Source organism: Tenacibaculum sp. MAR_2009_124 (assembly GCF_900105455.1).
In the GTDB taxonomy this organism is placed as follows: domain Bacteria; phylum Bacteroidota; class Bacteroidia; order Flavobacteriales; family Flavobacteriaceae; genus Polaribacter.
Window position 1 is genome coordinate 639387 of record NZ_FNSF01000001.1, and the last position, 57671, is coordinate 697057.

Here is a 57671-nt window from a genome sequence, read left to right on the forward strand (position 1 = left end):
GATTACAAAAAGAATAATAAGTGCTGAAAATAAAAATCAAGGCTATGAAATCCGAAAACCAAGAGAATAATCGCTGAAAAACCACTAAACAAATTACTAAAATTAAACTGAATTGATCGTTTTCCCCCTTATGGAATACGGATCAGTCAACAGGGCATATAGCGTTAGCCTATCGGCACGCCATATGCTTAGTTATTGCCAGTAGTTTTTTATTCCGTTTAGTATGGTTCAAATTTTCCATTTTTAGTTAATCCGTGATAATAAATGACTTCTATATTAAAAGCTGTTGCTCCATTCCAACGCTTAAAGTTATTCCACTTAAGCGAGTCTAATATTTTGTTCGATTTAGATAATACCAACGAATCTAATTCAGATAACTTTTTATAAGCAATTTGCGCATCTAATTCTTTTGGTATTTCTCCATAGAATAAGCGATAAACAGAATTCTTATCCATTTTCGTAAGTTTGCTAATTCCGTCGGAATAAAAACTGTAATAAACTGAATCCGCAACTTTTATTACAATACGTTTGTTTGATTTATCGCTATTCAATTCAGTTTCTACATAGTTGTCGTTTTTTAAGTCATTCTGAACATAATATTTCACAGTTCCAAATTCTATTTTTTCTCTTTTAATCAGTCCTTTTTGTGTCGAGCAAGAAATAACTAAAGCGATAAAAATAAGTAGTAATATTTTCGTTTTTACGTTTTTCATAGGAATTACTGGCAACTGGTTATATCGCGACAAATATAACGTTTATCTAGTTTAAATCCCCAGATAACCCAACCTTTGGGGTTTTGTTATTGAGATTCCTTTTTTTAGCTAAAAGCAAGGTTAATGTTCCTTGACATAGATAAAGAATTATAAATAAAAGCATAAATAAAATGCTCTTTTATTTAATAGTTTCAGGTTGTAAATAGTATTAAATGTCGAACCTATAATTCGCTTTTAAAGCTACTCCCCAATTCTGGCGATTGATAAACTGATCGAAGTTATCAGTAACGACTAAATAAACATATGACAGGGGCTTGTATTCCCATTGTAAGCGACTATTCACATTAAAATTGTCAAATTGCGTATTATACTGAATATAGGTTGTCCAATTGATGCGTTCAGAAAAAAACACTTCTCCAGTAAATCTTGCTAAATGAAAAGTATCTTTCCCTAATTCATTTAAGTTAATTCTATTGGCTTCATAGGTAAGTCTTAATTTCGCAACTGGGAGCATTAAATACTCTACGTTAGAAAATAAACGAGTTCTTTTCCCTTGATAGTACTCACCATGCCTTAATGAAAACCTATAAATGAATTTTTTATTTCTTGCCGAATTATATCCTAGTTGCATTCTTAGATACTTGTATATACCAGGTTGAATGCTATTACCATTTCCTAGCAGATCAAATCCATATTGAAGATTGTTGTAGTCATAAAAAGCATTGATATAAAGAGATGAAAAATCTTTAAACCATACGGAGTTATTTATGAAAAATGACGATTGGATTAATTCCCCTTTTTCATTCCAATAGTTATCGTTGTCAAGTAATAAGTAACGATAAGAATCAATGATTTTCCTTTCTTTTGAATAATGTCTTAAAGAAATACGCCCCTGAATATGTGTATACCCTTCTCTTACAACAACATCGTTAATAGCATCGTAATTTGATAACCTAGGAACGAAACCAACATCGCTAATGTAGTTTTTGTCAACTTTGTGAACTGCCAAACTCAAGTTTGTTTTTAGGGTATTATACCAAACGCCTGCATGATAAAAATTATTTTTATCATTATATTCATTATCTAAGCTTTTACCATAATTGGCAAGCCCAGTCCATTTGTTGTTTTTTGATTTATAATTGAGGTTCATTCCGAGAATTCGATTGAAATCATTTAAAAAACTAAAACCATTCATTTCTTGTCTATTTATGACAAACCCTGTAGTTGTAAATGAATTAGAAAGCTTTTGTTGAACAACAAGGGCTCCATAGTTTTGAGAGGGATTGTTGTTTTGTTCTTTAGTAACCACATCTAAAGCACCAATTCTTGTTTTTTCGGAAAGATTACCTGAAACTTTCACTCCAAATAAAATATCACTTTGTGAACCAATTCTTCTGGAATAAAAAGGATTTACATGTCGTATTCCAAGATTGGAAAATAAATCACTATTTTCTAGAAAAAAGTTTCTCCTTTCTGGAAAATTAATAGCAAAACGGGTTAAGTTAGTAACTTGTCTGTCGACGTCAATTTGTGAAAAATCTGGATTAAAAGTAGCGTCTAATTTAAGTGAAGAAGTTAAGTTAAATTGGGTATCTAAACTTGGAGTAACCGAGGTTTCTTTTGTTTTATCACTTAGTTTTTGATTATGGTCAACAGTTAAAGAAGGTATTAAAGTAAATCTTGACGATTTAGATTCTGATAGATTTTTAATTTTAAATTGTTTAGAGAAACGAAGATCAAAGGGACGATAATTTCTGCTTCTTGGAGCAAAAGTAGTCCACTCATTAGCCTTCACATCTCTCTTATTAAAAATAACGCCCCAGGTATCATTATTTTGATCATACCCAAATGATTTTAAGGGGATTTCCATCTCATAATTTTTTTTGTTTCCTTGAGTACTTACTTTTCCATTCCAAACGGCATTCCAGCTATTATTTAATGAAAAACTTTCCCCAGTTCTTTCAATTAATGCATCTGCCATAGCTCCTCCAATGTTTAATGCAAAATAATAAGCACTTTGTTGTTGATTGTACGTGTCAAGTATCATGATGAAAGAATCACTGAAAGCAATAGTATTTCCTAAATCATCTCTTTTTAATGAGCTCAGTTGAATTCTCGATTCTTGGTCATGGTACACGGCTGAGATAAAAAGAGATTTCCCATTGTGAAAAATTTTAACTTCAGTTTGTTTACTGGCTTTATTACCGTTTTCAGGAGAGTAATCTATAAAATTAGTGTTGACAGGTAGTTCATTCCAAATAGTTTCATTCAAAACACCATCCACAGAAATATTTGTGTTTTTAAATAGAATTTGATTTTCTTGAGCTATGAATGAAATAGGGATTAGCCAGAGCAAAATTGAAAGAAATTTCTTAATCATTTAGTTATGTTTTCTGTTATCGAAGCGAAAAGTAAAAACAGAAATAAAACAAATTGTTAAAAGTAGATGAATCGGTTATTCATGAAATCAGAAACACGAAAAGATAATAATTTGGGTTTAGTCATCAGAAAGTAGATTTTCGACATCCTCCATGCCATTTACAGCAATAATTATATTAAACTTGATTTTATCGTTGTAATTTTACGAGTTCTTATGAGTACACAAATAAAAGCTTTTTTTAATTACAATAGTTCAAAATTCAGGCTAACTATCTTCTGGGTATGTTTCTTTTTATACTATTACTTAACCTCCGATATTACTTATTACGAGGCTGGGTATATTCAAATGTTCGAAAGTGTTTTTATAATCATCTTTGCCAAGTTTATTTTAGCGACAATTACACTTAATATTTTAGTGCCAAATTTTTTAGAGAAGGATAAACCAGTTCATTTTGTTTTATGGCTTGTTTTGGTCTTATTTTTGGTATATGTTTTATATTTCCTAGCGCGGTCTTCATATTACGAAACAAAATATTTTGATTATTATCCTTTAATTAAGCAAGAACTATTTCAAATACCTTTTGTAAATAGAATATTTGACATTTCTGCTTTTTTAAGTAAAAGTTTAAAATTTATTACACCAGCAGCCATATTACTTAAATATCGTTTTTACAAAAAACAACAAAACCTCTTAAAATTAAAAGAACAAAAAACAACTGCCGAATTAACGGTTTTGAAACAACAGTTAAATCCACATTTTTTATTTAATACACTCAATAACCTATATGCTTTAACCATAAAAAAGTCAGATCAGGCACCGTTAATTATTGAGAAATTATCAAACATGCTCGATTATATGTTGTACCGATGCGATGAGCGCTTTGTTTCTATAAATAAGGAGGTTGAACTTATTGAAAATTATTTGGTACTAGAAAAGTTACGATATGGTAATAGGGTACATATTAATTTTGAAAATAAATTAAAGGAAAATGTGTCAATTGCACCGCTAATAATGTTAACCTTTATTGAAAATGCATTTAAACATGGAGTCGCTCAAGAGTTGAATCAAGCTACTATTAATATTTCATTAATAAATACAAAGGAAAATGTTGTTTTTGTTGTAGAGAATACGAAGCCAAATAATATAGTAGAGAAAGAGGATAAACAGTCTATAGGACTTACGAATGTAAAGAAACAATTAGAACTGCTTTATCCTGAAAAATATGAGTTATCAATTGTTAACAAAGCAAAAAAGTATCAAACTATTTTAAAACTAGCTCTGAAATGAAGTACAAATGTCTGATAGTAGATGATGAGGAACTGGCAAGGGAACTTATAGAAACACATTTAAAACAACTCGATCAATTTGAGTTGGTAGCTTCTTGTTCTAGTGCAATTGAAGCGAGTAAATTTTTGCAAACCACCCATGTTCACCTATTATTTTTAGATATTGAAATGCCTGTTTTAAAAGGAACCGATTTCTTTAAAAATTTAGCACAAAAACCTAAAGTTATTTTCACAACAGCTTATAGAGATTATGCTATAGAAGGTTTTGAACTTGATGCTATTGATTATTTATTGAAACCTATAGTTTTTCAACGTTTTTTTAAAGCAGTTACTAAGTTTCTAACCCAAGTAAGTACCGATGTAATTGCTGAAAATGTTATTGATTCTCCTGAAAGAAAAAAGGAGTTTGTTTATGTGAGAAAAAACAGAAAACAAATAAAAGTTGTGTTTAATGATATTTTATATATTGAAAGTTTAAAGGATTACATTAAAGTACATTTAAAAGATGAGTTTCATGTAGTAAAGTATAGTATTTCAGCTTTCGAAAAAGAACTAGATCGTCGTTTTTTAAGAGCCCATAGATCGTTTATAATAAACAAAGACAAAGTCACTGCTTTTACTAAAAACGATATTGAAATCGGAAAACTAGAACTTCCAATTGGTGATGCTTATAAACAAAAATTATTCGATTTATTAGAAGACTAATGGCAAAATAAAATCACAAAATTATAAGTCAACTACCACTAGGAAAGTCCAGAAGGTATTTAAAGGGAATTAGTTAAAAATTTCGACACAAGTGTCGGAGTATTTTAATCTCACTTAGTGAGTAAAAAAACTTACATTTGCATACTACAACACAACAAAGACAAGAATGAATACAATTAACGAAACTAACTTCCAGTTTCCTAATCAAAAATCAGTTTACAAAGGGAAAGTAAGAGAGGTGTATAACATTAATGATGAAGTATTGGTAATGATTGCTTCAGACAGATTATCAGCTTTTGATGTTATTTTACCAAAACAAATTCCTTTTAAAGGACAAATTCTAAATCAGATTGCTACAAAAATGATGAATGATACAGCCGATATTGTTCCAAATTGGTTAGTGGCAAACCCTGATGAAAATGTTGCAGTAGGATATTTATGCGAACCATTTAAGGTAGAAATGGTTATTAGAGGATATTTATCAGGTCACGCGGCTAGAGAATATAATGTAGGTAAAAGAGTGCTTTGTGGTGTAAATATGCCAGAAGGAATGAAGGAAAATGGTAAATTTCCAAACCCAATTATTACGCCTTCAACAAAAGCTGAGAATGGTGAGCACGATGAGGATATCTCTAGAGAAGAAATTTTGGCTAAAGGAATTGTTTCTGAAGAAGATTATTTGGTATTAGAAGATTATACTAGAAAATTGTTCGAACGAGGAACTGAAATAGCAAAAAAAAGAGGGTTGATTTTAGTGGATACTAAGTATGAATTTGGAAAAACCAAAGACGGAAAAATTGTATTGATTGACGAAATACATACTCCTGACTCTTCTCGTTATTTTTATACTGAAGGATATGAAGATCGTCAAGCAAAAGGGGAGAAGCAAAAGCAATTATCTAAGGAATTTGTTCGTCAATGGTTAATTGAAAACGGATTTCAAGGAAAAGAAGGTCAAGCGATACCTGAAATGTCTGATGAGAAAATTACTGAAATCTCGAATAGGTATATCGAATTGTATGAGCAAATTACTGGAGACAGGTTTATCAAAGCAAATACAGAAAATGTTACCGCTAGAATTGAGAAAAATGTTACTTCTTTTTTAAATGAAGGATAACAGAATAACTATTCGACCAGTTTTAAATTTGTCAGCAGAAAAAGAAAATGAAAGTTTTCAGAATGTAACATTACGACCTATTTTAAAATTACAGCATGACATTATTTTACGCTTGTTTGTGAATTCGATCAAAAATCAGAAATTACAAACAGCAATTGAAGATAAGGATCGTTTTTTAAAATGTATAGATGCATCTATTAGTAAGAACATACCTTTAAGAAATTTACTAGTAGGTCTTATTCTTGGACAGTTTACAATAAGTGAATTTGAAGAGTACAATGAAAATTCGTCAGAATACAATAAGCGAATCATCAATATGATCAAGCAACGACTGTTTGATAGCTTTGAAGAAATTAAAAGTTTTTGAAAGATTAATTATGAATGAACTAGTTTGTAATTATTGTCATTAGAATATAACAAAGATATATGGAGTTAATGTTTTATAAGTAAGCTTTAACTTAAATCAGAAAACATGATAAAAGGTAGTCCGAAAGGATTGCCTTTTTTATTGTCATATTTTTATTAAAACTATCTTAAAAACACTAAAAATAATATAAAAAGGTTCTTTTTTTGTGTAACTTACACAAGACGTAACAAAAAACTAAACTTTATAATGCCAACATATACATTAAAAGTCAACGGAGATTCGATGACCGTCTCTGCTGATTCCGACACTCCCTTATTATGGGTTTTAAGAGATAATTTAAACATGGTAGGAACCAAGTTTGGCTGTGGTATAGCGCAGTGCGGAGCTTGTACAATTCATGTTGATGGTGAAGCAATGAGAAGTTGTCAATTACAGATTTCAATGATCAAAAATGAAGAAATCACAACAATAGAAGGTTTGTCTAAAAAAGGTGATCATCCTTTGCAAGAAGCTTGGAAAGAAGTTGATGTTCCGCAATGCGGATATTGTCAATCGGGACAAATTATGACAGCCGCGTCTTTTTTAAAAGAAAACCCTAAGCCAAGTAATGAAGAGATTAGAGAAGCAATGCATGGAAATTTATGCCGATGTGCGTCTTATAACAGAATTGAAAAAGCGGTAGCCATTGCAGCCGAAAAAATGTCCTAAAAAATAAGTTATGAGTAAGCAAGAAAATAAATTAACATTTAGCAGAAGGAATTTCTTAAAAACATCAGCCCTAGCGGGTGGGGGAATCATGATTGGGTTCAACCTTTTTACAGCTTGTAAGGACAACGTAAAGCCTGCGGTGGATTTTGAAAAATTAAATTTTAATGACTTTAATGCCTTCATTAAAATATCAAATGAAGGATATGTAACCATATATTCTCCTAATCCTGAAATTGGTCAAGGTGTAAAAACAACGATGCCTATGATTATTGCGGAAGAGTTAGATGTAGAATGGGATAAGGTTCACGTAGTTCAAGCTCCATTAGACACTAAAAATTATTCAAGACAATTGGCAGGAGGAAGCCAATCTATACGTCATGGGTGGGATGCATTACGCCAAACAGGAGCTACAACGAAGCAAATGTTAGTAAATGCTGCTGCCGCAAAATGGGGGGTAAATGCTTCTTCATGTAAAGCTTTAAAAGGAGTTATTACCAATGAAAAAGGAGAAACTCTTAGTTATGGTGAGGTTGTGAATGAAGCCGCTTTATTGGAAGTACCGGAAGATGTAAAACTAAAAGATTCATCAGAATACTCAATTATTGGAAAAGATGCTAAAAATGTTGATCTTTCAAAAATAGTTACAGGAAAGCCTTTATTTGGTATCGATTACAAGAAAGAAGGAATGTTGTATGCTACAGTGCTAAGACCTTCAGCTTTTGGTCAGGTATTGGAGTCATTTGATGCAACTGAAGCAAAGAAGGTAAATGGAGTGGTTGATGTTATTACCATTGGTGAAAAAGCAAGGAAGTTTTTAGATTCAGGTAAGTTTAATTGGACCTTTAAGTTAACCAAAACAGATAAGGTTGTTGTTGTGGCAACAAATACTTGGGCGGCGATTAAAGGGAAAAATGCAATAAAGGCAGTTTGGAAAAATGATTCAAATTTAGAGGATACCGCGTTGCATGATACTAAATTAAATGAAATATTAGATGGAACTAAGTTTAATATTCGTAGAGAAGATGGCAATATTGATAAGGCTTTTGCCGAGGCAGATAAGGTAATTGAACGAACATATCATTCTCCTTTTTTACCGCACAATTGTATGGAGCCTATGAATTTTTATGCAAATGTTACTACCGATAAAATTCATTTAGTTGGGCCGGTTCAAACACCTGAATATGCGGCAACGGCGGTTTCAGAAATGCTTGATCGTGATTTAGATAAGATTCATATTGAAATGACCCGAATGGGAGGCGGTTTTGGAAGAAGACTCTATGGCGATTTTGTTTATGAGGCAGCTGAAATTTCAAATGCAATAAAAAAGCCTATAAAGCTTATTACAACAAGAGAAGATGATGTGAATAGCGGTATTTATCGTCCAGCTATAAAGTATAGAATATCAGCATCGATTAAAGATGAAAAAATAACAGGTTATCATTTAAAAGAGGCTGCGATTAACAGTAATATGTTCGGCTTAATTCCACATTTCTTTCCAGCTGGTTGTATTCCTAATTATAAAGTTTCAACAGGAAATTATAAAAGTAATATTTCAACAGGAGCTTGGCGAGCACCTTATACGAACTTCCTAGCGTATGCTGAGCAGAGCTTTTTTGATGAGTTAGCCGAAGAATTAGGGCAAGATACTGTTCAATTGCGTTTAGATTTACTCGAAAATGTAAAAGGAACTACTGATGAAAAAATACAATACTCTGGAAAGCGTATGCAAGAGGTGATAAAACTTGTTGCAGAAAAAGGGGAGTGGGGTAAAAATAAAGAAGGTGTTTTTAAAGGTTTTTCCGCTTATTATAGTCATAATACTCATGTTGCTGAGGTGGCAGAGGTAGAAATGATAGATGGAACTCCGAAAATTACTAAAGTAGTAGCAGCGGTTGATTGTGGAATTGTAGTGAATCCAACAGGAGCGATTAACCAAGTTCAAGGTGGTGTTCTTGATGGAATTGGACATGCTATGTATGGAGACTTCAATTTTAAAGAAGGAAAACCGTCATCCCAAAACTTTGATGCTTATCGATTAATTCGAATGAATGAAACGCCAAAAGTTGAAGTTCATTTTGTGAAAAATAATTTATCTCCGACAGGGCTTGGTGAACCAGGTTTACCACCAGCAGGAGGAGCTGTGTCAAACGCAATTTTTAAAGCATTGAATAAAAGATTATATAGTCAACCTTTCGTTGAATCGATGAATAAGGATGTAGAAAAAATTCTTGGATAGTCGAATTAGGAGAAGTACATCTAATTTTGTTACTATTTATAATTAGTAAAAATAAGACAAAAGAGTTATAACATGAAACAATTAGGTTATAACTCTTTTGGTTTTTTGTTAAAAAAAGAGTTTTTTTTTAATTAAGAATTGAAATTTTTAACTGGAATACAAGGAGGACTTTTATTTTTCAAGATTAAAATGCAATTTTAGAAATTAGGGGGTTGGAGTTTTTTGAATTGCCATGGCGAGTTTTGAAAAACTATCAAAAAAGGTTACTTTCGCATCGTACTAAAAACAAAAAGTAAAAATGGTTAAAGATTTATTTGAGAGGATTAAAGGAGATAAAGGACCTTTAGGAAAATGGGCGGATAAGGCAGAAGGATATTATGTGTTTCCTAAGTTAGAAGGACCAATATCAAATAGAATGTCTTTCAATGGAAAAAAAGTTATTACTTGGAGTATAAATGATTATTTAGGTTTAGCAAATCATCCGGAAGTATTAAAGGTTGATGGAGAATCTGCTGCTGAAGATGGAATGGCGTATCCGATGGGAGCGAGAATGATGTCTGGGCATACAAAATATCATGAGCAATTAGAGAGAGAATGTGCCGAATTCGTTGAAAAAGAAGCTTCTTATTTGGTGAACTTTGGATACCAAGGTATGGTATCTGCAATTGATGCTTTAGTTTCAAAGGATGATATTATTGTGTACGATTTAGATACTCATGCTTGTATTATTGATGGTGTACGTTTACACGCAGGAAAACGATTTGTATATCGTCATAACGATATAGAAAGTTGTGAAAAGAATTTAATGAGAGCAACAAAAATGGCTGAGAAAACTGGTGGAGGAATTTTACTAGTTTCTGAAGGTGTTTTTGGAATGAGAGGAGAACAAGGTCGTTTGGCTGAAATTGTTGCTTTAAAGGAAAAATATAACTTTCGTTTATTAGTTGATGATGCCCATGGTTTTGGAACTTTAGGAAAAGGAGGAAGAGGAACAGGTTTTGAACAAGGAGTTCAAGATGGTATCGATGTTTATTTTGCTACTTTCGCTAAGTCAATGGCGGGTATTGGAGCATTTTTTGCAGGAGATAAAGATGTTGTTCAGTATCTACAATATAATATGAGATCACAAATGTTTGCGAAGTCATTACCAATGCCAATGGTAAAAGGTGCTCTAAAACGTTTAGACATGATCCGAACAATGCCTGAATTAAAAGATAAGTTATGGGAAATAACAAATGCTTTACAATCAGGATTACGTGATGCTGGATTCGACTTGGGAACAACTCAAACCTGTATTACACCAGTGTATTTAAAAGGTGAGATTCCAGAAGCAATGGCAATGGTGCGTGATTTAAGAGAGAATCATGGAGTTTTCTGTTCAATTGTTGTATATCCGGTAATTCCTAAAGGATTAATTATATTACGATTAATACCAACTGCACGTCATACAGTTGAAGATGTTCAAGAAACAATTGTAGCGTTTTCAGCAATTAGAGAAAAATTAGAGAATGGAACTTATAAAAAAGTTGCAGAATCTATAATGTCTGAATAAAGATTTATAAAAATATAAAGTAACAAAGCTCGGAAATATTAACTTCCCGAGCTTTTTATTTAAGAGCTTAGTAAAAATAAACGAGGGGTGATTATTTTAAAATTTAATTCCAACACCAAATCCAATTAACAAAGAATTAATTTCAACTGATGCGGGAACGGTAGCAATACCGGCATCAACAGTTACGTCGGTACTTAGGCCAACATACTTAGCGTCGAAGTTCAAAAACCATGTATCATCCAAGTCATAATCGAAACCAAGTTGTAAAGCATACCCAAAAGAATCTTCATATGTTACATTTACAACAGAACCAGGGTTGGCATTGTAAAAAAACGTATAATTAGCACCGGCCCCAACATAAGGTCTAAACTTGTTTAAGTTAAAGTGGTATTGAATTGTTAACGTTGGAGGCAACAACCAAACTTCCCCTAAATTAACATTCCCTAAAGTTGTATTAATTGCTTTTACATCGTGTTTTGTAGTACCTAAAATTAATTCTGCAGCAATATTTTCTGTAAAGAAATATGTGAAATCTAATTCAGGAATAATATTATTACTAATGTCAATATTGCCGCCAATGGTTCCAATTTCAGCGGATTCGTTCGGTAAAACTGTAACCCATCTAAATCTTGCTTGCCATTTTTTATCGTTTTCATTTTTTTCTTGAGCATTGGCATTGGTAAAAAACAAAGCAATGAAAGCGAAGCTTAGTAAAACTTTTTTCATAATTAATAAGTTTAATTTTATCTTTAATTTCAAAACAAAATTATCTCCGAAAAAGAAGTTAAAAAATGACGAAAATCATAGGTTACTATTTTTATTAGTTCCTTGTTTTTATCTGTATATTTGCGACAGATTATGCAAAAAAATATTAACATACAAAATAAAAAAGCTCGTTTTGAATACGAGATTATAGATAAGTATACTGCGGGAATACAGCTTACAGGAACAGAAATAAAATCTATTCGTCAAAGTAAGGCAAGAATTACTGAGAGTTTTTGTGAATTTAATGAAAAGGGGGAGCTTTTCGTTATTAATATGTACATAGAAGAGTATGCCTTTGGAAATCACTACAATCATAACCCAAAAAGTGAAAGAAGACTTCTGCTTAATAAAAAAGAATTAAAAAAGTTAGCAAAAGAAGTAGAAGCAAAAGGAAATACAATAGTGCCGTTAAGATTATTCATTAATGAAAACGGATGGGCAAAGCTCGATGTTGCTTTGGCGAAGGGGAAGAAGATTCATGATAAGAGACAAACCATGAAAGATCGAGATTCAAAGAGGAGTTTAGCAAGAATAAAAAAGGGTTATAATTAATGAAACTATCTAGGTTTCTTACTATTATACATTGGAAGAAATTATTGTATTTAATTGTATTACAACTTCTATTTAAAGTATGTTTTCTTCATAATTTAGGCTTTGAAACGACCCTATCTTTTTTTAGCTTTTCATTGCTTTCAATAGCCACTGTTAGTATGCTAGCTTCAGGGTATTTAATTAGTTATTTTAACAAAAATAAAAATGACAAATTACTTGAGGAAATTGCTAAGAAAGCTTATAATTATGGTGTTGTAAGTGCTTTTATTAGCGCTGCTTTGGGAGTGTTTATTTCCTTTTATATAGGTAAACCTTATCATAGCCTTATTGGTATTACAACTGCTGGATCATTATTGTTTTACCTCCATAAGAATCCTGAAAAGGGGCTTTTTAGTATTCTACTCGGGCCTTGTGTTAAGGCAATTTCTATTTTTATAGTTTGGTGGTTTGATACTCCAGTTAATGCAACAAATCATCAATGGGAAGTTTATTATAACTTTCAATTAATAGCAGTATTTTATATTGCTTTATCAGTAATAGGTAATATTGTTCATCAAATTATTATTGACATTGTAAATATTAACGATGATTTTGCTTCAAAAACAAATACTTTACCTGTTTTACTGGGAAGAAGAAGAGCAAAATCTATAGCATTGTTTTTAACAATAATAGGTTCCATTTTTGTACTAGGTTTTGCCATTACTTGTATAGAAAACAAATTTATATTATCGATTATTTTGTTTATGGGAACAATGCCTGAGCTTTGTTTGATATACTTTATAATGAATGCTCATTTAGAAAAAGATTTTAGAAAAGTACTTAAGGTTTCAAGTTTTGTTTATTTATTAACTTTAATTAGTATTCCTTTGGTCGCTTATTATTTCAGATATGTTAGCTAAAAAATTAAAAGACTACAATATAATATTGGCTTCTGGATCTCCACGAAGACAATCATTACTCAAAGACCTTGATATAAATTTTAGTGTTAAACTCAAAAGCATCAAAGAAGAATACCCTGATACTTTAAAGGCAGCTGAAATAACAGATTACTTGTCTGAGTTAAAATCTAAACCATATTTAAAAGAACTTAACAGTAACGATATTTTAATTACTTCAGATACTATTGTTTGGCTGAATAATAAAGCGTTAGGAAAGCCGAAGAACTATGATGAGGCATTTAAAATGTTAAGTAGTTTGTCAAATACGAACCACGAAGTAATTACTTCAGTATGTATTAGTATGGGAACACAGAAAAACACCATTATCAATGATACTGTTAAGGTATATTTCAAAGAACTAAAACAGGAGGAAATAGATTATTACATAAAAGAGTATAAACCTTTTGATAAGGCAGGATCCTACGGTATTCAAGAATGGATAGGTAAAATAGGCATTAATAGAATAGAAGGAAGCTATTTTACGGTTATGGGCTTTCCTGTTCATAAACTTTATAAAGAATTAGAGAAATTATAACTCCATTATAGTTTAAAAGATTATTTTTGAAGCGTATTAACAACACAGACTAAATGAAAAAATATACATTTACAGAAAAGAAAGATACCCGTTCTGGATTTGGAGATGGGTTAACGGAATTAGGGAAAACAAATCCTGATGTAGTTGCGTTATGTGCAGACTTAACAGGGTCTTTAAAAATGAATGCCTTTGCCGACAATCACCCAGAGCGATTTTTCCAAGTAGGAATCGCTGAAGCGAACATGATGGGAGTGGCAGCAGGACTTACTATTGGTGGTAAAATTCCTTTTACTGGAACTTTTGCTAACTTTTCAACAGGTCGTGTATATGATCAAATTCGTCAATCAATTGCCTATTCTGACAAAAATGTAAAAATTTGTGCTTCTCATGCAGGATTAACTTTGGGTGAAGATGGAGCAACACACCAAATTTTGGAAGATATAGGATTAATGAAAATGTTACCGGGAATGACAGTAATCAATCCATGTGATTATAGTCAAACTAAAGCAGCTACTATGGCTATTGCGGAGCATGAAGGACCTGTATATTTACGTTTTGGACGTCCGAAAGTACCTGTGTTTATGGAAGGACAACCTTTCGAAGTTGGAAAAGCTATTCAATTAACGGAAGGTAAAGATGTGACAATTGTTGCTACCGGACATTTAGTTTGGGAAGCCCTTCAAGCCGCAGAGAAGTTAGAAGAAAAAGGTATTTCAGCTGAAGTAATAAATATACATACTATTAAACCTTTAGACGAAGAGGCTATTTTAGCTTCGGTTGGAAAAACTGGTTGTATAGTTACAGCAGAAGAGCACAATGTATATGGTGGATTAGGAGAAAGCGTAGCTCGTTGTTTAGCTAAAAACAACCCAATACCTCAAGAATTCGTTGCAGTAAATGATAGCTTTGGTGAATCAGCTACCCCAGCAGAATTAATGGAAAAATACGAATTAAACGATGTCGCAGTCGTTAAAGCTGTTGAAAAAGTTATTTCTAGAAAATAATACAGCTTAATAAACGTTTAAATAGCAAACTTAAAATAAAAAATTATGAAAAAACTAGCACTATTAGTTTTACTATTTATTGGAGCTACTCAAATCTCTTTTTCTCAAATACATTTTGGTATAAAGGGAGGGGTTAATTACAACTCGGATTCTTTTCAGAATGTTACAGAGGATATAGTAAATGGAGCAAAAAGTAAAACAGGTTTCCATGCCGGTATTTGGACCCGCATTAAAATTCCTGTAATAGGATTATATGTACGTCCTGAATTAGTTTATACTTCTTTGAAGTCTGAAGTTACTTCTGCTAGTGATAGTAAGTTAAAAGCGAATTATGACTTTCAAAAGATTGATATACCCGTATTATTAGGAAAGAAGTTTTTAAAGATTGCCCATGTATTTGTGGGGCCATCTTTCCAATATGTTATTGATGGAGATTTTAAATCTTTGGGAGATGAAGTCGAGAGTATTGATACAGTAGTAGATGGCTTAACAGTAGGAATGCAATTAGGAGCTGGTGTTGAGTTAGGTAAGATAGGTATTGATATGAGATGGGAAAGAGCTTTTTCAGATATAGAGTCATCTCTAGTTAGTCAGGGTGTTTCTAATCGATTTGACACAAGAGTTAATCAAATTATCGTAGGTCTTTCTTACAGATTTTAAAAAAGAAAAACTTTCAATCGTCAATTTTGGGCGATTAAAAATAATAACTTACAAAAGCAGTGAAATTAATTTCACTGCTTTTTTTGTGTTAACATAAGTTGAAGTATAGGTCCAATTCAAGCATGTTCATTATCATATGGTCTAATTGGTTGTTTAATTTGACATAGTCAAAGTATTTTTTATAATTCACCTTTTTAGTCCCTAGCCTTTAATACGATTTATAAATAAATGTTTAGCATATGAACAGTTTCTTTTTTACATTCTACTGCGTTAAAAAAAGAAAGAGTAGCATAAGGTTATGCTTCGTTTTTTCGCCTTGTATGATGAAAAATAATTCAATTAATTGATAAGAAACTTTTTATTTCAATAGAGTCATAGTCGTCTTTTTCATTGAAATAATAAGCTATGTTTTATAGTAGATATGAGTTGAAATTAATGTAGGCTTGGAAAGGATCAATAAAAAAAGCTGAGTCATATAACTCAGCTAGTTTTGGTTTTTCGTTTTTTACGTTTGTTTTTTGTAATATCGAGCCACTCATCAAATTTATGTTGATGTTTAAACCTTTTGTGGGTCCATAAGTAACATTCAGGTTGATTGCTAATAGCTTTTTCCGTTATTTCAAAATACTTATCTGTTAACTGATAGTCTTCAAATTCTTTTGGACTGTCTGTAATCAAAGAGAATTCAGTTTCGTAATATCCTCTTTTGACTCTTCTTGTAGAACAATTTACCATGGCAAAATCATATTTTTTCGCAATGGTCTCCGCACCAGTATGCACAGGAACTTTTGTTCCGAAAAAATTTCTCCAATAATGTGTTTTATGAATTAAAGGAGACTGATCACTTAAAAGAAGATAGAGCCCCGTTTTTTTATTCGAATAATTGTAATGGAGAGTTTTTACGGTTTCAGAAGTTTTAATAGCAAAGGCACCAAATTGAGTTCTATTTTGTTTTATCTTTTTGTCAAAATAAGGGTTGGCTAATTTACTATATGTAGCGTAAAAGTCAATGTCTAATATAAGAGGCATGCAAACAGACCATTCCCAATTAGCCAAATGAGCACCAACTAAAACAATACTTTTCCCATCCTTAGCCAAAGAGTTTATTAGTTCAGGGTTTTTAAGGGTATATCTTTTAAGTATTTCTTTTTCCGTTATAGAAAATGTCCTAACGCTTTCAATCATAATATCTATAAAATGCTTGAAAAACTTTTTAGCTAGTTTATTAATTTCCTTATCTGTTTTATCTGGAAATGCCAATTTCAAGTTATCTTTTACTACATCTTTTCTGTAACCAACAATATAGTAAACCACCATAAATAAAAGATCGGACACCCCATGCAAAACTCTCATAGGAAGTGAAGAAAATAACCAGATAAAAGGATAGGTTAAACTGTAGATAAATAAATTCATTAGCGTGTTTTATCCTGCAAATATCGTACATTATACTGTAAGATGAAAAGAAGATTGAAACTAAAGAGTTACAATGAGTAAGGATCATGTTGAATAGGATCATTTTTATACGATTTCATTTTTTTTATTGTTTTTAGGCAACTATTTTTAAAAAATCGTTGTCTATATAAATGAAGTCGAACTTTAAATTTAAAGAGTGAAGGTAATCTCATTACATAACGCAAAAATTTTTGATACAATAAAAAAAGCATGTAAGAATGATAGGGAGTCTCAAAAAGAGATATTTAAAATGTATTCTCCCAAAATGCTAAGTGTTTGCAGACAGTATGTAAAGGACGATTATCACGCAGAGGAAATGATGCTTTCTGGGTTTATGAAAGTTTTTTCAAATATTAAAAAGTTTAAAAATGAAGGAAGTTTTGAGGGATGGATTCGAAGGATAATGGTAAATACTTGTTTATCTCATTTAAAGAGAAAAACAATATTCGAGTATACAGATGAAGAATATGTTTTCAATAATGAGACAGTAGAAAATCTTGAAAACACAAGTGTTGAAGATATTCAGAACTTAATAGACAAGTTACCAGATGGGTATAAAGTAGTCTTTACTTTATTCGCAATAGAAGGATATAAGCATTCGGAAATAGCTAAAATGCTTGACATTACCGAGAGTACTTCAAAATCACAGCTTTTTAAAGCAAGAAAATCACTTCAATCAAGTTATTTAAAAATGAACAAATTAAAAAATGAAGAAAGATAACATCGATAGAGTAATAAAAGAAAAATTTGATTCAAGAAAAATGACTCCATCAATTTCTGCCTGGGATAGATTGGAGGCCAAGCTAGATGATAATGATAAAAAAATGAAAACGAGATGGAAATCTTATTTTTCAATGGTGGCCAGTTTTTTGATTTTGTTAGGTTTTGGATATAGTTATTTTTTATCGGGAGGAGCTCACAAAACAACTCGAGCTATTGAATTGGCAAGTATTGGTGTTTCGAAGGTTATAACATTATCTCCAAATGAAACAATTGATGTGAGTCAAGTAATACTAAACAAAATAGAAGTGGGTTCAAGTAAAATAAAGAAGATTGATAAAGTTATTGCTCCAGAGATTTTAAAAGTAGATTCAATTACGGATTTAGGAACTTCTTTCTTAGCTTCCAATGATACTAAAAAAGACGAAGTTCTCCGAAAAACACCTGTGGTGAGTGATAAAAAAAGTAAAATAATAGTAAAAGGAGAAGATTTGTTATATGCAGTTACTCATTCCCCAGAAGAAGTCAAAAATTACTACGTAGCCAACAAAATAAACAGGGAATCTGTAATTGATTCCATAAAAATCGAATTGCGAAAAAGAAACCTTAAAATTTCTCCTGAAACAATACTTGCTCAAGTGGAGCATGAAATGTTTGACGATCAGTTTAAAGTAAACTTCATGCAAAAAGTTAAAGTGAAAATTTCTGATATAGCTATGGCACTTACTGAAAGAAATAAGTAGCAATTACTAAATAATATAAGTATAACCAAAAAATAATTAGAATGATTAGAATAATACTAGCCTTAGTGTTGTTGAGCTCAACTATTGCCTTTTCTCAAGAAAAAACTTTTGAAAAAGAGGTAAGAAAAATCTCAAAAAAAATAGATCAAATAACATCACAACACAAAGATTCTTTAAAGCAGAAGATTAAAGAAGTTAATTTAAAACTAAAAAAGAACGAAATAACTAATGAAAAAGCCACTGAACTAAAGAAAAATGCAGCGAGTTATCATGCCAAACAAATTGAGTTAAATGCAGGTATTCAAGAATACAAACTGCAACAACTAGTGCAAGATAAGGTGGATGGTAAAATAGCTAGTGAAGATAAGCAAGATGGAGTTAGAGTTAGCTTTTTTGATAAGGACTTTTTTGTGTTAAGAACGAATAAAAAAGAAAAAAAGAAGATCTATAATAAAAGAACAACAACTCAATTTGTCTTTGCAATGGGGGTGAATAATGTATTGGAGAATAATAATTTTGGTTCTTTAAATAGCTCCGATTATAAGTTTTGGCAATCACATTTTTATGAGTTAGGCTTTACATTTAAAACTCGATTTACTAAAGAGCCATCAAAAACGTATTTTAAATATGGTATTTCGTTTCTATGGAATAATTTAAGACCTAAAAACAATCAATATCATGTAGAAGATGATACAGGAGTACTTTTAGAAGAAAATGTAATGCAATTGACAGAGAGCAGATTAAGACATGTCCAAATGATTTTTCCGATGCATTTAGAATTTGACTTTTCGGAAAATAAAACACTTTCAGATGATACTGTTGTTGATAATACACATGATGGAATACGTTTAGGACTTGGAGGTTTCTTTGGGTTTAAACTAGGAACAAGACAATATTTAGAGTTTAAGAATAATCATGGTACTCTGGTGGAAGAACTTCAAAGAGGTGATTTTAATATGAATACTGTTAACTATGGATTAAGTGGTTATTTAGCTTATGAAGGAATAGGAGTATATGTGAAATATGATTTAAACCCATTATTTCAAAACACATCAACGAGAAACATTTCGTTAGGAGTACGTTTGGATTTAAACTAAAAACGAATCGTTTTTTGGTATACCAATGGATTTATCTTTTTTGTAAATACGTAAAAATTTAATGAACCAACCCACTACATAAACATCAAAAAAACATGTGTTTTAATGAACTCTATATTTCTTAATGCTATGGAATATAGAGTTTTATTTTCTTTAGATTTTTTGAGAGAAATTACTAATGTTAATATAAAGTTAAAGTATTTTGTAACTTTAGGGATCAATTAAAACAAGTTAACAATGAAAAAATTATTAAACGTTTTTTTTCTCCTAAGTTGCCTGTCAGTCTTTTCTCAGGTAACCACCTCTAAAATAAAAGGTACAGTTACAGATGGAGCAGGAGAGGCATTATTTGGTGCAAATATAGCAGTTCTTCATGTTCCTACAGGAACACTTTCTGGTGCGATATCTCAAGATAATGGAAGATATACCATTCCGAATTTACGAGTTGGTGGTCCTTATAAAGTAACTTTTAGTTACGTAGGATTCAAAACTAGTGAAGTAGAAAATGTGTTTTTAACCTTGGGTAAAACCACAGTAGTAGATGGAAAGTTGTCAGAAGATGGAGTATCATTAGAAGAAGTGGTTATATCTAGTTCTAGGAATAAAACATTTAATAGTGATCGAACTGGAGCTCAAACTAGTGTAAGTGCAGTGCAACTAAAAACACTACCAACTATTTCTCGTTCAGCGTCGGATTTTACGAGATTAGAACCTACGGCAAGTAATGGTTCGTTTGGAGGAAGAAATGATCAGTTTAACAACTTTTCATTGGATGGATCAATTTTCAGTAACCCCTTTGGTTTGGATGCAGCTACACCAGGAGGTCAAACAGATTCGCAACCAATTTCATTGGATGCCATTGAGCAAATTTCCGTTTCAACAGCACCTTATGATGTTACACTCTCTGGATTTACAGGAGCTTCAGTAGATGCTGTTACTAAAAGTGGAACCAATGAGTTTAAAGGAACAGTTTATGGCTTTTATAGAAATGAAAGTTTAACAGGAGGAAGTATTAATGGAGAAGATGTTGTTAAACCAAAGCTTTCTCAAAGTCAATATGGAGTAAGTATTGGTGGGCCAATTGTAAAGGATAAGCTTTTCTTTTTTGCTAATTTTGAAAAAGATGAAAGAGAAGATTTAGGAACCAATGGATGGGTTCCAAATAATAATGATGGAACCTTAGCTGTCAACGAATCATCAGTTTTAGAATCGGATTTGATTGCAGTGAGTAACGCATTGAGCAATTTAGGATACAATACAGGAGCTTATAGGGATTTTACGTATGGCTCAGGATCTACGAAAGGTATTTTTAAATTAGATTGGAACATTAATGAAAAGCATAGAATGGCTTTAATTTATAATTTTTTAAGAGCATCAAAGGAAAAACCTGCCCATCCTACCGCTTTAGGTCTAAGAGGGCCAAGTGCTAATATGCTTCAATTTGAAAATTCTGGATATGAAATCAATAATAATATAGACTCTTTTTTAATGGAGGTAAACTCTACATTTAATCAGAGTACAACAAATAAACTACAAATAGGTTATACGTATTTTGACGATTTCAGAAACCCATTATCTGCTCCAGCGCCAGTAATCACAATTCAAGATGGTAATGGAAGTAATCATATTATAGCAGGACATGAACCTTTTTCAATAAATAATGTATTAGATCAGCGAGTATTTCAAGTAACAAATAATATGAACTTTTTCCAAGGAGATCATACATTTACCGTTGGTTTTTCATTCGAAAAATTTATGTTTGAAAATTCCTTTAATTTGGCGGGTTATGATAATTTTGGAACATTTCCATATAGAGGGACATTTAATATTCCAGGTTTTGGAGGACCTTATCCAAGTGTAGCTAATTTTTTAGCGGATGCTTCTGATCCGAATGGAATTCTTGCGACTAATTTAGCTTTTGCAAAGAGTAAATTTTCAGAGTTAAACGCCGCCGGAGTTGGTAATGATGGAGGCTGGAAACTAGCTGAATTAAATGTAGGACAATTGGCATTTTATCTTCAAGATGAATGGGAGGTAAATGATGCTTTTAAACTTACTTATGGAGTACGTTTTGATAAGCCTTTATATTTTGATACATCGAGATTGGTGCAAAAATATATTGATACTGACAATGGTGCTACAAGAGATAATTCAGTGGTATATTTTAATCCTAATACCAATCAAGATGTTACATTAAACTCTACAAAAATGCCAAGCAATCAATGGTTATTCTCTCCAAGAGTTGGTTTCAATTGGAATGTTAATGATGAAAGCAAATTACAAATTAGAGGGGGAACTGGTATTTTTACAGGAAGATTGCCATTTGTATGGTTAGGAAATCAAGTGAGTGGTGCCGATGATGGATTTTTACAATTAGTTGATCCAGAGTTTAAATTTCCTCAAGTATGGAGATCGAATATTGGAGGAGATTATCGTTTCGAGGATGGTTTGGTCTTAACTGCAGATTTTGCATATACAAAAGATATTAACGGAGCACATGTACAAAACTGGGGACTACGTAATCCAACTGAAAGATTAACTGGTGTTGATAACAGGTTTTATTATACAGATAAAGGTAATAATGCATATGTCTTTACAAACTCTGATAAAGGACGTGTTTTTAACGCTTCATTTAAAGTTGAAAAATCTTTTAAAAATGGTTTATATGCAAACATTGCCTATAGTTATTTAAATGCTAAGGATGTCAATTCGATAGAAGCCGAAATTACAGGAGATGCATTTGCATTTAATCCAGTAGTAGGGAACGCAAATAATGATGTTTTAACATATTCCAAATATGGAGACACGCACAGAATTATTGGGGTAGCTTCGAAAAAGTTCACCTACGGAGGTGAAAAATACGCAACTACTATATCGACATTCTTTGAATACGCAAAAGGAGGTAGGTTTAATTATACCTATGGAGGAGATATTAATAATGACGGATCAGGAGTAAATGATCTTTTATATGTGCCAACATCTTCTGAATTAAGCCAAATGCAATTCACAGATACTACCCAAAGAGATGCCTTCGAAAACTATATTCTACAAGATGAATATTTAAATTCAAGAAGAGGTGAGTATGTAGAAAGGTATGGTGCCTTAGCTCCTTGGAGAGGACGTTGGGATGTGAAAATATTACAAGATTTTAATTTCAATGTATCTAAAGAAAAACAAAATACAATACAATTAAGTGTAGATATCTTAAATTTAGGAAACCTTATTAATTCTGATTGGGGAGTTGTTCAACAACCTAATAATGTACAACCTGTTGGAGTAAGTTTTCCAGGAGGAGATTATACACAAGAACCAACGTATAGTTTCAATTCAAATTTAAATGAAACTTTTACTCCAGATAGCAGTTTGTTGTCTCGATGGCAAATGCAAGTTGGATTGAGATATATATTCTAAATGAGAAGAGAATAAAAAAACCTGAGATTTTTCTCAGGTTTTTTATATAATCTAATGTTTTAAGGGCAGTATTTCATAAACTGTGTAAGTTTTAAAATCTCGGGGTTGAATTCAACCCGAGATTTTTTTATTCATTAACTTTAATTTTTACACATTTATGAAACCAGAAGATTTATTAAACGGCGAATTTCTAAAACAATTTAAAGATGGCTCAGAGTTAACTAGCTTTATAGAACAACTTCACAAACGAGGAGTTGAAAAGATTTTAGAAGGAGAGTTATCAGCTCATTTAGATTACGAGAAACATCAAAAGAGCACTAACTCTAATTCTCGAAATGGCTATTCAAAGAAGAAGTTGAAAACAACTTTAGGAGAAACAGAAATAGAAGTCCCAAGAGACCGTGAAGGATCTTTTAATCCTATGTTGGTAAAGAAAAGAGAAAGTACTACAGATGGTGTTGAAAATCTTATCATCTCTTTGTATGCTAAGGGAATGAGTGCTTCTGATATAGAGGAGCAAATCCGAGAGCTATATGACTTTAACATCTCTACTTCAACGATTTCAAGAATCACAGATAGCATTACTAATGACATTGTAGCATGGAAAAATAGACCTTTAGAAGCTACTTATTTAATCGTTTGGATGGATGGAATTGTTTTCAAGGTTAGAGAGAACTCTAAGGTTATTAACAAAACTATATACATAGCTGTAGGCCTTAGATCCGACGGTAAAAAGGAAGTACTAGGTTTGTGGTTAGGTAAAAATGAATCAGCTGCTTTTTGGATGAGTGTTTTGACTGATATTAAGGCCAGAGGAACGCAAGATATACTGATTACTGCAACCGATAATTTAAACGGATTTACAGATACTATAAAGACAGTGTTTCCTAATTCTACCACACAAATATGTGTAGTACATCAGATTAGAAACTCTTGTAGATACGTGGTTTGGAAAGATAAAAAAGAGTTTACTAAAGATATGAAGCAAATCTATACAGCTCCAACTAAAGAAGCCGCAAAGGCTGCTTTAAAAGATTTTAAAAATAAATGGGAAGCTAAATATTCGTATGCTATTAAAAGTTGGGAAAACAACTGGGATGAACTCACTGTTTTCTTCGATTTTCCAATTGAAATAAGAACTATTATTTACACCACAAATCTTATTGAAAATCTTAATGGGAAAATACGCAAATACACTAAAAACAAACTCTCTTTCCCGACAGATGACGCTGTTATCAAATCGGTATATTTAGCTTTAAGAGAAAGTACTAAAAAGTGGACAATGCCCATTAGAAATTGGGGCATAATTCTAAATCAATTTTTAGCTATATTTGAAAAAAGGATTAGGCTATAAATAACCTAACCCTGATATTTTGAACTTACACACTTTTTAGGATAGTGTCGTTTTAAGCAAACTTTGTCGCTACTTTTTGAGCAATGCCCACAATAACCTCAGTTGCTTTTACAATACTTTCAGCAGGAACATATTCATAACGTCCATGGAAATTATGTCCACCAGCAAAAATATTAGGACAAGGCAATCCTTTGTACGATAATTGAGAACCATCTGTACCACCTCTAATAGGTTTTATTAAAGGAGTAATCCCCATATCTTTCATTACTTCCTCTGCAATATCAACAATATGCATTACAGGAGTAACCTTTTCCTTCATGTTATAATATTGATCCTTAATATCTACCTGAACAAGGTCATTTCCTAATTTCTCATTCATCACTTTCCCTAAATCTAACATAGCTTGCTTTCTATTTTTAAACAATTCCATATCATGATCTCTAATAATATAGTGTAATGTAGTTTTTTCAACTTTTCCTTCCATATGATGTAAATGGAAAAAACCTTCATAACCAGTGGTTCTTTCTGGTACTTCATCCTCAGGTAAAGCATTGATAAATTCACTAGCAATAGTCATTGAATTTATCATTTTGCCTTTTGCATATCCTGGGTGTACAATTTTTCCATTAATAGTGACTTTGGCACCAGCGGCGTTAAAGTTTTCATACTCTAATTCACCAATTTGACTTCCATCCATTGTATACGCCCATTCAGCTCCAAACTTTTCAACATCGAAAAAATGAGCACCTTTACCTACTTCTTCATCAGGTGTAAAACAAATTCTTATTTTACCATGTTTTATTTCAGGATTCTGAACTAAATACTCCATTGCTGAAACAATTTCCGTAACACCAGCTTTGTCATCAGCTCCTAATAAGGTAGTTCCGTCGGTAGTAATAATTGTTTGTCCTTTATATTGAAGTAAATCTTCAAAATAACTTGGTGATAAAACAATATTTTCTTCTTTATTTAAAATAATGTCGCCACCATCATAATTTTCATGAATTTGAGGCTTTACATTAGCTCCTGTAAAATCAGGGCTTGTATCAATATGTGCAACAAAACCAATAGTAGGTACTTCATAATCGAGGTTACTAGGAAGGGTTGCCATTAAGTAGCAATTTTCATTTAACTCAACATCTTCTAAACCAATTTCCTTTAATTCCTTTTCAAGAATTTTAGCTAAATTCCATTGTTTTTCAGTACTAGGAAAGGCGGGGTTATTTGGGTCACTTTCAGTATCAACCGTTACATAGCTAACAAAACGATTAATTATATGTTGTTTATTCATTGTGTTTGTTTTAGAGCTCAAAAATAACGATACCAAATGAATTGTGAAATTTGAGGATGTTATTTGTGATAGTAAAAATTATCTATATTTTTTGAAACGTATTGAATCATGGGATGATTTGTATGACTTTAATGGTATTTTCATCTAGTCACTTAGGTATACATAAAGGTAAAGTTTGTTCCATTTTACTATTCACATGAAAAAGTTGATTACTTTAATTCAATTTTATCGATTAAATTCACGGCCTTACAGATTCTTTCATTCACTAAAGAGTCACCATAGAATTCTGTTTTAGCATGTAAAAAATTACTATTATCTATTTTCGTGAACACGTTTAATATGTGGTATTTATAATTTCCTTTTTCCCCTTGGGCAATAGATAAATAAGAAACTTTGTCAAGATGTTTAAGATCTTTAGTTTTAATCTCTTCCAATCCCATGTTTTTATTATCTACCGAGAGTTTTTGTTTGAAATCAGTATCGAAAAAAACAGAAGCGTGAATATAAGAAACATCAATTAAGGTAGTTTTTGTTAAACTTAATGTAGTGTCCGCTGCATAAATAGAGGATTGCCCATCGTCATAGTAAATATTTACTTTCCAATTTTTAGGAAGTTGTACAGAAAACAGGTTTCTAATATCTTTCGTTTTTGATAAATTAGAGTAGCTCGAGCTTCCGCATGAAAATTCTTTCTGTAGATCGGTTGAGGTACAAGAAACGGTTGAAATAAGGAGTACGATTAAGAAGTATATATAAGATCTCATTGTTTGTTTTTAATCGGGTTTATAATTGGGGTTGATGTTTTTCAAAATAGGCAATAAATAAATCTACTACATAACTGTAGGAACTTATTCCTTTTGTTTGATTGTTTGCCTTTAAATATGAATTATACCCTTTTTTAAAGTAGGGTTCAATGGGGTTTTCATAAGATTTCCAGAATAAATAACTATGTTTATAGTCTTTATAAACTCCTTTATGAACCTTAGCTTTAAGGGTTTGGGCCAGGTTTTTATCTCTTTTGAAAAGTTCTTTAATACAATATTGATATGCCATTCTGTACCCTGCATATTTAAAGTACAAATCGCTGTTGTTTATAGAAGTGAGAAAACCAATGAAATTAGCATCATTTTCCGCTGCCCAGCCTATTTGATGCGCCATTTCATGACAGGTTGTTGCAGGGTATCCAGTTTTAGGAATTAATGAATTGACTTGAGCTTCTCCAGTAATAGGATTGATATAACCAGAGGTTCCATTGTATGATTGAAAAACACTTACAATTGAGTTTTTTATTGATGGAGATGAGTAAGCAAATTCTGGATGTGTTTTGGATACTTCATGAAAACCATTGGGAGCTAAATCGTATATTTCACGTGTTGAATAAGGTACAATAACTTCTAAAGTGTCATTTTTTGTAATATTAAAATGACTTCTATTTAATAATGATATAATTGAGTCCGTAGTTTTTAGTAACTGTTGTGTGGTGTAACTTGATTGCTGTAAGTTTAATTTTTTGGCTAAAGGTTCGCGAAAATAATTAAGACCCCAAAAAGCATAAAAACAAAAGTAAATAACAGATAAATAAGCGATTAATGTTATTGTTTTTGAAATAAAGTTCTTAAATTTAGATCTAATAAGTTGAAATAAACTTTTAATAAATAAGAATAGTAAAACGAATCCGACGATATCCCCAAAAGAAAAAGGAATCCATCCTAGTAATATCCTTAAGGTTTTTGAAACAAAAGGAAAAAAATGGGTACTGTAATACTTTTCAATCCAAACAGGATTTTGGCTTAGAAATTGTACTAATAAGTACTGAAAAGGCAGCAAAATAGCTAGAACAATAGTTTTTTTAGAAATCTTCATTGCTTTCAAAAATAAGAAACATTATAGGTTATCAACAAGTTAATAACATTTTTGTTTACAAAAAATGTGCAAAAAGAAAGTTGAGTCTTGTTAGATAATTTTCATCTTAAAAATTTACATTTGCCACTATGGAAAGAGCGCAATCAGTAAGAGGTACAAAAGTAGACAAATCTCGAATCATTAATCTTGAAAAAGGAAAGTTGCCACCGCAGGCTCTCGATTTAGAAGAGGCTGTTTTAGGTGCTATGATGATTGATAAAAAAGGAATTGATACGGTTATTGATATTTTGCACCCAGATGCCTTTTATGATAAGCGTCACCAAGAAATTTATGAAGCTATTTATACACTTTTCCAAAACTCGGAACCTATTGATATTTTATCGGTTTCAAATCAATTGAAGAAAAGTGCGAAACTAGAATTGGTTGGTGGTGATTTCTACTTAATTGGTCTAACGCAAAAAGTGGCTTCTTCCGCCCATATTGAATTTCATTCACGAATTATTCTTGAAAGATATATCAAAAGAAAACTAATTAGTATTTCTTCTGAGTTGATTGAAAGTTCTTATGACGAAACTATTGATGTATTTGACTTATTAGATGATGCGGAAGGTAAACTGTTTGAAGTAACTCAGGGAAACCTTAAAAAGGGAGCAGAGAAGGCAGATTCATTAGTGCAACAATCTATTAGTAAAATTCAAGAAATTTCTACGAAAGAAGGAATGAGTGGGTTGGCCACAGGTTTTACAAAATTAGATGCATTAACTTCGGGTTGGCAGCCATCCGATTTAATTATTATTGCAGCACGTCCAGGTATGGGGAAAACGGCATTTGTAATTTCAATGGCAAAGAATATGGCTATTGATTTTAATCATGCTGTAGCAGTGTTTTCTCTGGAAATGTCTTCAGTTCAGTTAATCACTCGTATGATTTCTTCGGAAACAGGATTGACTTCTGAAAAATTACGTAAAGGAAACTTAGAACCTCATGAATGGGAACAGTTAAATGTAAAGGTAAAACGTTTATCTGATGCACCAGTATTTATTGATGATACACCTGCATTATCGATTTTTGATTTAAGAGCTAAAGCACGTCGTCTGGTATCTCAACACGATGTTAAAATATTAATTATAGATTACTTACAATTAATGACTGCTGGAGGTTCTGGAGCTGGTAACCGTGAGCAAGAAATTTCGACAATTTCGCGTAACTTAAAGGCATTGGCAAAAGAATTAAGCATTCCAGTAATTGCATTATCGCAGTTATCTCGTTCGGTAGAAACTCGTGGAGGAAGTAAAAGACCTCTATTATCCGATCTTCGTGAATCTGGTGCGATTGAGCAGGATGCAGATATCGTATCATTTATTTTTAGGCCAGAATATTATGGAATGACAGAATGGGACGATGATGATCACTCGCCATGTGAAGGACAAGGTGAATTTATAGTAGCGAAGCACCGTAATGGTGGGTTGGATAATATTCGTTTAAAGTTTACAGGACACTTAGCGAAATTCTCAGATTTAGAAGAAGGATTTAGCAGCGAATTCCAATCGAGTATGAATTCTGGGTTTAATGAAGAAATTTCTTCTAATAACTTCCCTTCAGCAGAAGATGCTTTCGGACCAAGTAATCCGGGTGGAGGGGATGATGTTCCGTTTTAAATAAAATGAACCTTAAAAGGTATTAACATACAATTGTAATGAGCGCATAACCAATTGCGATCAAGATAAAATATTACGTAATACACAATTATAGTCTTAATAATTGTGTATTTTAGTTTTCTTAATATTTAGTTATTTTAAAACAATTCAACATGGAGACCTCACAGGTTTCATAAATCTGTGAGGTCTTTGAGTTACAAGTATGTTATTAGAAAAAAGAAACTGATTCGTATGAAAAAAATCGTATTCATTATCATATTATTAACTTTTTCTAACTCACTATGGGCGTCATTCATTTACTTGCCTATGAGTAATGAAAATCAAAAAAATCATTTAAAAGCTTATGGTATTGTTTATTACGCTCTTCAAAACGGATTAAAAGCGAAATGGTTGTTAAATTATGATGGAGGTGCTTTCTTAGTTGAGAATAATGATTCTGTAGAAAAAGAATGTAAAATTAGAGGAGTTTCTTATCAGGTTATTTCAGAAGCAAAAGCACAAATAATACTAGAAGGGATTTCTTCACCTTCCAAAAACCAAGAGGCAGTTCCATTAGAAAAAGCGCCAAAAATAGCGGTATATTCTCCTAAAGATAAAATGCCTTGGGATGATGCGGTAACAATGGTATTAACCTATGCAGAAATTCCTTTTGATGTAGTGTATGATGAGGAAGTTTTGAATGATAAGCTTTTGTTATATGAATGGTTACACTTGCATCATGAAGATTTTACAGGTCAATATGGACGATTTTACGGTGCTTACAGGGCAGCACCGTGGTATATTCAGCAAAAGAAAGACTCGGAGAATAGAGCAGAAAAGTTAGGATATTCGAAGGTGTCAGTTGAAAAGGGAGCGGTAGCCAAAAAGATAAGAGATTATATTGTAGGAGGAGGTTTTATGTTTGCCATGTGTTCGGCTACAGATAGTTTTGATATTGCGCTAGCATCTGATGGAGTCGATATTTGTGAAAGCATGTTTGACGGTGATCCGTCAGAACCAAATTATCAATCGAAAATAGATTATAGTAAAACCCTAGCATTTAAGGATTTTGAGTTAATAAGAAATCCTACTACCTATGAGTTTTCTTCTATTGATATGACAAGAAAAAGAAGAATAAATAAAGAAACTGATTATTTTACTTTAAAGGAATTTTCTGCGAAATGGGATCAGGTTCCAACCATGTTAACTCAGAATCATACGCAGTTAGTTAAAGGTTTTATGGGGCAAACGACATCATTTGATAATAAGAATGTAAAGTCGAATGTGATGATTTTAGGAGAGAGTAAAAACCATGGAGAAGCTCGTTATATACATGGAGTAAAAGGAAAAGGGATGTTCACTTTTTATGGTGGTCATGACCCAGAAGATTACCAGCATAGAGTAGGAGATCCAAAAACAGAATTAGATTTACATCCAACATCACCTGGTTACAGATTAATTTTGAATAATGTTTTGTTCCCAGCGGCAAAAAAGAAAAAACAAAAGACCTAATATTTGTGAGTAATACGATTTGTGATTAAAAATTTCGTATAAATTAATTGAGTTATTTTTCATTATACAAGGCAAAAAAACAAAGCATAGCCTTAGCTACGGTTTCTTTTTTTTGACACATTAGAATGTAAAAAGAAACTGTTCATATGCGAAATATTTACTTGTAAATCTTATAAGATATAACAATGAAAAAAGGTTAAAGTATACCATACTTTAACCTTTTTTAGTTCCTTTATACAAAGAAGTTACTTAACATCTTTAAGCATTTCAGATACAGATCGTTCTAATTGTTGATCGCGACCGTTATCTATAATACCAGGCATGTTTTTTACTTTAATCATAGGCATCGTTTGGTTGTTTTCCATCCATCTTCCTGATTTATCCTTAGCACTCACAGGTACAACTCCCCAGTAACTTCCATCAGCTAAACCTTCCCATCCAGCAAAACTACAGGTACCAGGTACCGGCATACCTACAGTTTTTCCAATTTTAAGATCTGTATATCCGGCAGCGTAGCAATGTCCGTCTGAATACATGCTTTCATTGAAAATAGACAAAGTAGGTTTTGTCCAGCGCGAAGTAGGTTCTCCTCCAACTACTTTAGCTTCTGTTTCATAAGAAATAAAAGGGACTCCTGTAAAGAACATTGCTAAGTCGGCAACTAAATCACCACCTCCATTAAAACGTGTATCAATAATAATTCCTTTACGCTCAGAGAATTTCCCCATAATGTCTTTATAAATACTTCTGTATGGACCATCACTCATTCCTGGGATATGAACGTATCCTAATTTTCCATTACTTAACTTGTCGACTTCTTTTTCATTAATTTTAACCCATCTTTTATATAGCAAGCTACCTTTTTGACCTAGTGAAATAGGTTTAACAGTTAAAGATTGTTCTTTCTTTGTTTTTGGGTCTTTAATATTAAGCAATACAAATTTTCCTGCTTTTCTATTTAAATATTTAGCTATATCTTCATTTTTATCAATAGTAACACCATCAATTTTTTCAATAATCATTCCAGCTTTAACATTGAAAGATGATTTGTCAAGCGGACCATCTTTAATAATTTCATCTATTAATATTCCATTGTCTTTATGATTATAATTCATGAAAATCCCTAAAGAAGCGGTGGCGTCTGCATTTTTAATACTTGTACGATAACGAGCTCCAGCATGAGATACATTTAATTCACCTAACATTTCAGAAAGCATTTCGGAGAACTCAAAAGAATTACCTATTGATGGCAAGTATTTCTTGTATTCTTTTTTCATTTTATTCCAGTCAGTTCCATGGAAATCTGGATGGTAAAAAATAGCATTGGTTCTTATCCATACATGATTAAACATTGCTACTCTTTCAGCATCAGTATTCAACATCATTTCGCCATTGATTTTTACTGGCTTTTTACTCTTTTTTGCTGGATCAATTTTGGAAATTCTCCCACCACTTAAAAGGTATAAGTTTTTCATTTGTTTATCCCAATGTAGAGAACCAAAATTGGCATTCAATGGCATGACCATTTTAGTTTCTTTTGTACGCAAATTTGTACTCCAAAGATTCATTTTACCTTCAAAACGAGCTAAATAATATAAGATGTCACCTTTTTTAGAAAGAACGGCGTCACCAAGACTAGAAGAATGTATTGTTAATCTTTTTGTTCGGTCTTTCATACTATCCCAATCGAAAGTAAGTGGCTTTACTTCTTTTTTGTCTTTAGCTTTCTTTTTATCTTTTTTCTCATCTTTTTTATCCTTCTTATCGGTGTCTTTTTTCTTAGCCTTCTTTTTCTCCTCAGCTTTAATAGCTTTAATGGCTTCCATTAATTTAAATTCTTCATCACTAAGATTGAATTCATCCCAAGCTTCTTGAGTAAAAAACATGCTATGAACATCACTTTGAGATCGTCCACTAGTAGCATAAGATTTTAACCCATTTCTATTGCTAAACCATAATATTTGCTTTCCTCCATTAACCCATTTAGGATAGTAGTCTCTATAGCCACTTTCAGTTAAGTTTATACGTTTCGTACCATCAGCAGCCATTAATAAGACTTCACTATTGCTTAGTGTTTTACTCCATCCAACTAATAACCATTTACTATCTGGGCTCCAGGTAAAATACTTATCTCCATCACTCATATGAAATAAATCTTTAGGAGTTAATAAGGTTACTTGTTTTTTAGTTTTTAAGTCCATTATCTTTAATGTACGCCTTCCTTCAACAAAAGCTACTTTAGAACTATCAGGAGAGAACTCAGGTAAATAATTATCAAGTTTGTTTTCTATAACAGGAGATTCTTTTACCAAAGTAGAAGCAAAAAAGAAAGGTTCTTCTTTTCTTACTTTTTCCGTTTTATAAATACTCCATTTTCCATTTCTTTCACTACTATATACTACCGATTTTCCATCAGGAGTCCAAGTTACAAAACGCTCTCTTTCTGGAGTATTAGTTAGTCGTTTGGTGAAAGATTCATTAACAGAAGTAACAAATACTTCACCTCTAGAAATAAAGGCAATTTCTTTTCCATTTGGAGATATTGCCATTTCATTCACACCTCCATTGATAGATACGAATTTATCACTATTATCCTTGTCTTGCGTTCTTATAATAACCTTCACTTTTGAAGGTTTTTCACCTTCTTTCATTGTATATAACTCACCATCATACCCAAAACTTAAGATACCATTACCGATGCTTAAGAAACGTACTGGATGTAATTTGAAGTTTGTAATTTGAAGATCTTGATTAGGATTATTAATATTCATTTTATGAACATTAAATGTTCCACTTTTCTCACTTAAATAGTACATGCTTTTTTCATCTTCGGAGAAAAAAGGATGTCTATCTTCTCCAGCAAAAGAAGTAATCATTTTGTGAGTATTGTTTTTGACGTCATACTTCCATATGTCTCTGGTAATTGATGATTTATGATGCTTACGCCACTCGTTTTCACCACCTTTTTTGTCGTGATACAACATCGTGTTACCATTCTTAGAAACTTGAACATATTCAGCAGGTACCGTAAGTAGTTGACTAATTCGTCCTGCAGTTACAGGTACGCTATATAATTCTGGTTGCGATCTTGCTGGGTATTGTCGATGTTTTACTTGGTCTTGGCGTTGTGCTCCAAAAATTACATCTTGGTTATTCGCTGAAAAAGAAAAGGGAATTTCATCGTTAGAATGAAATGTTAATCTTTTCGCTTCACCACCTCTGGCGTCCATAACGTAGATGTCGAAATTACCATAGCGATTAGAAGAAAATGCGATATTTTTACTGTCTTTGCTCCAAATAGCTTTATAATCGTGTGCTTTATGAAAAGTTAATTGAACCGCATTTCCGCCACTTGAAGAAACCTTATATAGGTCACCTTTGTATGTAAAAACAATCTCTTTTCCATCTGGCGATATAGAGGAATGTCTTAACCAATTGGGAGCTCCTTGAGAGAAGAGTTGCAATGTTAAAAATGTAAGTAGTAATGATAGGTGTTTCATTTGATTAATTTTTTCTGCAATCTACTAAATCGTAATACCTAATTCTGTTAATTTAAGTTAAAAAGAAGAAGGAGCTTTTTTCTTCAATTCCTTAATAAAATATGAAGGTCTTAGTTCAGTGTACTTATAAAAAGCTTTCGAAAAAGATTCTGCTTTATTAAATCCAACTTCGTTAGCAATAGCTTTAATGGTATACTTTTTCCAGAGCTCATTGCTTTTCAATTGCTCAACACAATATTCAATACGAAGTTTATTAATATAGTTTGAAAAAGAAGTATGTTTATGGTAATTGATCACCTTTGATAAGTAGCTGGCATTGGTGTCAAATTTCGAAGCTAAATATTGAAGATTGAGATCTATATTAATAAATTCGTTACTTTCTTCAAATTTTTTCAGTTGCTCAAGAATAGAGGCGACAATACTTTCGGAAAGCTCAAGTTTTGGTTTGGACTCTTCTTTAGTAGAAGGATGGATTGTTTTCAGATCGTCTTTCTGTTTACTTATTAGAGTTTGAAAACGTTTTTTATAAATGCTGTTTTTTCGAATTTGATAGCTGATTAATGCTAATAGTAAGGCTAATAATGAAGTGAAAATAATTTTGTTTCTTTTTGATTTTGATTCTAATTCTTCTACAATTCGTTTTCTTTCCGCTAATAGATTGGGGATATCAAATTCATTAGTAAAGGTTTCTTGGATTTTGTTTTTTTCTGTCAGTTCAAACTCTTTTAAATCCAAAAGCTTGTTTACATAATGAAGTTGTTTTTCTAAGTTACCTTGGTTTTTATAATGGTTGGAGAGAAAAGAAAAAGAATATTTTAATGAGGAGCTTTTTATTTTCCTCTGATTGTAAATAGAGTCAGCTTTCAAATGAAACTCTAGCGCTTTATTTAGAGTGTTAGTTTGTTTAAAGGATCTGCCTAATTTGGTGAAAAGTAGAATTAAAATGGGATAGTTCTCATCAGATGAGATATATGGGATTGATTGGATATAACTATCTATTGAACTTAAATATTTTTTTGTTTCGAACAGAATTTCTCCTTCAGTAAAAAAAGTATAACCATAAGCAATAGTGTCATTAAGAGACTGAAATAACTTAGAGGCTTTTTTATTATAAAATAGCGCGGAATCGAATTTCGAAATTTTTTTATATGTCAAAGAAATGTTTAATGCGACATATTTTAATTCATTATTGACGTTAGGACCTTGATAAGCTTTATCAAGATATTTTTCGACTCTTAAAAAAGACGATATAGAAGATTTATAATCACCTACTTTTGATTTTGCTAAACCATGATACATAGTTTTTAAAATGTTTAAGCTATCGTTTTTAAATGACCGTAAGACTTTATCTATTTTTACTAGTTCTTGAGTCATTAGGTTTACTTTGTTTTTTTGATAGAAGAATCGTAATTTATTCAGATGGATTGCCACAGGGAAATTTTTATTGGGTTTTACACTATAAACCTTGATTAAGGAGTCACAAAAATTCAAATAAATAGCATCGTTATTTTTGATGTCTGCCAAATAATATTTACTCCAAATAATTTCCATTGTATCTTTTTCCTTTAAAGCTTTGAGGTATTTTGCGTTAGCATATAATATAGCCTTTAAAGTATCAGGTTTACTTTCATAAAATAGATCTTCTAATTCTTGAAAACTTTTGGAAGCTAAAGAATCTGCTAAAACTGAATTTTGCCCTTTTAATGTTGGTATCGTGTAAGCGAAAATGGCAGTAAAAAAAAGTACAATGCTATGTTTCATTCGAGATATTACTTGTTTGTGTTTTTTTCAATTCCTTAATAAAATAAGAAGGTCTTAGTTCAGTGTACTTAAAAAAAGCTTTCGAAAAAGACTCTGCTTTATTAAATCCGACTTCGTTGGCAATAGCTTTAATGGTATACCTTCTCCAGAGCTCATTGTTTTTCAATTGCTCAACACAATATTCAATACGAAGTTTATTAATATAGTTTGAAAAAGAAGTATGTTTATGGTAGTTGATCACCTTTGATAAGTAGCTGGCATTGGTATCAAATTTCGAAGCTAAATATTGAAGATTGAGATCTATATTAATAAACTCGTTACTTTCTTCAAATTTTTTCAGTTGCTCAAGAATAAAGGCGACAATACTTTCGGAAAGCTCAAGTTTTGGTTTGGACTCTTCTTTAGTAGAAGGATGGATTGTTTTCAGATTGTCCTTTTGTTTACTTATTAGAGTTTGAAAACGTTTTTTATAAATGTTGTTTTTTCGAATTTGATAGCCGATTAATGCTAATAGTAAGGCTAATAATGAAGTGAAAATAATTTTGTTTCTTTTTGATTTTGCTTCCAATTCTTCTACAATTCTTTTTCTTTCCGCTAATAGATTGGGGATATCAAACTCATCAGTTAAGGTTTGCTGTATTTTGTTTTTTTCCGTCAATCGAAATTCTTTTAACTCCATTAATTTGTTAATATAATGAAGTTGTTTTTCTAAGTTGTTTTGTTTTTTGTAATGTTTAGAAAGAAAAGATAAAGTATATTTAAGTGATTTTACCTTAATTTTTTTTTGATTGTAAATCGAGTCCGATTTCAAATGATAAACCAAAGCATTTCCGAGATCTTCTATTAATTCATATGACTTTCCCACTTCAGAGTAAACAACGCATAAAATTCTGTAATTTTCATCTTCAATAATCCAAGGGATCGATTGTTTATAGCTTTTAATAGAGCTTGAGTGATTGCCAGAATCAAAATAAATTGAGGCTTGGTTGTAAAAAGTGTATCCTAAACTAACAGAATCTTTTAGTTTTCTGTAGATATCTAATGTCTTTCTATTATAATATAGCGCCGAATCGTAATTTTTCAGCTCAATATATGCTGCAGTAAGATTAAGTGGAACCGAAGAGAAATCGTCATTAGCATTAAATTGATTTTTTTGATTTATGTATTTATAAGATTTTTTAAGATAATTGAGAGCCTCATGGTTCTTACCAATAGCAAATTTTGATAAGCCTACATATAAATTCTTAATAGCATTAAGGCTATCGTTGTTAATATTGAGATTATTAATTTGGTTCAATTCGTTTAAAATGAGACTTTTTTTGTTTCTATGGTAGAAGAAACGAGCTTTATGAAGGTGTATAGCCGTAGGGAAATTTTTATTAGGTTTTACACTATAAATTTTGATTAAGGAGTCGCAAAAGTTCAAATAAATAGAATCGTTATTTTTGATGTCTGCCAAATAATATTTACTCCAGAGAATTTGCATGGTATCTTTTTCCTTTAAAGCTTTATAATATTTAGCATTAGCATACATTATAGCCTTTAAAGTATCTGGTTTACTTTCATAAAAAAGATTCTCTAATTCTTCAAAACTTTTAGAAGTTATAGAATCTGTAATAACAGTATTGTGTTGTGAAAAATTATGTTGGTTTAGTAGGAAAAGAAAGGTGATTGTCAATAAAAATCTTGAAAAGAAGCTCATGGGAATAAATTAATCATATCAAAACTACATTTTTTTAAAAACTAATGCTAAAAAATAATAAGTTGATTTTGAGCGGTTTTAATGGGTTGATGAGTCGATATTTATGAAAATCGACTACTATACTTTGTAAAATACCCAAGAAATTAGGTACTTTGAAGTACGTATAAAAGGGTTCACTACATTATATAATAAATGGGAAAATTAATCGAAAAAGAAGTCTAAGTTTCTGAACCCTTTTTTTTATTCTATGAAATTCTCGAAGATACAAGGTTCGAAACTAGAATATTCTAAAAGTTAAAAAAATATAAAGCCTTGCTAAGGACATGACAAAAAACTTCAATTTTATTAAAGTGTTTGTAGTTTGATGATTTTTAGTAAAATCAAAGTTCTTGTGTCACCTCGAGCGGAATTGAGAGGTTTTTCAAAATCCTTATTAATAAGAATTTCTCGACGGCGTTCGATCTGACATTGAAAGTATATTTAATTAATTTTGTCATGTACTAACAACGTTTTGTTATTCTTAAAATGTAAAGCTAACCTTAAGTAAAGTGTACTTTACTTTTTTTAATAGTATTAGGATTATGAAATTATTACCACATCGTTTTAAAAAAATAGGTTTATGTATAAGTCCCATAGGTTTTTTATTATGGATTTTTATGCAAAGAGGACAACTTGAAGCATTTGCAAACTATATTGGATTGACGAATCCAAAAGCTTTAAATACACCGATGGCTATTATTGGTTTTTTCTCTTTTTTGTTTGGAATATATGCAGCAATATTTTCTAAAGAAAGAATAGAAGATGAAATGATTCAAAGTATTCGATTAGAGTCTTTTCAATTTGCCGCTTTAACACAGATAATTTTTATCATTTTTGGATTTATTGGAATAGGAATGAAGGCTCCATCGGAGGCGGGGTTAATGTTGTTTTTTATCGTTATCATTTTCATTTTCTGGCTTATCTATTTAGTTCGATTTAATTATGTTCTTCACTTTAAAAAGGGTAATAATGAAGAATAACCTAAAGCAATACCGTAAAGAAAAAGGGTTTACACAGGAAGGATTTGCAGAACTTCTTGGAGTGTCCCGGCAAACTGTAATTTCAGTTGAATCGGGTCGTTATGTTCCTTCTACCGTATTGTCATTAAAAATGGCAGAGTTCCTAACTCAAAAAGTAGAGGATCTTTTTGAGTTGGAGAGTAGCGATTTTGAAAAATAAAAAAGATTATCTCTGATAAGTGAGATGAATGTACAAAGCTCAATTAGTTTTCGTTAGAAATTCTTTTAAGAAATAAAAAAAGTAATTGCTCATTTTTATTTAAAGAACTACATTTGTCGCATAAAACGTAACACGAATGCCAACAACACAACAACTTCAAGATTTTACACAACAAGTTCGTAGAGATATTGTTCGTATGGTTCATGCCGTAAGTTCAGGTCATCCAGGGGGATCTCTAGGATGTGCAGAGTTTATCTCATGTTTATACCAAGAAATTATGGATTATTCTACCGATTTCAAAATGGACGGTAAGAATGAGGATCTATTTTTCTTGTCGAACGGACATATTTCACCAGTTTACTATAGTGTATTAGCACGTAGTGGTTTCTTTCCTGTGGCTGAATTAGCAACTTTTAGAAAGTTAAATACTCGTTTGCAGGGGCACCCAACAACTCATGAACACTTACCAGGTATTCGCATTGCTTCTGGTTCATTAGGACAGGGAATGAGTGTTGCTATTGGAGCGGCTGAAGCAAAAAAGTTAAACAACGACAATAAAATTATCTATACTCTTCATGGAGATGGAGAATTGCAAGAAGGTCAAATTTGGGAAGCTGCTATGTATGCTTCTGCTAAAAAAGTTGACAATTTAATTGCTACAGTTGATGTAAACGAGAAGCAAATTGATGGTAGTACTGATGAGGTATTGGCAATGGGAAGCTTAAAAGCTAAGTTTGAAGCTTTCGGTTGGGATGTTTTAGAAGTAAAAGAAGGAAACGACGTAGAGGCTATTTTAAAAGGAATAACTGAAGCAAAAGGTCGTACAGGAAAAGGAAAGCCAGTATGTATTTTATTATATACTGAAATGGGTAATGGAATAGATTTTATGATGGGAACTCATGCATGGCATGGTAAAGCTCCTAATGATGATCAATTAGAATCTGCTTTAACTCAAAATCCTGAAACTTTAGGAGATTACTAAAATTATTAGAGAATAAATAAAGTGAACGCTATTGTAATTTACAATAGCGTTTTTTTTATGATTTTTTTTTGAAAATATAAAAGGTATGTCGTAAGTAAAAATGTAAATTTACGTCCATATTGTTCCGTATTATAAGCGAGCGATAGAAACATGATACCAGTTATGATTTGAAGTTAAAGTAATTTCAATAGGTAAATGGTATTATTGACATTAGTGAATAGTTAGTGACAATTGTAAACCTGAGCTTGTTTTAGGTGCTCATTGAAACTTGTTTTTTTGTATAATGAGATTCCGAAATAAATTAGGGATAACGTAAAATTGAAATTATGGCTTGAAACTAACTATAAAAATAAAACCCAATCAATAAAAAATAGTTACATGAGAATAGGTATTGTATGTTATCCTACCTTCGGAGGAAGCGGTGTTATGGCAACTGAATTAGGAATGGCATTAGCAGATAAAGGACATGAAGTACATTTTATAACATACAATCAACCTGTACGACTTGATTTTATTTCGCATCGTTTGCATTTTCATGAAGTGGTTCTTGAAGAATATCCTCTTTTTCAATACCAACCTTATGAACTAGCTCTTTCTAGTAAAATGGTTGAAATCGTTGAAAAACATCAATTGGAAGTTCTTCATGTGCATTACGCAATTCCGCACGCTTACGCGGCTTATATGGCAAAAAAAATGCTATTGGATAAAGGCATTCATGTAAAAGTAGTAACAACTTTGCATGGTACAGATATAACATTAGTAGGAAGTCATCCTACCTACAAAACGGCTGTTGAGTTTAGTATTAATAAATCTGATGAAGTTACGGCTGTTTCTAATAGTTTAAGAGAAGATACTCTTCGTTTATTTAATATTGAAAAAGATATTAAAGTAGTTTACAATTTTATTGATGGAGAAAAGTATAATAAAGAGAAAGAGGAAGAGTGTAAAAGAGGGGCATTGGCGAATCACGATGAACGAATTTTAACGCACATTAGTAATTTCAGACCTGTAAAAAGAACGAACGACGTAATAAAAATATTTTATGAAGTTCAAAAGGAAATACCTTCTAAACTATTGATGGTAGGCGATGGACCGGAAAGGCTAAAAGCAGAAAATTTGGTCAATGAACTAGGAATAGGAGAAAAAGTACTATTTCTTGGGAATAGTGATGAAGTTGCTAAAATTTTATGTTTTTCGGATGTTTTTTTATTGCCATCAGAAACTGAAAGCTTCGGATTGGCAGCATTGGAAGCGATGGCTGCTGGAAACGTGGTTATATCAACAAATTCGGGGGGATTACCAGAAGTCAATATTCACGGTAAAACAGGTTTCTTAAGTAATATTGGAGATGTAAAGGACATGGCAAATAACGCCATAAACATATTAAAGGATGATATAGCTCTTGATGCAATTAAACAGAATGCGATGGAACATACATCGGTATTTTCGTTAGATAATATTTTACCTCAATATGAAAGTATTTATAAAAAATGCTATATTAAGGCATAGAATTTTATAGATATGAGTTTTAATATCGTTTGGAATCAATATAGGAATGAGCTTTTTAATTTTTTGAAATCGAAAATTGAAAATAAATCTTTTGCTGAAGATTTACTGCAAGAAGTAGCCATTAAGTTTTATAAAGAACTTAGCAGAGGAGTCCTTATTGAAAATAAAAGGGCATGGTTATATAAAGTGGCAAATAATCTTATAATTGATTATTACAGAAAGAGAGTTAAACAAGAAAACATTTCTTTTATATATAAGCAAGAATTGGATATAGAAGAAGAACCATGTGTTTGTGAACTATCTGGATTTGTAATTCAAAACTATCTTCCTAAGGAATATGCAGAACCTTTATTTTTAAGTGATATAGAAAAAGTTCCTCAGAAAATAATAGCAAAGCAACTGAATTTGTCATTACCAGCTACAAAATCTAGAATTAAAAGAGCAAGAGTAAAACTAAAAGAATTAATTGAAAGTTGCGTTGACTTGCTTTTTAATAATCAAGGGCAAGTGGTGGATTTTACCTTAAAGAACAGCTGTGAATTACCCACTGAATTAAAACTTGAAATGCAAAAAATGAAAATTAATTTATAGTTTTTGCATCTTTTTGTAGTGAGTTACGTCTTCAATAGAAACAGACGTAATGATCCGAACTAAAATTTTACCAATCCTAGTTGTTCCAGCCCTATTATTCATTGTATCTTTCGTTATCTATTGGGTGATTAGTTTTCAATTTTCGTATGAACTTGGAACCTACTTTATTTTTTTACTTACAACCATCTATATTTTACTTTTTGAAAGAATTATTCCCTTTAATTCTGAGTGGAAAGTAAAAAAAGAATCAACAAAGATTGAAATAAAACATTTTTTGTTTTCTACCGCTATTGTAGATGCATTGACTAATACATTGTCTTTATCGTTGGTACTTTATTTAAAAACTACCGTTTTTGATACTATGATTGATTGGGAAATTCTTCCTTTTTGGATGAGCTTGATATTAGCGGCAGTAATTGGAGAGTTCTTCCCATATGTATATCATCGATATAGTCATATTGGTAATATTACTTCCAAACCAAGTATTTTCTTTTGGAAAATCCATTCAATTCATCACATACCGACAAGTATAAACTGGTTTAAAACCAATTGGATTCATCCTTTAAATACATTTTTTAATGTTGTTTTTAAAATGCTACCATTGTTAATCCTAGGATTCAATGAAGAGATATTGTTTATCATTGGAATTATCAATATCGTTGTAGGATATCTCTCACATGCTAATATCGAAGCGAAAACAGGAATTTTGGATTATATCATCATAACACCTAAGCTTCATCATTTTCATCATAGTATAAAGATGGAAGAAGCAAGAAATTATGGAAATACTCTTCCTTTTTGGGATCTAGTCTTTAACACATATTATAATAGAAAAGGGAGTATTGATAATGTAGGCGTTTCCAAATCAGAATATTTACAGTACCCCGATATCAATAATTATATGAAGCAATTACTTTTTCCCTTTCAAACAAAAGAATGTTGTAAGCTCCGAAAAAGTTAGCAGAGGTAAAGCTTTAAGTATAAAGCAAAAAAAAATCAGGAGTTACTCCTGATTTTTTAATTTATGAATTATAGAATTGCAAACTTTCTTTAATAAGATCATTTGGAACTTTACAGTCAATTTTGAAATTTTCGTAATTCTCTAATAGTACAAAATTAATTTCACCACCTACATTCTTTTTGTCATGTTTCATTAAATCAATAATATAATCGGTATCTTCTTTGTTAATAGAAGTCTTTCCGTAGATAGCAATAATAGCTGATTTAATTTCATGAATATGTTCTTCAGGAAAGTTTAATATTTTTGAAGAAATATAGGCTTCGCATACCATTCCAATCGCAATAGCTTCACCATGAGTAAGGTTTTCTTTAGTTTTACTATCTAGGAAATAAGATTCCACACCATGTCCGATAGTATGTCCCCAGTTTAAAACTTTTCGAATACTTTTTTCTTTGGGATCCTCTAAAACCACTTCATTTTTGATTTCTATCGATCGGTGAATTAAATCGATAATATTAAGGTTAGGATTATCTTTTATCTCATTAAACAAGCGAATGTCGTGAGTCATTCCATATTTAATAATCTCAGCGGTTCCTGATCTAATTTCTCTAGGAGTAACTGTATGCAAATATTCAGGGTCAATAACAATCATTTCGGGATTCGCAAAAACACCTATTTGATTTTTTAAAACACCTAAATCTACGCCTGTTTTACCACCAACTGAAGCATCAACCATACTTAGTAAGGTAGTTGGAATATTAATAAACTCAATACCTCTTTTAAAGGTAGAAGCAACAAAACCACCTAAATCTGTAATAACTCCACCACCTAAGGTAATTAGCAAACTTTTTCTATCCGCTCCAAGCTCAGTCATCGCATTCCAAACTCCAATACAAGTATCCATGTTCTTGTTAATTTCACCAGAGTCAATTTGAATGATTTCAATGGGATTGTCGGTTTGTAACAACTGCATAAACCTGGTATAGCAGTGCTCATAAGTATTCTCATCAACTAAAATAAAAATAGAAGAATATCCTCTGTTTTTAATAATTAAAGCTAATTCATTGTATGCCTTTTCTTCGAAGTGAACTGGGTAAGTTGCTGCCTGAATAGATTTCATTTGTAACGTTTTTCTAAAGACGCAAATTAAATAGAAAAATTTGAAATATATCATACCTTACAACTATATTTGTTGCGGAGATTAATAATAACATTACTTGTTAATGAAACTATTTGACAACACAGAAACAGCGTTTAAATTAAAAACGGACTCTGAATTAGAGAGAGCCTATTTCTTATTTAAGATGATTCAAAACCAGCCAATGGTTCGTATTGGTACAGCAGTAACAAACTTTGCTTTAAAAGCTCATTTACCTGTTGAAGGATTGATCAGAGCCACAGTCTTTGATCATTTTTGTGGAGGAGTAACAGAAGATGATTGTTTACCTAACATCGAAAAGATGTTTGATAAAGGAAATGTTCATAGTGTTTTAGATTATTCTGTGGAAGGTAAGGAAGATGAAGAACAGTTTGATAATGCATTGCAAATGACATTGAAAACAATCAATTTTGCTGCTGAAAAACAATCAATACCTTTTGCCGTTTTTAAGCCAACAGGATTTGGTCGTTTCGCTTTATATCAAAAATTAACTGAGGGTAAGGAGTTAAATGAAGAGGAAAAAGTTGAATGGAATAGAGTATTAGAACGTTTTCATAATGTATGTAAAGCTGCTACGGAGAAAGATGTTCCATTATTAATTGATGCGGAGGAAAGTTGGATGCAAGGAGCTGCCGATGACTTAATCGAAGAGTTAATGGAAGAATACAACAAAGAAAAAGCTGTTGTATTTAATACATTACAAATGTATCGTCATGATAGAATGGAGTATCTAAGATCACTTCACCAAAGAGCGCACCAAAAAGGATACCATATAGGAATGAAGGTGGTACGTGGAGCTTATATGGAAAAAGAAAGAGCAAGAGCAGAAGAAATGGGGTATGAGTCTCCTATTTGCGTTGATAAAAATGCTACTGATGTTAATTATAACGAGGCAGTCGTTTATATGATGGAGCACAAAAATATGGCCATTTTTGCTGGAACTCATAATGAAGATAGCTCATATTTATTAATGGAGCTAGCGAAAAAACATAATATAGCCTCTACAGATAAACGCATGTGGTTTGGTCAATTATACGGAATGAGTGATCACATTAGCTTTAACTTGGCAAGAGAAGAGTACAATGTGGCTAAATATGTTCCTTTCGGACCTGTTAGAGATGTAATGCCTTATTTAATAAGAAGAGCTGAAGAAAATACATCGGTGGCTGGGCAAACTTCTCGTGAGTTAAACTTATTAAAAACCGAGAAAAAAAGGCGTAAGCTGTAATGAATACAGTTGACGAAATAAAGGAAGCAATTAAAAAAAATAAAAAGCGACTAGCTCAAGAACTCAAAGAGAGTAAAGAGCTAGTTCTTTTAGTAAAAAAATCATTTTCTACTTCTTTAACTGATGAAGAAAAAAAGAAAGTGAAAGAGCAAACCTTGGATATTTGCAAAGCAATACCAGCATTTACAGTTTTTATGCTTCCCGGTGGGGCCTTACTTTTACCTTTATTAATTAAGTTAATTCCTGATATTTTACCGAGTGCTTTTAGAGCAGATGACGGTGAATTAAAAGCTGAAGAAGAAGAATAAATGCTAAACTATTTTTAAGTTTATTGAAAGATTACTTTATTTTTTTTATCCGTAATAAAAAAACTTTAATTATTACATAATAATACACTACTTTTGCGCCAAATTTAACGTAGCAAAATGCAATCAATTAGAAACATCGCTATTATAGCACACGTTGATCATGGTAAAACTACCTTGGTTGATAAAATTATAGATCAAGCTAAAATTTTAGATGACCGTAAAGAACGTACAGATTTATTGTTAGATAATAACGATTTGGAACGTGAGAGAGGAATTACAATTCTTTCTAAAAACGTATCTGTAAACTATAAGAACACAAAGATCAATGTAATTGATACACCTGGGCATGCCGATTTTGGTGGAGAAGTAGAGCGTGTATTAAAAATGGCTGATGGTGTTTTATTATTGGTTGATGCTTTTGAGGGACCAATGCCTCAAACTCGTTTTGTTTTAGGGAAAGCCTTAGAATTAGGATTAACACCTATTGTTGTTGTAAACAAAGTTGATAAAGAAAACTGTACACCTGATTTAGTTCATGAAAAAGTGTTTGACTTAATGTTTGCTCTTGACGCAACTGAAGAACAATTAGACTTTAGTACTGTTTATGGTTCTGCAAAGAACAATTGGATGAGTACAGATTGGAAAAATGAAACTGATAATATAGTACCTTTATTAGATGCTGTTTTAGAATCTATTCCTGAAACTAAGTACAATGAAGGAACTCCTCAAATGCAAATTACATCTTTAGATTTTTCTTCTTTTACAGGTAGAATTGCTATCGGACGTATTTTCCGTGGAGATTTAGAAGCTGGTAAAGATTATATGCTTTGTAAAGCTGATGGTTCTACTAAAAAAGTTAGAATTAAAGAATTACATGTATTTGAAGGTATGGGTAAAGTTCAAGTAGACAAAGTTCCTTGTGGAGATATTTGTGCTATTACTGGTATTGAAGGATTTGAAATTGGTGATACTATAGCTGATTTAGAAAGCCCAGAAGCATTACCAAGAACGGAAATTGACCAACCTACAATGAGTATGTTGTTTACAATTAATAACTCTCCTTTCTTTGGAAAGGAAGGTAAATTTGTAACTTCTCGTCACTTACGTGATCGTTTGTTTAAAGAATTAGAAAAGAATTTAGCGTTAAAAGTTGAAACTACTGATTCTGAAGATAAGTTTAACGTTTACGGACGTGGAGTACTACATTTATCAGTATTGATTGAAACAATGCGTCGTGAAGGTTATGAATTACAAGTGGGTAGACCACAAGTAATCATTAAAGAAATAGATGGTAAAAAGCACGAGCCAATGGAAACATTGTCTATTGATGTACCTGAAGAGGTTTCTTCTAAAGCTGTAAATTTAGTTTCTTTGAGAAAAGGAGATTTAATGGTTATGGAGCCTAAAGGAGATTTACAACACTTAGAGTTTACAATTCCTTCTCGTGGATTGATAGGTTTAAGAAATAAAATTTTAACAGCTACTTCAGGACAAGCTATTATTAACCACCGTTTTTCTGAATATGGGCCTTATAAAGGAGATTTTTCAGAAGACGTAAAAGGAGCTATTGTTTCTGCCGCTGCTGGTAAAGCAACTGCATATGCCTTGGACCGTTTACAAGATAGAGGTAAGTTTTTCATTGATATTAATGAAGAGATTTATATAGGACAGGTAATTGGAGAAAACAGCAAAGCTGATGATATGGCTGTAAATTTAATTAAAGGAAAACAATTGACGAACATGCGTAAATCTGGTACAGATGAAGCTATGAAAATTGCTCCAAAAATTGATTTTTCTTTAGAAGAATGTATGGAGTATATTAAAGCTGATGAGTACTTAGAAGTTACTCCAGAAAGCTTACGTATGCGTAAAATTAAATTTGTAAAGTAAATAATACTTTCAAAATAAATAAAAGAGGCTGTCTTGATTTTCAAGATAGCCTCTTTTTTATTGTGGTAAGCATATATAAAACTATTTTAAATATACTTTTTTGTAGGTTTGCCTTCTTTTTAGACTAATCTTAAATTCTATTGCTAAGTAAGAATTCATCAAAATCTCTTTTGTTATTGCTGAAATTTAAAAGATCACGTAATGTATAGAATTTGTTTTTTTCTTCAGAATACTGAAAGCTGTACTTTAAAATATCTAATTTGTTAGTGTCAAAGCTAAATTGGTTTACAATTAATGATAGCTGTGGTAAATCGAAACAGTTTTTGGCGATATGAGCCTTTGCTATATTTATTTTTTCTTTTGAGAACTGTTGATCTTTTATCGTTTTTAAAATATAGTCAAGTTCACTTGGTGAAGTTTTACAGTGCTCAGCAGTATGCAGGGAAACAATTCGCTCTACTTTTTTATTAATAAAACTAACTAATTGCTGTTTTTCAAATTTATTGTCAATTAACTGTTTAACATAAAAGTAGTTTTCAATATCATACGCATAATCTACAGCATAGCTAAGAAAAATAGCACGATTTTGATCACTATCTAAAGTCTGAGTTAATTTCATGATTTCTTCTGTGCTTAAGCATGAATGATATATCGACTTTTTCAATTGACTTAACCTATAGTTTTCGTTCTTTAACTCTTCAATTTTGTGTAGAATTTCCTCGAAAGCATATTGACTAATAGGACGTTCACAGCTGCTTGAGATAACGCCGTTATATGTAAATGGATCAGGGAAGTGGATTTCACTTTCATTCTGCTTATTCATTCCCTCTGTTTCGTGATAGAGCTTTATCGCATAAGAGAATGAGTTAAAGGAATCGTATACCTTAAAAAAGTTCTTTTTATCGATAATGGTTGGGAAAGCTTTTAGACAAACTTTATATTTCATTCTGTCACTTCTAAAGTAGCTGCACATGTCAATAAGGTCAATTACTAAAAGATTATGGTGACTGATATAGTCAATACTCTTGTCGTAGTTATTGTTTTTTACTAGCTCTTTTTTTCTTAGTTCGTTCTTAAAAGATTTATAGTCATCTGTTTTATGTTGAGCGAAGGTTACACTTGAAGCTAAGCAAAATGTTAGTAGGATAGTTTTTAGTTTCATACTGAATAATTTTTTTGATTATATCAGTTCATTTATTCAAAGAGTGTGCCAATGAAAAATATAAAGAAGGGAAAGAATGTTAAAATCAGAATAAATAAAAAAAGTCACCAAAATAATTGCAAGTGTAATATACAAGGGGAAAAACGTGAATTATTATTGGTAACTTTTGTAAAATAAAATATAAATGATAAAGGGGATATCAATTACTGTTTATCAAATGTATTATTAAAAATCTGATTATTTATGATTGTAGTAATTTTGAAGTAGCTGTTTTATCGAGATGGCTATATTTTATTATTTGTAATTAAAGTTGGGTTTGTTTGTAGAAAGTTAAAGTATTGAGTTAAGAATTTAGTTTTTAATGAATGTTTGTTCAAAAATTAATTATCGAAAGGTGTTAAATACTTTAGTATAATAAGTTTACATAATTTAAAATTTATATATTTAAGTACTATGTAGTATGATTGAAGTATTAATTTTTAGTTTTTAATATTTTGAAGAATCTCTCCGTTTGTTAAGCTTAAAAAGCTGTAATATAAGTGAGTATGTTTAAAAAGGATTATATTTGCATGGATTTATAATGAACTTAATAATTGTGCTGGTTGTTTCGTTATTATGAATTTATAGGTGGTATGTAGTATAAATGTTGTATATGTTGGTTTTTAGAGGGCAAATAAAAAATTGGATTTATGTTTTGTTTTTATGCGTTAGTTGTTTTTCTTTTCAAACGTTAAAAAAGGAAAAAGACAAAGGAACTATAGATAAACAAATTGTTAGAGATTATTATAAATATGTTGAGTTAGAGGATAAAGAATTGCTAGATTCCTTGTTATTATATATTAGACGAAATGAGTTAGTCTTTAAACAGGATAGTGTAAATAGTAAAGTGCTCTATTTACAAGGGGTTAATAGTCTTCATCTTATGGTGTATGAAGATGCTGAAGAATTCTACTCGAAATCATACAAATTAGCCAATAAAACAAATGATAACATGTTGATGGGGTTGGTTTATAATGATAGGGGAGTTATATCATCTAAAAGTAGAAGAAATTTTACGAAAGCAGAGGAGCATTATAATAAAGCTATTGAGTATTTTAAAAAAGGGAATCATCTTTTTCAAGAATTAAATACGTACTATAATTTAACAATTTTAGCTAAAAAACAAAGAAACTGTGGAAAGGCTTTAAAATACGCATCGTCGTGTTTATCGTTGGTAAATAAAGTTAGTAACAGAAAAAATTTTTTAAAGATTTTATATGTTATAATTGCCGATTGTAATGTTAAATTAGGTAATTATACAAAGGCAGAGGAGGCATTTGCACTGGCGGATAATTTTATTTTGGAAAGTGATATCGAGAGATCGTTGTTTTATTTAAAGTATGCTAATTATTACGAATTAAAAAATGATTTTTTAAAAGCTAATAACCTTAACAAAAAAGTAATAGCGCTTAGAAATAAAGAGAAAATTGAAAATGAAAAAAGTTTAAAGGAATCGTTTAAGAGAGAGCTAGGACTTCAGGATGAGTTAAAAAAGGATAAGGAGATTATTATTAAATCGCAAAGAAAAATTCTTTATTTAGGTGCATTAATTTTAATAGTATTGTTTATATCATTAATTTTAGTGTATTACTTAGCAAAAAAAAATAAAGAGAGAAGTAAGGAGGTCTCTACATTGAACTTGAGCCTTAAAAGTTTAATCACAGATCTTGAGGGAAAGAATTTAACTCTTGAAAATAATAAAATGGAAATAGAGCATTTACTCAATTTAAATGAGCAAACTTTATTTTCAAAGGTTCTTAAAATTTCAACGTATAATGATTCAATAGAAAAAATTAGAGAAGAGATTGATAATTATGTTGATAATAATACGAATATCCCCGTTTATTTAATGTCATTAAGAAATAAGTTAGAAGCGCTGGTTACTGAGGAAGAATTATGGGAGGATTTTAAAGTGCAATTTGAAAAGATAAGGCCGAATTTCTTCGATAAATTGAAGAAGGTAGCTCCAACCTTATCGGTAAACGATTTAAAACATTGTACGTATATCGTATCAAATTTAAAAAGTAAAGAGGTAGCTCAACTTATAAATGTTTCTCCAAGAAGTGTTGAGACGACCAGATATAGAATTAAAAAGAAAATTGGATTAGAGAGAGAGGATAGTTTATTTGAATTATTAAATGAACTTTAAAACTTTTTAGTACCTCTTAAGTTATACAATTAAAGTGATTTTAATAAATGTTATTAAATCGTTATATTTAATATTGATTATCAAATTTTCAATCTATGTAGTAAATTTGTTATTGCTTTTAACCTTGGTTTTTACTGACTCAAGTATGAGTTAATAGTTGATATTTTATAGCGTGTTTTATTGGTTATGGTTTTGAGTAGAATATTTTCGATTTACCCTTTGTTCTTCATTTTTATAATAAGTTCTTCTTTCTCACAGGAAGAAAAAGAAAACTTTACCATAGAAAATTACCGGCAAAAGATTATTCATATTTTTGATAATTTTAGAGAAACTGAAAATACTTCTGAAATAGAAAGGGTGTTAAAGTTTTTAAAGAAAAATGAGGAGCTTACATTACATGATACTATTAATAGCCGTGTGCTATATTTAAAAGGAGCATATCATGCCTTGTCATTGCACAGGTATGAGGAGGCTGATAAAATACTACAGGAATCTTTTAAATTAGCATCTAAAACAAACAATCGATTACTTCAAGGATGTATATATAATGATAGAGCAGTTTTAGCGAATTATATATATAAAGATTATGAGAAAACTGAAGAGCTTTTTAAAAAGGCAATAGAATGCTTTGAAGGAGAAAATAACAACTATAAATTGATAGAAACCTATTATAATTTAACGGCTAATTCCCATGGGTTTCAAAGATATCAGGAAGCTATTGAATATGCGAATAAGTGTCTTGAGTTAATTGACAGTAATGAAGATTTACTGCTATATTATAAAAGAATATATTATTTGATGGCAGATAGTTATATTAAACTCAATAATTATAAGAAAGCAGAAGGCTATATTAATATTTTAGAAAAAAAACTCGAAAAGAGCAATCTTAAAAATAAAGTACGCACATATGCCTGGTTTTATGAAGCAAGAGCGGATTTAAACGTTACTAAAGGAGAATATAAGCAAGCTGTAGATCATCTTAAAAAATCTATTCTTTCTTGGAGAGAACTGAACAATTCAAACATAAAATCAATTGACAAATCATATGATCGAGAATTGAGTTTGGAAAAAGAACTTAGGAGAGAAAAAGATATTATTATTAAGGACCAAAGAAAAATACTTTTAGTTAGCTTTTTAGCAATAACTCTACTTTTTGGGTTAATATTTCTTCTCATATTCTTTTTTAAAAAAAATAAAAAGAAAAATGATCAAATAACGAAGCTTAATGAAGAGTTAAATAATGTAATAATTGAGTTGAAAGATAATAATATTGACTTACAAGATAAGAAAATAGAAATTGAAAACTTACTCAGGTTAAACGAACAATCGCTCTTTTCACGTGTTTTGAAAATTTCTACTTACAACGATACCATTGGGAAAATAGGGGTAGAAATAGATAATTATATAGATGGGAACCCTTCCGCTTCGGTCTATTTGATGACGGTTAGGAATAAGCTCGATATGTTGATTTCTGAGGATGAGCTATGGGAAGATTTTAAAGTTCAGTTTGAGAAAATTAGACCCGACTTTTTTAGTAAGTTGAAAGAAGTAGCTCCTAATTTATCTATTAATGATTTGAAACATTGCACTTATGTAGTTTCAAATTTAAAGAGTAAAGAAGTAGCGCAATTGATAAATGTATCACCAAGAAGTGTTGAAACAACCAGATATAGGATAAAGAAAAAAATGAACTTAGAAAAAGAAGATAGTCTCTATGCATTATTGTCGAGTTTATAGTGTTTATACTTGATTTTCATAGAAAAAAATGTTTAAGGTTTAGTATTGTTTAAGTAATATAAAAAAGGTGGGTAAAATAATCTTATTGAAGGTGTATGTAATAACTTGTTTGTTAATTTCTTTGAAAAGTTTTGCTTTTAAAGATGTTAAATACTTGGTTAGGAGTCAGGGCTTAATAGATAATGATAAAGTATTAAAAGCGTATTATTCATTTCAAAAAAAGGAAGATCCAAAGATTCTCGATTCAATATTAACTTATCTTAAGGTAAATAGTATTGAAATAAAAGAAGACTCGGTTAATAGCAAAGTTTATTATTTGAAGGCGGTTAATAATTATATGTTGAGGAGGTATGAGATTTGTGAACAGTTTTTAAAAGAATCTCTTAAACTTGCTAAAAAAACTCAAGATTTGCAATTAATAGGAGTTGTTTACAATATGAGAGGCTTGAATGTAACTCAAAATATAGGCGATTTTTTAAAGGCAGAAGAATACTTTAAAGAGGCAATTACTTATTTCAAAAAGGTAAATGAGGAATACCAAATAATCGATACATATTATAATTTGTTTATGAATGCTCGTCGAAGAAAAGAATGGAGGTTGGTGCTCGAATATGCCGACTTCTGTGCTTCTTTAATTCGTAAAACAGGAGCAAGAAAGGGAGTACTTAAAACACTATACATTCGCAAGGCTCATAGTTATTCCAAATTAGGAGATTTTGAACAGGCTTTGGTTCATCTGAAAAAAGCAGAAGAGAATATTACAGCAAAGGATAGGAATGAAAGTAATTTATTAAACTATGCTTATGCCGAATATCACATGGAAAAGAAAGAGTTTGAGCAAGCTGCACTAAGGTATAAAATGACACGTGATTCTGTGGCGAAATTAAATTTTGAAACGCAAAAATTATTGGGAAAATCTTTTGAAAGAGAGTTAGAATTAGAAGATTTATTAAAGAAGGATAAAGATAAAATTATTCAAAGTCAGGATAAGTCATTGTTTTTAGGAGGTGTCGCTTTGGTTTTTTTGTTTGTGTTGGTTTTTGTGTTGATTTATCATTCAAAACGAAATAAGACCAAAAATAATAAGATTTTAAAATTGAATAGTGATCTAAATGATGTAATAGAAGAGCTAAAAGGAAAAAACATGTCTTTGGAAGATAAGAAAATGGAAGTTGAAAACTTACTCAGATTAAACGAACAATCTTTGTTTTCTAGAGTTTTGAAAATATCGACCTATAATGACACTATAAGAAAAATTAGTGGAGAAATAGATGGTTATATGGATATTAATTCATCTGCATCGGGGTATTTAATGACAGTAAGAAAAAAATTAAATATTCTTATTTCGGAGGAAGAATTGTGGGAAGATTTTAAAATTCAATTTGAAAAAATTCGCCCAGATTTCTTTTATAAACTAAAGCAAGTGGCGCCAGATTTATCGGTTAATGATTTAAAGCATTGTACATACGTAGTTTCAAATTTAAAAAGCAAAGAAGTAGCGCAGTTGATTAACGTATCACCGAGAAGTGTTGAAACAACAAGGTATAGAATAAAGAAAAAAATAGGTTTAGAAAAAGAAGATAGTCTTTACGATTTATTAGGTAATTTATAAAAAATGGGTGCTTGTAAATATTACAAAAAATAATATAGAAGCAATTTATTGTCTTGTTATTAGAAAACTAGAAGCTTCTATCGAGTTGATCAATAGTTTTCAATATGTTGTTTACTAGATGGTTAGTTTCTTTTTTTCTTTTACTGAAAGTTTGGTGTTTTTTAATTTTCTTAGAAAAAATAACTAATTAAATTATTGTAAATCATTGATGTATGTATTGGTGAAGTGCATTTGTAGTATATTTGTCCATTAATTTTTTTACCTAAAAAACACAGAGTATGTTAATGAAAAAGTTATCTATTAATATTTTATGAGGATACTAAATATGATTCAGAATAGAATATTTATAGTCGCATTAAGCCTGTTTTTGTTATTGAGAACAAACATAAATGGACAATCAAATGAACTTTTACTAACCAAAGAGAACTTAAGTGATAAAATAAGTGAAGTTTATCAGAGCTTTTATGAAACCGAAGATACTGGAGAAATAGAAAATCTGTTGATTTTTCTAAAAAGAAACGGTGACATTATATTACATGATACAATCAAAGCCAAGTTACTGTTTTTGGATGCATCATATCAATCTCTTGCCCTAAGAAGATATAAAGAAGCGGATAATCTTCTGAAAAAATCTTTGGAATACGCTACAAAGACAAAAGACTATCTTTTGACGGGGATGATCTTTAACGATAGAGCAGTTTTAAACACCTCAATTACTAAAGATTATAATAAATCAAATGTGCTTTACATTCAAGCTATTGAGTCTTACAGGAAAGTTGGAAATAAGAAAAAGATAATTGAGAGTTATTATAATTTAACTCATAATTCAAGAAATCTAAATAAGTATGAGGAAGCTATAAAGTGGGCAAATATTTGCTTAGATATGATAGGTGATGACAATGACCGATTAATTTACTATAAGCGTATTTTTTATTTGATAGCTGATAGTTATATAAAATTAAATGATTACAATAAAGCCAAGGAATATATTAAAATACTTGAAAATCATTTAAATAATAGTGATTTAAGGAGTAGAACTAGAACATATGCATGGTTTCATCAAGCTAATGCTGATTTAGACGTCTCTAAAGGGGATTATATATCAGCCACGGAGAACTTGAAAAAATCAATTATTTCATGGCAAAAGTTAAACAATGAAAATAGGAAATCTATTAATGAATCTTATGAGAGGGAGTTGTTTCTTGAAAAAGAAGTAAGGCGCGAAAAGGAAGTCATTATAAGTGATCAAAGAATGATTCTGTTCATTAGTTTTGTCGCTATTATTTTGTTGTTTGGTTTTATTTTTATGTTAATCTTTTTCTTCAGAAGGAATAAGAGAAAAAATGAGCAAATAGTTGGGTTAAACAAGGAGTTAAATGAGCTAATTGTAAGTTTAAAGGATAATAATTCTATCCTTGAAGATAGAAAGAAAGAAATAGAAAGTTTATTGAAGTTAAATGAACAGTCGTTGTTTTCAAGAATACTGAAAATTTCAACTTATAACGATACTATAGGAAAAATTAGTGACGATATTGATGCTTATATGGATAGTAGTCCCAGTGCTTCGGGATATTTAATGGCTGTAAGGAAGAAATTAAAGGCGTTAATTTCAGAAGATGAATTATGGAAGGACTTTAAAATACAGTTTGAAAAAATAAGGCCAGAATTTTTTAATAAGTTAAAGGAAGTGTCTTCTAGTTTATCGGTAAATGATTTAAAACATTGCACTTACATTGTGTCTAATTTAAAAAGTAAAGAGGTAGCGCAGCTCATAAATGTTTCTCCGAGAAGCGTTGAAACCACCCGATATAGAATTAAAAAGAAACTAGGGCTTGAAAAAGAAGATAGTTTGTACGATTTATTGAGTAACCTGTAAAATTTAATACTTGTAAAATTCACAAAAAAAAGAATTCATTAGTCGTTTCTTATGAAAATTGTTAATAATAAGCATTTTATTGAATGTGAAAAAATCACTGAATTTATTTAATAGATTGTTTTTTAGGGTTTTAAGGTGTTGCACAACTGTTTCATGTTCGTCTTATTTTGTGAAATTTAATTTTTTTTGTTGATTTTTTTTAAATAAAAATTTTTCAAATTATTTCAAACCAATGGTTTTTAGACATGTGTAGTGCATTTGTAGTATATTTGTCAACGAATTTTTTCCACTAAAAACGTAAGGTATGTCAACGAAAAAGCTATCAATTACTATTTTACGATGATTCTGAAAAAGTATGACTCTGAATAGAAAATTTACAATTGCAATTGGTCTGTTTTTGTTATTGAAAACAAACATTAATGGACAATCTAATGACCTCTTACTAACCAAAGAAAACCTAAGTGATAAAATAAGTGAAGTTTATCACAGCTTTTACGAAACCGAGAATACTAGAGAAATTGAGAATCTTCTTTCTTTCTTAAAAAAATATGAACGGATACAATTACATGATACCGTGAAGGGTAAAATGTTGTATTTGAATGGGGTGTATAATTTGGTTTCTTTAAATAAATATAAAAAGGCGGATAGCCTTTTAAAAGAATCCTTTGATTATGCTATAAAGACAAAAGACGACCTTTTGATAGGAATGATCTATAACGATAGGGCCGTTTTGAATGATTATATAACAAAAGATTATGTTCATTCAAAAAAACTTTATCTTAAAGCGATAGAGTTTTATAAAAAGGTTGGTAACAAGAAAAAACAAATAGAAACATACTATAATTTAGTTCATAATCTAAGAGATTTTAAACAGTATGAAAGCTCCATAGAAATGGCAAATATTTGCTTGGATATGATAGGAGATAATTATAATCTTTTAATCTACTACAAACGGATATTTTATTTAATCGCTGATAACTATGTAAGGTTGAATAATTATAGTAAAGCCGAGGAGTATATTGATATACTTGAAACCCACTTAAATAATAGCAGCTTAGGTAATAAAACACGTACATATGCTTGGTTTCATAGAATAAATGCGGATTTAGATGTTTCTAAAGGAGATTATGTGTCGGCCACAGAAAACTTAAAAAAATCAATTTTATCTTGGAGAGAATTAAATAATGAAAATAAAATATCTATTAATAAATATTATGAAAGGGAATTGTCTCTAGAAAAAGAGATACGAATAGAAAAGGAGATTATAATTAGTGATCAAAGGAAAATCCTGTTCATTAGTTTCGCGGCTATTATTTTGTTGTTTGGTTTTATTTTTATGCTAATCTTTTTCTTCAGAAGAAACAAGAAAAAGAACGAACAAATAGTTACGTTGAATAATGAATTAAATGAATTAATTGTAAATCTAAAAGACACTAATTTGGTTCTTGAAGATAGAAAGAAGGAAATAGAGAGTTTATTAAAATTAAATGAACAATCGCTGTTTTCTCGAATACTTAAAATTTCAACGTATAATGATACTATTGGAAAAATTAGCGACGATATTGATGTACACATGGATAGTAGTCCGAGTGCTTCGGGGTATTTAATGACAGTAAGGAAGAAGTTAAAAGCATTAATTTCAGAAGATGAATTATGGAAGGACTTTAAAATACAATTTGAAAAAATTAG

45 protein-coding genes (1 of these 45 only partly in view) are annotated in these 57671 nt (G+C 31.0%); 33 read left to right on the forward strand and 12 right to left on the reverse strand.

What is annotated here, in order from left to right:
* Nucleotides 1-218: 218 nt before the first annotated feature.
* Together BLW23_RS01955 and BLW23_RS01960 are read right to left on the reverse strand one after the other, a co-directional pair.
* A complete protein-coding gene (locus BLW23_RS01955) occupies nt 219-713 on the reverse strand; it encodes a hypothetical protein (protein ID WP_093667564.1) in 495 nt (164 codons plus the stop codon).
* Nucleotides 714-921: 208 nt separating this feature from the next.
* Nucleotides 922-3093 carry a DUF5916 domain-containing protein gene (locus BLW23_RS01960; protein WP_093667565.1) on the reverse strand — a complete coding sequence of 724 codons (2172 nt, stop codon included), beginning with the start codon at nt 3091-3093 and terminating at the stop codon, nt 922-924.
* Nucleotides 3094-3306: 213 nt separating this feature from the next.
* Between BLW23_RS01960 and BLW23_RS01965 the strand changes: the two genes are divergently transcribed.
* From BLW23_RS01965 to BLW23_RS01995, 7 genes are all read left to right on the forward strand, one after another.
* Complete coding sequence (locus BLW23_RS01965; RefSeq protein ID WP_093667566.1) at nt 3307-4380, forward strand: sensor histidine kinase; 1074 nt, start codon at nt 3307-3309, stop codon at nt 4378-4380.
* On the forward strand, nt 4377-5084 hold the full coding sequence (locus BLW23_RS01970) for a LytR/AlgR family response regulator transcription factor (protein ID WP_093667567.1): 708 nt from the start codon (nt 4377-4379) through the stop codon (nt 5082-5084). The genes BLW23_RS01965 and BLW23_RS01970 overlap by 4 nt, the downstream gene beginning before the upstream one ends.
* Before the next feature lie 166 nt (nt 5085-5250).
* The gene (locus BLW23_RS01975; RefSeq protein WP_093667568.1) at nt 5251-6201 is read left to right on the forward strand and encodes a phosphoribosylaminoimidazolesuccinocarboxamide synthase; all 951 of its coding nucleotides are present in this window, start codon (nt 5251-5253) and stop codon (nt 6199-6201) included.
* Nucleotides 6191-6568: a hypothetical protein gene (locus BLW23_RS01980; RefSeq protein ID WP_093667569.1), complete on the forward strand. Its 378-nt coding sequence runs from the start codon at nt 6191-6193 to the stop codon at nt 6566-6568. Before BLW23_RS01975 ends, BLW23_RS01980 begins: the two co-directional genes overlap by 11 nt.
* Before the next feature lie 246 nt (nt 6569-6814).
* Entirely contained in the window at nt 6815-7276 is a 462-nt protein-coding gene (locus BLW23_RS01985) for a (2Fe-2S)-binding protein (RefSeq protein WP_093667570.1), read from the forward strand.
* A gap of 10 nt (nt 7277-7286) precedes the next feature.
* Nucleotides 7287-9512 carry a xanthine dehydrogenase family protein molybdopterin-binding subunit gene (locus tag BLW23_RS01990; protein ID WP_093667571.1) on the forward strand — a complete coding sequence of 742 codons (2226 nt, stop codon included), beginning with the start codon at nt 7287-7289 and terminating at the stop codon, nt 9510-9512.
* 298 nt (nt 9513-9810) lie between these two features.
* A complete protein-coding gene (locus BLW23_RS01995) occupies nt 9811-11064 on the forward strand; it encodes an aminotransferase class I/II-fold pyridoxal phosphate-dependent enzyme (RefSeq protein ID WP_093667572.1) in 1254 nt (417 codons plus the stop codon).
* A 96-nt stretch (nt 11065-11160) separates the two neighbouring features.
* On the opposite strand, the gene BLW23_RS02000 is transcribed toward BLW23_RS01995, so the two are convergent.
* Nucleotides 11161-11790, reverse strand: coding sequence for an OmpW/AlkL family protein (locus BLW23_RS02000; RefSeq protein WP_093667573.1), 630 nt, complete (start codon nt 11788-11790; stop codon nt 11161-11163).
* 132 nt (nt 11791-11922) lie between these two features.
* On the opposite strand from BLW23_RS02000, the gene smpB reads away from it, so the two are divergent.
* From smpB to BLW23_RS02025, 5 genes are read left to right on the forward strand one after another with little or no spacing between them, the layout of a single operon-like run.
* Nucleotides 11923-12381 carry an SsrA-binding protein SmpB gene (gene smpB / locus BLW23_RS02005; RefSeq protein ID WP_176829731.1) on the forward strand — a complete coding sequence of 153 codons (459 nt, stop codon included), beginning with the start codon at nt 11923-11925 and terminating at the stop codon, nt 12379-12381.
* Nucleotides 12381-13280: a UbiA prenyltransferase family protein gene (locus BLW23_RS02010; RefSeq protein WP_143032082.1), complete on the forward strand. Its 900-nt coding sequence runs from the start codon at nt 12381-12383 to the stop codon at nt 13278-13280. The genes smpB and BLW23_RS02010 overlap by 1 nt, the downstream gene beginning before the upstream one ends.
* The gene (locus BLW23_RS02015) at nt 13270-13854 is read left to right on the forward strand and encodes a Maf family nucleotide pyrophosphatase (RefSeq protein ID WP_093667575.1); all 585 of its coding nucleotides are present in this window, start codon (nt 13270-13272) and stop codon (nt 13852-13854) included. Before BLW23_RS02010 ends, BLW23_RS02015 begins: the two co-directional genes overlap by 11 nt.
* A gap of 53 nt (nt 13855-13907) precedes the next feature.
* Nucleotides 13908-14858, forward strand: coding sequence for a transketolase family protein (locus tag BLW23_RS02020; RefSeq protein ID WP_093667576.1), 951 nt, complete (start codon nt 13908-13910; stop codon nt 14856-14858).
* Nucleotides 14859-14903: 45 nt separating this feature from the next.
* Nucleotides 14904-15518 carry a porin family protein gene (locus tag BLW23_RS02025; protein WP_093667577.1) on the forward strand — a complete coding sequence of 205 codons (615 nt, stop codon included), beginning with the start codon at nt 14904-14906 and terminating at the stop codon, nt 15516-15518.
* Between the two features lie 480 nt (nt 15519-15998).
* On the opposite strand, the gene BLW23_RS02030 is transcribed toward BLW23_RS02025, so the two are convergent.
* A complete protein-coding gene (locus BLW23_RS02030) occupies nt 15999-16931 on the reverse strand; it encodes a lysophospholipid acyltransferase family protein (protein WP_093667578.1) in 933 nt (310 codons plus the stop codon).
* Between the two features lie 196 nt (nt 16932-17127).
* Between BLW23_RS02030 and BLW23_RS02035 the strand changes: the two genes are divergently transcribed.
* The 5 genes from BLW23_RS02035 (at nt 17128) to BLW23_RS02055 (ending at nt 24295) form a co-directional block, all read left to right on the forward strand.
* Entirely contained in the window at nt 17128-17691 is a 564-nt protein-coding gene (locus tag BLW23_RS02035) for an RNA polymerase sigma factor (RefSeq protein ID WP_093667579.1), read from the forward strand.
* Nucleotides 17678-18433: a hypothetical protein gene (locus BLW23_RS02040; protein ID WP_093667580.1), complete on the forward strand. Its 756-nt coding sequence runs from the start codon at nt 17678-17680 to the stop codon at nt 18431-18433. The genes BLW23_RS02035 and BLW23_RS02040 overlap by 14 nt, the downstream gene beginning before the upstream one ends.
* Nucleotides 18434-18474: 41 nt before the next feature.
* Complete coding sequence (locus BLW23_RS02045) at nt 18475-19530, forward strand: DUF2059 domain-containing protein (RefSeq protein WP_093667581.1); 1056 nt, start codon at nt 18475-18477, stop codon at nt 19528-19530.
* A gap of 237 nt (nt 19531-19767) precedes the next feature.
* The gene (locus BLW23_RS02050) at nt 19768-22941 is read left to right on the forward strand and encodes a TonB-dependent receptor (protein WP_093667582.1); all 3174 of its coding nucleotides are present in this window, start codon (nt 19768-19770) and stop codon (nt 22939-22941) included.
* Between the two features lie 157 nt (nt 22942-23098).
* Nucleotides 23099-24295 carry an IS256 family transposase gene (locus BLW23_RS02055; RefSeq protein ID WP_093667472.1) on the forward strand — a complete coding sequence of 399 codons (1197 nt, stop codon included), beginning with the start codon at nt 23099-23101 and terminating at the stop codon, nt 24293-24295.
* Nucleotides 24296-24347: 52 nt separating this feature from the next.
* Here BLW23_RS02055 and pepT read toward each other — a convergent pair whose 3' ends face one another.
* The 3 genes from pepT to BLW23_RS02070 all read right to left on the reverse strand — a co-directional run bounded on the left by pepT (nt 24348) and on the right by BLW23_RS02070 (nt 27449).
* Entirely contained in the window at nt 24348-25586 is a 1239-nt protein-coding gene (pepT, locus tag BLW23_RS02060) for a peptidase T (protein ID WP_093667583.1), read from the reverse strand.
* Between the two features lie 209 nt (nt 25587-25795).
* Nucleotides 25796-26350, reverse strand: a complete 555-nt coding sequence (locus BLW23_RS02065) for a hypothetical protein (protein ID WP_093667584.1) — start codon at nt 26348-26350, stop codon at nt 25796-25798.
* Between the two features lie 19 nt (nt 26351-26369).
* Nucleotides 26370-27449 (reverse strand): DUF3810 domain-containing protein, encoded by a 1080-nt coding sequence (locus BLW23_RS02070; RefSeq protein ID WP_093667585.1) that lies wholly within the window; start codon nt 27447-27449, stop codon nt 26370-26372.
* A 128-nt stretch (nt 27450-27577) separates the two neighbouring features.
* Between BLW23_RS02070 and dnaB the strand changes: the two genes are divergently transcribed.
* Together dnaB and BLW23_RS02080 are read left to right on the forward strand one after the other, a co-directional pair.
* Complete coding sequence (gene dnaB, locus BLW23_RS02075) at nt 27578-29107, forward strand: replicative DNA helicase (RefSeq protein ID WP_093667586.1); 1530 nt, start codon at nt 27578-27580, stop codon at nt 29105-29107.
* A 231-nt stretch (nt 29108-29338) separates the two neighbouring features.
* Complete coding sequence (locus BLW23_RS02080; RefSeq protein ID WP_176829732.1) at nt 29339-30598, forward strand: asparagine synthetase B; 1260 nt, start codon at nt 29339-29341, stop codon at nt 30596-30598.
* 245 nt (nt 30599-30843) lie between these two features.
* Here the strand turns inward: BLW23_RS02080 and BLW23_RS02085 are convergent, their stop codons facing one another.
* From BLW23_RS02085 to BLW23_RS02095, 3 genes are read right to left on the reverse strand one after another with little or no spacing between them, the layout of a single operon-like run.
* Nucleotides 30844-34098, reverse strand: a complete 3255-nt coding sequence (locus tag BLW23_RS02085; RefSeq protein WP_093667588.1) for a S41 family peptidase — start codon at nt 34096-34098, stop codon at nt 30844-30846.
* 57 nt (nt 34099-34155) lie between these two features.
* A complete protein-coding gene (locus BLW23_RS02090) occupies nt 34156-35859 on the reverse strand; it encodes a helix-turn-helix domain-containing protein (RefSeq protein WP_093667589.1) in 1704 nt (567 codons plus the stop codon).
* Complete coding sequence (locus tag BLW23_RS02095) at nt 35849-37561, reverse strand: helix-turn-helix domain-containing protein (protein ID WP_093667590.1); 1713 nt, start codon at nt 37559-37561, stop codon at nt 35849-35851. Before BLW23_RS02095 ends, BLW23_RS02090 begins: the two co-directional genes overlap by 11 nt.
* 581 nt (nt 37562-38142) lie before the next feature.
* Here BLW23_RS02095 and BLW23_RS02100 point away from each other — a divergent pair.
* The 6 genes from BLW23_RS02100 (at nt 38143) to BLW23_RS02125 (ending at nt 42822) form a co-directional block, all read left to right on the forward strand.
* The gene (locus BLW23_RS02100) at nt 38143-38580 is read left to right on the forward strand and encodes a hypothetical protein (protein ID WP_093667591.1); all 438 of its coding nucleotides are present in this window, start codon (nt 38143-38145) and stop codon (nt 38578-38580) included.
* Entirely contained in the window at nt 38570-38779 is a 210-nt protein-coding gene (locus BLW23_RS02105; protein ID WP_093667592.1) for a helix-turn-helix transcriptional regulator, read from the forward strand. The genes BLW23_RS02100 and BLW23_RS02105 overlap by 11 nt, the downstream gene beginning before the upstream one ends.
* 136 nt (nt 38780-38915) lie before the next feature.
* Entirely contained in the window at nt 38916-39761 is an 846-nt protein-coding gene (locus tag BLW23_RS02110; RefSeq protein ID WP_093667593.1) for a transketolase, read from the forward strand.
* 378 nt (nt 39762-40139) lie between these two features.
* Entirely contained in the window at nt 40140-41270 is a 1131-nt protein-coding gene (bshA, locus tag BLW23_RS02115) for an N-acetyl-alpha-D-glucosaminyl L-malate synthase BshA (protein WP_093668419.1), read from the forward strand.
* Nucleotides 41271-41282: 12 nt separating this feature from the next.
* The gene (locus BLW23_RS02120; RefSeq protein WP_093667594.1) at nt 41283-41861 is read left to right on the forward strand and encodes a sigma factor; all 579 of its coding nucleotides are present in this window, start codon (nt 41283-41285) and stop codon (nt 41859-41861) included.
* A 49-nt stretch (nt 41862-41910) separates the two neighbouring features.
* The gene (locus BLW23_RS02125; RefSeq protein WP_093667595.1) at nt 41911-42822 is read left to right on the forward strand and encodes a sterol desaturase family protein; all 912 of its coding nucleotides are present in this window, start codon (nt 41911-41913) and stop codon (nt 42820-42822) included.
* A gap of 61 nt (nt 42823-42883) precedes the next feature.
* On the opposite strand, the gene aroB is transcribed toward BLW23_RS02125, so the two are convergent.
* The gene (gene aroB / locus BLW23_RS02130; protein WP_093667596.1) at nt 42884-43942 is read right to left on the reverse strand and encodes a 3-dehydroquinate synthase; all 1059 of its coding nucleotides are present in this window, start codon (nt 43940-43942) and stop codon (nt 42884-42886) included.
* Nucleotides 43943-44045: 103 nt separating this feature from the next.
* Here aroB and BLW23_RS02135 point away from each other — a divergent pair, with 103 nt between their 5' ends.
* The 3 genes from BLW23_RS02135 to typA all read left to right on the forward strand — a co-directional run bounded on the left by BLW23_RS02135 (nt 44046) and on the right by typA (nt 47407).
* The gene (locus BLW23_RS02135) at nt 44046-45209 is read left to right on the forward strand and encodes a proline dehydrogenase family protein (protein WP_093667597.1); all 1164 of its coding nucleotides are present in this window, start codon (nt 44046-44048) and stop codon (nt 45207-45209) included.
* Nucleotides 45209-45517, forward strand: coding sequence for an LETM1 domain-containing protein (locus BLW23_RS02140; RefSeq protein ID WP_093667598.1), 309 nt, complete (start codon nt 45209-45211; stop codon nt 45515-45517). Before BLW23_RS02135 ends, BLW23_RS02140 begins: the two co-directional genes overlap by 1 nt.
* Nucleotides 45518-45634: 117 nt before the next feature.
* Nucleotides 45635-47407, forward strand: a complete 1773-nt coding sequence (typA, locus tag BLW23_RS02145; RefSeq protein ID WP_093667599.1) for a translational GTPase TypA — start codon at nt 45635-45637, stop codon at nt 47405-47407.
* Nucleotides 47408-47537: 130 nt separating this feature from the next.
* Here typA and BLW23_RS02150 read toward each other — a convergent pair whose 3' ends face one another.
* The gene (locus BLW23_RS02150; RefSeq protein ID WP_093667600.1) at nt 47538-48569 is read right to left on the reverse strand and encodes a DUF4476 domain-containing protein; all 1032 of its coding nucleotides are present in this window, start codon (nt 48567-48569) and stop codon (nt 47538-47540) included.
* A 652-nt stretch (nt 48570-49221) separates the two neighbouring features.
* On the opposite strand from BLW23_RS02150, the gene BLW23_RS02155 reads away from it, so the two are divergent.
* The 5 genes from BLW23_RS02155 to BLW23_RS02175 all read left to right on the forward strand — a co-directional run.
* Nucleotides 49222-50757: a hypothetical protein gene (locus BLW23_RS02155; RefSeq protein WP_093667601.1), complete on the forward strand. Its 1536-nt coding sequence runs from the start codon at nt 49222-49224 to the stop codon at nt 50755-50757.
* Nucleotides 50758-50949: 192 nt separating this feature from the next.
* Entirely contained in the window at nt 50950-52494 is a 1545-nt protein-coding gene (locus BLW23_RS02160; RefSeq protein WP_176829733.1) for a tetratricopeptide repeat protein, read from the forward strand.
* A 67-nt stretch (nt 52495-52561) separates the two neighbouring features.
* The gene (locus BLW23_RS02165) at nt 52562-54106 is read left to right on the forward strand and encodes a tetratricopeptide repeat protein (protein ID WP_143032083.1); all 1545 of its coding nucleotides are present in this window, start codon (nt 52562-52564) and stop codon (nt 54104-54106) included.
* Between the two features lie 310 nt (nt 54107-54416).
* The gene (locus BLW23_RS02170) at nt 54417-55982 is read left to right on the forward strand and encodes a helix-turn-helix transcriptional regulator (protein WP_143032084.1); all 1566 of its coding nucleotides are present in this window, start codon (nt 54417-54419) and stop codon (nt 55980-55982) included.
* 355 nt (nt 55983-56337) lie between these two features.
* Nucleotides 56338-57671 carry the 5' portion of a helix-turn-helix transcriptional regulator gene (locus tag BLW23_RS02175; protein WP_093667605.1) on the forward strand. The gene runs 217 nt beyond the window's last position, so only the first 1334 of its 1551 coding nucleotides appear in the window; the start codon lies at nt 56338-56340; its stop codon lies beyond the right edge, outside the window.

Excerpts from the sequence above, each read along its gene's own strand:
- BLW23_RS02155 (WP_093667601.1), top strand. The coding sequence starts at position 49,222 with ATGTTGGTTTTTAGAGGGCAAATAAAAAATTGGATTTATGTTTTGTTT.
- BLW23_RS02010 (WP_143032082.1), top strand. The coding sequence starts at position 12,381 with ATGAAACTATCTAGGTTTCTTACTATTATACATTGGAAGAAATTATTG.
- BLW23_RS02065 (WP_093667584.1), bottom strand. The coding sequence starts at position 26,350 with ATGAGATCTTATATATACTTCTTAATCGTACTCCTTATTTCAACCGTT.
- BLW23_RS02105 (WP_093667592.1), top strand. The coding sequence starts at position 38,570 with ATGAAGAATAACCTAAAGCAATACCGTAAAGAAAAAGGGTTTACACAG.
- pepT (WP_093667583.1), bottom strand. The coding sequence starts at position 25,586 with ATGAATAAACAACATATAATTAATCGTTTTGTTAGCTATGTAACGGTT.
- BLW23_RS01980 (WP_093667569.1), top strand. The coding sequence starts at position 6,191 with ATGAAGGATAACAGAATAACTATTCGACCAGTTTTAAATTTGTCAGCA.
- BLW23_RS02025 (WP_093667577.1), top strand. The coding sequence starts at position 14,904 with ATGAAAAAACTAGCACTATTAGTTTTACTATTTATTGGAGCTACTCAA.
- BLW23_RS02050 (WP_093667582.1), top strand. The coding sequence starts at position 19,768 with ATGAAAAAATTATTAAACGTTTTTTTTCTCCTAAGTTGCCTGTCAGTC.
- BLW23_RS02170 (WP_143032084.1), top strand. The coding sequence starts at position 54,417 with ATGAGGATACTAAATATGATTCAGAATAGAATATTTATAGTCGCATTA.
- BLW23_RS02045 (WP_093667581.1), top strand. The coding sequence starts at position 18,475 with ATGATTAGAATAATACTAGCCTTAGTGTTGTTGAGCTCAACTATTGCC.
- BLW23_RS01970 (WP_093667567.1), top strand. The coding sequence starts at position 4,377 with ATGAAGTACAAATGTCTGATAGTAGATGATGAGGAACTGGCAAGGGAA.
- BLW23_RS02070 (WP_093667585.1), bottom strand. The coding sequence starts at position 27,449 with ATGAAGATTTCTAAAAAAACTATTGTTCTAGCTATTTTGCTGCCTTTT.
- dnaB (WP_093667586.1), top strand. The coding sequence starts at position 27,578 with ATGGAAAGAGCGCAATCAGTAAGAGGTACAAAAGTAGACAAATCTCGA.
- BLW23_RS02020 (WP_093667576.1), top strand. The coding sequence starts at position 13,908 with ATGAAAAAATATACATTTACAGAAAAGAAAGATACCCGTTCTGGATTT.
- typA (WP_093667599.1), top strand. The coding sequence starts at position 45,635 with ATGCAATCAATTAGAAACATCGCTATTATAGCACACGTTGATCATGGT.
- BLW23_RS01995 (WP_093667572.1), top strand. The coding sequence starts at position 9,811 with ATGGTTAAAGATTTATTTGAGAGGATTAAAGGAGATAAAGGACCTTTA.
- smpB (WP_176829731.1), top strand. The coding sequence starts at position 11,923 with ATGCAAAAAAATATTAACATACAAAATAAAAAAGCTCGTTTTGAATAC.
- BLW23_RS02030 (WP_093667578.1), bottom strand. The coding sequence starts at position 16,931 with ATGAATTTATTTATCTACAGTTTAACCTATCCTTTTATCTGGTTATTT.
- bshA (WP_093668419.1), top strand. The coding sequence starts at position 40,140 with ATGAGAATAGGTATTGTATGTTATCCTACCTTCGGAGGAAGCGGTGTT.
- BLW23_RS02095 (WP_093667590.1), bottom strand. The coding sequence starts at position 37,561 with ATGAGCTTCTTTTCAAGATTTTTATTGACAATCACCTTTCTTTTCCTA.
- aroB (WP_093667596.1), bottom strand. The coding sequence starts at position 43,942 with ATGAAATCTATTCAGGCAGCAACTTACCCAGTTCACTTCGAAGAAAAG.
- BLW23_RS02000 (WP_093667573.1), bottom strand. The coding sequence starts at position 11,790 with ATGAAAAAAGTTTTACTAAGCTTCGCTTTCATTGCTTTGTTTTTTACC.
- BLW23_RS02150 (WP_093667600.1), bottom strand. The coding sequence starts at position 48,569 with ATGAAACTAAAAACTATCCTACTAACATTTTGCTTAGCTTCAAGTGTA.
- BLW23_RS02110 (WP_093667593.1), top strand. The coding sequence starts at position 38,916 with ATGCCAACAACACAACAACTTCAAGATTTTACACAACAAGTTCGTAGA.
- BLW23_RS02135 (WP_093667597.1), top strand. The coding sequence starts at position 44,046 with ATGAAACTATTTGACAACACAGAAACAGCGTTTAAATTAAAAACGGAC.
- BLW23_RS02125 (WP_093667595.1), top strand. The coding sequence starts at position 41,911 with ATGATCCGAACTAAAATTTTACCAATCCTAGTTGTTCCAGCCCTATTA.
- BLW23_RS02080 (WP_176829732.1), top strand. The coding sequence starts at position 29,339 with ATGAAAAAAATCGTATTCATTATCATATTATTAACTTTTTCTAACTCA.
- BLW23_RS02015 (WP_093667575.1), top strand. The coding sequence starts at position 13,270 with ATGTTAGCTAAAAAATTAAAAGACTACAATATAATATTGGCTTCTGGA.
- BLW23_RS02090 (WP_093667589.1), bottom strand. The coding sequence starts at position 35,859 with ATGAAACATAGCATTGTACTTTTTTTTACTGCCATTTTCGCTTACACG.
- BLW23_RS02085 (WP_093667588.1), bottom strand. The coding sequence starts at position 34,098 with ATGAAACACCTATCATTACTACTTACATTTTTAACATTGCAACTCTTC.
- BLW23_RS01955 (WP_093667564.1), bottom strand. The coding sequence starts at position 713 with ATGAAAAACGTAAAAACGAAAATATTACTACTTATTTTTATCGCTTTA.
- BLW23_RS02100 (WP_093667591.1), top strand. The coding sequence starts at position 38,143 with ATGAAATTATTACCACATCGTTTTAAAAAAATAGGTTTATGTATAAGT.
- BLW23_RS01960 (WP_093667565.1), bottom strand. The coding sequence starts at position 3,093 with ATGATTAAGAAATTTCTTTCAATTTTGCTCTGGCTAATCCCTATTTCA.
- BLW23_RS02040 (WP_093667580.1), top strand. The coding sequence starts at position 17,678 with ATGAAGAAAGATAACATCGATAGAGTAATAAAAGAAAAATTTGATTCA.
- BLW23_RS02055 (WP_093667472.1), top strand. The coding sequence starts at position 23,099 with ATGAAACCAGAAGATTTATTAAACGGCGAATTTCTAAAACAATTTAAA.
- BLW23_RS01990 (WP_093667571.1), top strand. The coding sequence starts at position 7,287 with ATGAGTAAGCAAGAAAATAAATTAACATTTAGCAGAAGGAATTTCTTA.
- BLW23_RS02120 (WP_093667594.1), top strand. The coding sequence starts at position 41,283 with ATGAGTTTTAATATCGTTTGGAATCAATATAGGAATGAGCTTTTTAAT.
- BLW23_RS01985 (WP_093667570.1), top strand. The coding sequence starts at position 6,815 with ATGCCAACATATACATTAAAAGTCAACGGAGATTCGATGACCGTCTCT.
- BLW23_RS01975 (WP_093667568.1), top strand. The coding sequence starts at position 5,251 with ATGAATACAATTAACGAAACTAACTTCCAGTTTCCTAATCAAAAATCA.
- BLW23_RS01965 (WP_093667566.1), top strand. The coding sequence starts at position 3,307 with ATGAGTACACAAATAAAAGCTTTTTTTAATTACAATAGTTCAAAATTC.
- BLW23_RS02140 (WP_093667598.1), top strand. The coding sequence starts at position 45,209 with ATGAATACAGTTGACGAAATAAAGGAAGCAATTAAAAAAAATAAAAAG.